The sequence below is a fragment of the Aeromonas sp. s11 genome (assembly GCF_040907945.1).
Taxonomy (GTDB): Bacteria; Pseudomonadota; Gammaproteobacteria; order Enterobacterales; family Aeromonadaceae; genus Aeromonas; species Aeromonas veronii.
In genome coordinates, this window is sequence record NZ_JBFOCU010000007.1 from 1 (window position 1) to 56,279 (window position 56,279).

Consider the following 56,279-nt stretch of genomic DNA (forward strand, 5'->3'; position numbering starts at 1 on the left):
GCCACATCGGTGATGGTGGCCACAACGGTGTAGCTGCCGTCGACCAGGGTGGCGGCAGGGGTAAATGCCCAGCCGTTGCCAGTGACGGTGACGGTACCAGCAACGGAGTTGCCGTTGCTGTCAGTGACCACCACGGTGACGGTGCCGTCGGTGGCATCAAAGCTGCCGTTGATGACCGGGTTGGTGTCATTACTGATGAAGTCGGTTGCCGAGCTGCCAGTGTCGTCAGTCATGCTGTCGATGGTGACAGTCACGCCGTCGTCATCTTGGTCAATCTTGGTGTCCACACTCCCTGAATCAGTCGCACTACCTGTATTCCCCGCAGGATCGGTCACTGTGGCGGTGACTGTATAAGAGCCTTCGGCCAATGGGGTCACCACATCCACGGTGAAGGTACCGCTGGGTGTGACAATCGCGGTCAGGGTTTGTTGATTACCGTTTGCATCGGTGACCAGCAGGGTGACGGTGCTGCCAGCAGGAGCATCCGTGGTCCCGGTCAGGGTCGGAGTAGTGTCATTGGTGTTATCTGGCGCAACGACGGAAATGGTGGGCGGAGTCAGGTCAAATACCTCATCTTCGCCAGCAGCACCAAGCGGTAGTTCACCATTGGTGTTGTAGGTGGTATCGAAGGTGGCTTCGGCAATGGTTGCGGAACCGGTACGGTCGATGGTGACAAAACCGCCGTTGCCACTGGCACCGGCGACGCCCCCAATACCGCCACCACCGGCGGCAGGTGCTCCGCCTGCCGCAGAGGCTTCAAAGGCCTGGGTCGGGTCAGCGCCACCCAGGATCGCCTGTTGCAGGGCATTGATATCATCAGGAGTGCCTGCAGCACCGTTTTGTGCCAGCTGGGGAGCATCCCCCTCTTCGGTAGGCTCACTCTGCTCGCTGGCTGGTTGCACATTGAACGACTGTCCGCCGCCCATGAAACTGGCGCCATCCGGCGACATGATCACCGCCCCTTTCGGCAGCACATCACCTTCAGCCAACAGCTTCCGGCTGCCATCTGCGGCCACCAGATAAATTTGTCCTTTGAGTTGGGTTACGGTTACGCCCTGTTCCAAGGTAACGGCATTGGTAATCATGTTCTCTCCTGAATCCTGATTTGCATGCAATAAGCCACAGCCTACTTTGCAGACTGAGGGGAAAAATAACCAGCTCGAAAATTCGAAAGGATAGACCGATTTGAGGCTGAACTGTTCAGCTAGACAGAAGTGTATAAAGCGAGGTTGCGAGAATAGCAAAAACCAAAATTATCAATAAATTACAGAATGATGACGGGAGCATGACAAAGCATGCTCCCGTCAGGATTATCCCTAGGCCCCCGCCCAGAGGATGATAGCCAGCAGCTGTGGCGAGATGATCCGCAGGAACATCACCAGCGGGTAGACAGTGGCGTATGAGAGCGCACTGGCGCCACTGGTCGGGTGCATGGCGTTTGCAAAAGCCAGCGCGGGAGGGTCTGTCATGGAGCCGGCCAGCAAGCCGCACAGGGTCAGATAGTTTATCTTGCCGTAGAGGCGCGCCAGCACACCGACCACCAGCAGCGGGATCAGGGTGATCGCCATACCATAGAGCATCCAGGCTGGACCATCGCCGTTGATCAGGGTATCGACGAAGCCGGCACCGGACTTGAATCCGACCACCGCCAGAAAAAGTACAATGCCGATCTCCCGCAGCGCCAGGTTGGCACTGGGGGGCATGAACCAGTAGAGCTTGCCGATGCTGCCGATCCGCGACAGGATCAGCGCCACCACCAGCGGCCCACCCGCCAGACCCAATTTGAGAGCGGCCGGGAAACCGGGCAGGTAGAAGGGGATGGAACCGAGCAATACGCCGAGGCCAATCCCGATAAATACCGGCAACATCTGCACCTGTTGCAGTTTTTGCTGCACGTTGCCGACCACATTGGTCACCGCTTCGATGGCATCGAGGCGCCCCACCAGGTTGAGAATATCGCCAAACTGCAGGCTGGTCTGACTGGTCGGCACCAGTTCGATACCAGCCCGGTTGAGACGGGAGATCACCACGTCATAGCGCTGTTTGATATCCAGATCGCGGATCTTCTTGCCAAGAACCTGTTCGTTGGTCACCACTACCCGCTCGACGCGCAGATCGGTGCCACGGGTCGAGAGCGAGGTCTCAACCTCCTCCCCCAACACCAGCAACACCTTGTGCAAGGCATGGCGCTCACCAACTAGGTGGAGCAGGTCGCCCAGCTCGATACGGGAATCAGGGCGCGGCACCATCAGCTCGTCGCCACGCTTGAGGCGTGAGCAGATGACATCAGACTCGTCGAGACTCGGGATCTCGCTCAGCATCAGGCCATGCATGTTTGGGTTGCGTACCGCGATGTTGATGGTCTGCAGGCTCTCCTTGGTTTTACCTGTCTGCAACTCGAACTGGGCGGCTTCATCGTCGATCTTGATGCGAAAGAAGACCCTGACCAGCCACATGGTGAGCAAAATGCCGCAGATGCCGAATGGATAGGCCACTGCGTACCCCATCCCCATCAGCCCGGTTGACCCATGAGGAGCTCCCAGCTCCGCCAGGATCTGCTGACCCGCACCGAGGGATGGCGTATTGGTCACGGCACCGGAGAAGACCCCCAGAATGACCGGCAACGGCACATCGAAAAATTGATGCAAGCCAGCGGCCACCACGCAGCCAAGGATGACCAGCAAGGCGGCAAAGGCGTTGAGTTTGAGACCCGAACTGCGCAATGACGAGAAGAAACCCGGCCCGACCTGGATGCCGATGGTATAGACAAACAGGATCAGGCCAAATTCTTGAATAAAGTGAAGCGTTTGTGCATCCAGCGCGAGATCGGAGGCGCCTGCAAAGTGACCCACTATGATGCCGCCGAACAGCACCCCCCCTATTCCCAAGCCAACGCCATAGACTCGCCAGTTTCCCAGCCAGAGTCCTAGCACTGCCACCAGCGACAACATGCTGATGGAAAGCGCGATTTCACTCATTTCGTGCATCCTTTGCGAATTGAACTGGCCCTAGCTTGTCAGCAAACGCTGATGCCAACTGTGTGATACCGCACGAATTTATCCTTTTACGCGCCAAAAATACCAATTAAGGGCTAGTTGCAAGACGTTAGGCGACGTAGCCGTAAATGGCCATAAAGTGACAGACGCTGCCACCCAGCACAAAGAGATGCCAGATGGCGTGGTTATAGGGGATCTGCTTGGCCACATAGAAGATGACCCCGAGGCTGTAGATAAGGCCACCAAGCCCGAGCAGCAGCAGCCCCTCACCGGCCAGATGGATATAGAGCTGATAGATGACCACCAGCGACAGCCAGCCCAACATCAGGTAGGTAAAGAGCGACAACTTCTTGAAGCGGTTGATAAACACCAGCTTGAACACCACACCAGCCAGCGCCAGGGCCCAGATCACCACCATCAAGCCCTTCGCCAGCGGCGTGTCGAGCGCCACCAGCAGGAAGGGGGTATAGGTGCCGGCAATCAGCAGATAGATGGCGCAGTGATCAAACACCTTGCACCAGCGTCTGGCCCGCCCTGACCCCATGCTGTGATAGAGGGTCGAGGCGAGATAGAGCAGCACCAGACTGCCGCCATAAAGGCTGTAGCTCACCAGCGCCTGCGTGCCCTGCCCCCATCCCTTGATGAGCAGCAATACCAGACCGGCCATCCCCAGCAACAATCCCGCACCGTGACTCAGCCGGTTTGCCAGCTCCTCCCGGGGGGAGTAATCCATCACACCACTCATAACATCGACTCCACAATAACTGTGGCTCACTCTACCCAGCGCCATTTCGGAGTACAAGTGTTCGCTTAAAAAATGGAGTGGCTGTCACCTGCCAACCTTTGGTGTATGCTCTGCCGCCGATGCCCGAGACAAGCGGCATAGACACCTACCCCGGTGACCTGGTCTGGAGAACCTGATGAAGTTGACTGAGCTGTTTGCACAAGCGGATCCCGCCTTTGGCGAGGCGATGAACACCTTGCTGGAGAGCTTCCACCACTCCGACGACAGTCAGGCCCCCTATCAGCGCGACCTGTTCACCCACCAGCTCGATCAATCCCGCATGCCTGCAGTCGGCCAACCTATCGAGGAGTATCTGGCGCGGCTGGCTACTCTGGTACCCGGCGCCTCGCACCTCACCTCGCCACGCTACATGGGCCACATGACGGCGCCACTGCCGGCCTATACCGCCGAGCTGTCGCGCCTGCTGGTAATGCTGAACCAGAATCCGATGAAGATGGAGTCCTCCCGCCTGCTCAGCTTTCTGGAGCGGGAGGTGCTGGCCAAGCTGCACCGCCTCATCTATGGCAGGGACGATGCCTTCTACGGCGAGCAGATGCATGCCAAGGATGCCGCTCTCGGTGTCATGACCAGCGGCGGCACCATCGCCAACGTCACGGCACTGTGGTTGGCCCGCAACCGCGCCTGCGGCGACAACCTGTTCGCCCTCTATGAGCAGGGCTATCGGGGCGCCGTTATTCTTGGTTCCCGGCTGATGCACTACTCCTTCGACAAGGGGATGGATCTGCTGGGGCTGGGCGCTCGCAGCGTCTGGCGCCTCGAGACCGACGAACAGAACCGGCTCAGTCTGGCTGCACTGGAGCAGGCGCTGCTCCAGTGTAAAGAGCAGAAATTGAAGGTACTGGCGCTGGTCGGCGTGGCGGGCAGTACCGACTTTGGCTCCATCGACCCCCTGCCGGAGCTGGCCGCCATCGCCGAGCGCGAGCAGATCCACTTCCACGTGGATGCTGCCTGGGGCGGCCCGACCCTCTTCTCCCCCCGCTATCAAGGTCTGCTAGCCGGGATCGAGCGAGCCGATACCGTCACCCTCGATGGCCACAAGCAACTGCTGGTGCCGCTTGGTACCGGCATGCTGCTCTGCCGCCAGCCCGACCTGATGATGGCGGTCAAGCGAGAGGCGCCCTACGCCATCCGTGCCACCTCGTTCGATCAGGGCCGCTTTACCTTGGAGGGCACCCGCCCGGCCAATGCCCTCTATCTGGATGCCGCCTTCCAGCTCTTCGGCCAGCAAGGCTATGCCGAGCTTATCGAAGCCAACTACGACCGAGCCAGATTGATGGCAGATCTCATCGAAAGCGACCCCGCCTTCGAGTTGATGTCTGCTCCGGTGATGAACCTGCTCTCCTATCGCTGCATCCCGCCCCATCTGCAGGGCAAGGTGCTGGATGAAGCGGCCAACACGCAGATCAACGCCTTCAACGTAGCGCTGCAAAAAGCCCAGCGCGCCGAGGGGCACAGCTTCGTCTCCCGTACCCAGCGCGCCGTGGTGCGCTACGGTACCCAACCCCTCACCCTGCTGCGGGCCGTGCTGCTCAACCCCCTGATTGAAGAGCGCCATATCCGCGACCTGCTGGCCGATCAGCAGCGACTGGGGATCAGCATTGCTCGCCAACTGTTTGGCGACAGCGCGGAACCGGCGTAAAAATGAGCGGTCTTATTCATTTGCCGTTGTCCACCGTGCAGGTAGACTGGGCGAAATTTGCAGGCCATCTTTGAGGACTAGGCGCCAACAATGAAGCAATTTATTGAATTTATTCCACTTATCGTTTTCTTCGCGGTCTACAAGTTCTACGACATCTACATGGCTACCGGCGCACTGGTGGTGGTCACCGGTCTGCAGCTCGCCTATAGCTGGATCCGCTATCGCAAAGTCGAGAAGATGCAGCTCTTTACCTTCCTGCTAGTCGGCTTCTTCGGCGGCCTCACCGTCTTCTTCCACGATGACACCTTCATCAAGTGGAAAGTGACTGTCATCAACGTGCTGTTCGCACTGGGCCTGCTCATCAGCCGTTACGGCTTTGGCAAGAACCTTATCAAACAGATGCTGGCCAAAGAGCTGCAAGCACCCGATAAGGTCTGGGACACAGTCAATCTCGGCTGGGTCGGCTTCTTTACCGTCTGTGGCCTGCTCAACCTCTATGTGGCATTCAACATGCCGCAGGAGATGTGGGTCAACTTCAAGGTGTTCGGCCTGCTGGGGATGACGCTGGTCTTTACCCTGCTGAGCGGCGTCTACCTCTACCGCCACATCCCTGCCGAGCAGTTGTCCCAGCAAAAAGACGAACCCAAAAAGTAACCCTCATCAGAAAAGGATCCTCTCATGTGGTATCTCATCTACTCCGAAGATGTCCCCGATAGCCTGCCACTGCGCAAGCAGGTTCGCCCTGCCCATCTGGCTCGCCTGCAAGCCCTGCAGGATGAAGGTCGGCTGCTGACCGCCGGTCCCAACCCGGCCATCGATGCCGAGGATCCGGCCGATGCAGGCTTTACCGGCAGCACCGTCATCGCCGAGTTTGCCTCGCAGGCGGACGCCAAAGCCTGGGCCGATGCCGATCCTTATGTGACCGCCGGTGTCTATGCCAAAGTGACCATCAAGCCGTTCAAAAAGGTCTTCTGACCGCAAAGCGAATAGCGAAATAAAAAAGGCCGGACTGGAAGTTCATTCCAGTCCGGCCTTTTTGCATCCCGATATCTCGTTTATGCCTTGGCGACAAACCAGGGATTGAGGATATCGGGCTTGTTGTAGGCAAGGGGTGAGCCATCGAGCTGGGTGACGCAGCCACCCGCCCCCTCCAGCACCGCCTGCGCCGCACCGGTGTCCCACTCGCAAGTAGGAGCAAGGCGCGGATAGAGCTCGGCGCCCCCCTCGGCAATGATGCAGAACTTGAGGGAGCTGCCCATCGAGACCAGCTCGATCTCGCCAAAAGGAGCCAAGAAATCGAGGGTCTCCTGCGACAAGTGGTTGCGACTGCCCACCACTCGCCACGCCTCGCCTTCACGATGAGGCCGGGTCTGGATAGGCTCGCGCTTGCCATCGGCGATGCGCCAGGAACCCGCGCCATTACCGCCATACCAGAGCTTGTCCAGCACTGGGGCATAGACCAGCCCCCAGCGCGGTGCCCCCTCTTCAATCAGCGCGATATTGACGGTGAACTCGCCGTTACGGGAGACAAACTCCTTGGTGCCATCGAGGGGATCCACCAGCCAGTAGCGGGACCAGCCGTGGCGCGCCGCCATCACCTCGGACCCAGACTCCTCGGACAATACGGGAATATCCGGAGTCAGCCGTGCCAACCCCTGAACGATCACCTCATGAGCCCCCTTGTCGGCCGCGGTCAGCGGACTCTCGTCGCTCTTGTACTCCACCGCGAAGGGCTGGCTGTAGATGGCCATGATGGCCGCTCCCGCCGCGCGGGCGACAGGTTCAAGTTCGGTGATATCGGGGTGGTACATAACAGGCTCGATCAGTGAGTAAGAAACCCAGTCTATCGCGTTTGTCATCAACCGCTTATAGCTGATTGTACTGGATTATATTGCCCCTGCTTCTCCTGCCCCTTGCTGCCATCGGCTGGTACCAACAGCACTTCGATACCGGCATTGCGCAGGCCGGAAAGGATATCGGCAGGCACGGCATCGTCGGTGATCAGGGTGTGAATACGCAGGGTATCGATGATCTTGTGCAGACTGCGCCGGCCAAACTTGGTGGAGTCGGTGACCACCACAATCCGCTCGGCCACCTGACACATGCAGCGGTTAAGGCGCGCCTCGTCCTCATGATGGGTGCTGACGCCGCGCTCCAGATCGATTCCATCCACCCCGAGAAACAGCATGTCAAAGTGGTAGTTTTGCAGGGACTGCTCCGCTTGCGCACCGTAGAAGGAGAGCGACTTGCGGCGCAGATGTCCGCCCGTCATCAGCAGCTCCACCCCTTCTGCTTCGAGCAGTTCATTCGCCACATTCATGCCGTTGGTCATCACCAGGATCTCCTGATGTCCCTTCAGATGTCGCGCCACCTCCAGTGTTGTCGTCCCCGAATCGAGGATAAGGCGACAACCGGAGGGCACCAGGGTCGCCGCCAGCGCGCCTATCCGCTGTTTCACCGGGGTATTGAGCACGCTCTTGTCAGCAATGGTGCGCTCCGGCACCGTCTGGCCAGGCTCGCACAGTAGGGCGCCGCCGTAGGCGCGCACGGCCACCCCCTGCTTCTCCAGAAAGGCCAGATCGTTGCGGATGGTCACGGTAGAGACCTGATAGTGAGTCGCCAGCTCGTTGACCTGAACGCTGCCATTGCTGCGCAGCTGCTGAATAATCCGCTCCCGCCGCTCGCTGGTTCCGAGCGCACCTTTTTCGCTTGTTTGCATAGTTCTTCTGCCGAAATGCTGTAGTGAAAGATCGCTTTCACTTCGTTACGTTTGCATATTAACGCTCAGCGAAGGTGCCAAATCAAGCCTTCATTACGCTTTACTACCACTCTCCCCATCTTTACCCATCATTCACAACCTTTCGATACCTTTCTTTTTGTGATCCATTTCAAGATCTAACGACTCTTTTGTTTCGTTTTCTTTCCCTCCCTACTACCGTAAAGAAAAGAAATCGAAAGAACCTTTCCATCCGCAGCAACCAAGGAACATCAAAATGAAATCCATGCTGGCACTGGTCGAAAGACACAAACAGGGAGAACAGACCGGGATCTACGCCGTCTGCTCCGCTCACCCGCTGGTGCTGGAAGCCGCGCTGCGGCTAGCCGCCGAAGGGGATGAGCTGCTGCTGGTCGAGGCCACCTCCAATCAGGTGGATCAGTTTGGCGGCTATACCGGCATGACCCCCGCCGACTTTCGCGATCGCCTCTACGAGCTGGCGGCACAATGTCACTTTCCGGCGCAGCGCCTCATTCTGGGGGGCGACCATCTGGGCCCCAACCGCTGGCAGGGGGAACCGGCCGAGCAGGCCATGGCACATGCCGAAGATCTCATCGCCAGCTATGTCGTTGCCGGGTTCAAGAAGATCCACCTCGACTGCAGCATGTCCTGTCAGGGCGATCCCGTTCCCCTGACCGATGAGCTGGTCGCTGAAAGGGCGGCACGACTGGCGCAGATCGCCGAGCAAACCTGTCTGGCCACTTTTGGCGAGAGCGATCTGGTCTATGTGATTGGCACCGAGGTGCCGGTGCCGGGCGGTGCCCATGAAGATCTTGCCGAGCTGGCGGTCACCACGCCGGAGGCGGCGCGCCACACCCTCGAGGCCCATCAACAGGCCTTCAACAAGGCGGGGCTGGCCCATATCTGGCCGAGGGTGATCGGTCTGGTGGTGCAACCCGGCGTCGAGTTTGACCATACCCGCGTCATCGATTACCGGCCCGAAAAAGCGGCTCCCCTTAGCCGGATGATCGAAGCCTATCCCCACATGGTGTTCGAGGCCCACTCCACCGATTACCAGACTCCCGAGGCTTACCGCCAGCTGGTACGCGACCACTTTGCCATTCTCAAAGTCGGCCCAGCCCTCACCTTCGCCCTGCGCGAAGCGCTGTTTGCCCTTGCCGCCATCGAGGAGGAACTGGTGGTTGCCAAGGCCTGTTCAGGTCTGCGCAAGGTGATGGAAGAGACCATGCTGGAGCGCCCCGACTTCTGGCGCAGCCACTATCAGGGCAGTGCCAACGAGTGCCGGCTGGCCCGTGGCTACAGCTATTCGGATCGCATTCGCTACTACTGGCCCGATAGACGGGTCGATGAGTGCTACGCCAGATTGCTGGCCAATCTGGCAGCGGAGCCCATCCCGCTCCCCCTGCTGAGCCAGCATCTGCCCCTGCAGTATCGCAAGGTGCGTCAGGGCACGCTCTCGGCCAATCCCCATGACCTCATTCTCGATCAGGTGCAGGAGGTGCTGCGGCACTACGCCAGCGCCTGCACTGCGGCCTCTCGCCGCCATTCCCAGCTCGACCCTGTTGTATAAGGAGTTGCAGACATGATCCTTGGTTATCCAGAAGAGATGTTGCGCAGTGCCAATGGCCTGGCGACTGCCCGTGAAATTCGCCAGCAACCCGCCACCTGGCGCGAGACACTCGCCATGGTCGAGGAGTGCCGTCCTGCACTAACCCGTTTTCTGACCCCACTGCTGGCCCGGCAAGAGCTGCGCATCATCCTGACCGGGGCTGGCACCTCCGCCTTTGCCGGTCGGGCGCTCGCCCCCTATCTCTCGGCCCACCTGCATGCCCGACTCGAGGCGATCGCCACCACGGATATCGTCACCGATCCGGCCGAGTATCTGGCCGAAGATTGCCCGACCCTGCTTATCTCCTTTGCCCGCTCCGGCAATAGCCCCGAGAGCGTGGCGGCGGTCGAACTGGCCAGCCAGCTGCTCAGCCACTGCCACCATCTGGTGCTGACCTGCAACGGTGAAGGAGCGCTCTATCGCCGCTGCCAGCAAGATGCCCACTCTCTGGCCCTGCTGATGCCGCCCCAGACCAATGATCGCAGCTTCGCCATGACCAGCAGCCTGACTAGCATGATGCTGAGCTGTCTGGCTCTCTTCCTGCCAGAGCGGTTCAACAGTCAGCGCTGCGAGCAGCTGGTCGCCACCAGCGACGCCATTCTGGAACAGGTTGTGCAGCGCGTACCGGCCTGGAACGAGACGTTGCCCGAGCGGGTCATCTATCTTGGCAGCGGCAGTCTGCAAGGGGTGGCGCAGGAGGCGGCACTCAAGTTGCTGGAGCTGACTGCCGGCCGTCTGGTCGCCATGTTCGACTCCCCCACCGGTTTTCGCCACGGCCCGAAATCGGTCGTCAACGAGCAGACGCTCATCGTGCTGCTCATCTCCAACGACCCTTACACTCGGCAATACGATCTGGATCTGCTACGCGAGCTGCGAAGCGATGGCAAGGCCGCCCGGGTGGTCGCCATCGCCGACCAGCCCCATCCCGTCATCGAGGAGGGGGAACACATCTATTTGCCCGCCACCCTGCATGGCGACGATGCCCAGCTCGCCTTCTGCTACCTGCTCTATGCCCAGTACTACGCCTTTCATACCTCGCTGGGACTGGGGATCAGCCCGGACAATCCCTGCCCGACTGGCCAAGTCAACCGGGTCGTACAGGGGGTCAATATCTACCCGTTCCACCAAGAAGGAGTGCTGTGATGCCCAATATCGTATTGAGCCGGATCGATGAGCGCCTGATCCACGGTCAGGTCGGTGTCCAGTGGGTCGGCTTTGCCGGTGCCAATCTGGTGCTGGTCGCCAACGACGAAGTGGCAGAGGACCCCATCCAGCAGAACCTGATGGAGATGGTGCTGGCCGAAGGTATTGCGGTGCGGTTCTGGCCGCTCCAGAAGGTGATCGACAACATCCACAAGGCGGCGGATCGCCAGAAGATCCTGCTGGTCTGCAAAAACCCGACCGATTTCAACACCCTGGTTCAGGGAGGTGTCCCCATCTCCCGGATCAACGTCGGCAACATGCACTACGCCGACGGCAAGCGTCAAATCCACAAGACCGTCTCCGTGGACGAACAGGACATCACCGCATTTCGCGCCCTGCGGGACGCCCGTGTCGAGTGCTATGTCCAGGGCGTGCCGACCGAACCGGCACAGGACATATTCAATTTGCTCTGATTAAGGACAATTGTGATGGAAATCAGTTTATTACAAGGACTTCTACTGGGGGTTTTGGCATTTTTTGCCGGACTAGACCTGTTCAATGGTCTGACCCACTTCCACCGGCCCGTCGTACTGGGGCCGCTGGTTGGCCTCATCCTCGGCGACCTGCCCACCGGTATTCTGGTGGGCGGTACTCTGGAGCTGGTCTGGATGGGGTTGGCCCCGCTAGCGGGGGCGCAACCGCCCAACGTCATTATCGGCACCATAGTCGGCGCCACCTTCGCCATCACCACCGGGGTCAAACCGGATGTGGCGGTCGGGGTTGCCGTTCCCTTCGCCGTTGCCGTGCAGATGGGGATCACCTTCCTCTTCTCGGTGATGTCGGGGGTGATGTCCCGCTGCGATCGCATGGCCGAAGCGGCTGACGTGCGCGGTATCGAGCGGGTCAACTACCTGGCACTGCTGGCGCTGGGCACTTTCTACTTCCTCTGTGCCTTCCTGCCCACCTACTTCGGGGCCGAACATGCCAAGGCGGCCATCGACGTGCTGCCCGCCCGCCTCATCGACGGCCTCGGCGTTGCTGGCGGCATCATGCCCGCCATCGGTTTTGCCGTGCTGCTCAAGATCATGATGAAGAATGTCTACATCCCCTACTTCATCCTCGGTTTCGTCGCTGCCGCCTGGCTCCAGTTGCCAGTACTGGCCATCGCCGCCGCCGCGCTGGCCATGGCCCTGATCGACTTCATGCGTACCACCACCCCGCAAGCTCGTCCTGTTCAAGAGGAAACCGAAGATGGCATCTAACAACACAGCTGCGCGGATCATCTCCAGCGCCGAACCGCACAATACCCGGCCACAATCCGACGACACCTATGAAGATCAGCAGCTTGGCGCCGAGTTGACCAAGCAGGATATCAACCGCTTTGCCTGGCGATCCCTGCTGCTGCAGGCCTCCTTCAACTATGAGCGGATGCAGGCCTCCGGCTGGCTCTATGGATTGCTGCCGGCACTGCAGAAGATCCACACCAATCCGCGGGATCTCTCACGGGCGATGAAGGGGCACATGGGCTTCTTCAACACCCACCCCTTCCTGGTCACCTTCGTGATGGGGATCGTGCTGGCGATGGAGCGTTCCAAGCAGAACGTCAACAGCATCCAGAGCACCAAGATTGCCGTAGGCGCACCGCTCGGCGGGATTGGCGATGCCATGTTCTGGCTCACCCTGCTCCCCATCTGTGGCGGCATAGGGGCAGATCTGGCGCTGCAAGGCTCCATCATGGGTGCCGTGGTCTTCTTCCTGCTGTTCAACGTGGTCCACTTCGGCCTGCGTTTTGGTCTGGCGCACTACGCCTACCGCATGGGGGTAGCGGCCATTCCGGTCATCAAGGCCAATACCCGCAAGGTGGGCCATGCCGCCTCCATCGTCGGTATGACGGTGATCGGCGCGCTGGTCGCCACCTATGTGCGTCTTGGCACCACGCTGGAGATCACTGCCGGTGATGCAGTCGTCAAACTGCAGGCGGATGTGCTCGACAAGCTGATGCCCGCCTTCCTGCCGCTGCTCTACACCCTGGCGATGTACGCCCTGATCCGCAAAGGCTGGAGCCCGCTGCGCCTCATCGTCATCACGGTGGTACTCGGTATCGTCGGCAAGTTCGCCGGTTTCCTCTAATCCGGAGCCGGTAGCCAGCCGGCCCCCTTTGCAGTAAAGGAACAGACTATGTTGGGCATCATCATTTGTGGTCACGGCGGTTTCGCAAGCGGTCTGGAGCGCGCCATGCTGCAGATCCTCGGCGAACAGGAAGCGGTTATCGCCATCGACTTTCCCGAGAGCTCCACCACTGCCCTGCTGCAGGCGCAGTGCGAAGCGGCGCTGGCAGAGGTCGACAAGGGGGATGGAGTGGTCTTCCTGACGGACCTGCTCGGTGGCACCCCGTTTCGGGTCGCCTCAACCCTCTCACTGCACCAGCCAGAGCGGGAGGTCATTACCGGTACCAACCTGCAGCTGCTGCTGGAGATGGTGCTGGAGCGCGATGGCCTCAGCGCCCGTGAATTCCGCCGGCAGGCCCTTGATTGCGGCCACCGGGGTCTCACCTCGCTAGCGGATGAGATGAGCAAAGAGCGTCAGGCAGATGCCGCTCTCGTTGAGGAGGGCATCTGATGGTCTCACGGATCCGTGCCCGTCGCCTGCTGACCGAACAGGGTTGGCTGGAACATCAGGAGCTCACCCATGAAGGGGGCGTCATCACCGCCATCGCTCCTATCACGGATGGCGATCCGGCACGGGATGTCGAGCTGCTGGTGCCGGCGCTGATCGACGGTCATGTCCACGGCGGCGCTGGCGTCGATGTCATGGATAGCGATAGCAATGCCTTGGCTACTTTGTCGATGGCCAAGGCTACAGAAGGGGTCGGTGCTTTTCTTGCCACCACGGTCACCGCCCCACTCCCCGAGATAGAGCAAGCACTTGCCCGCATTGCCGATGGCGTTGCCCGCGGCATGCCGGGCGCCGAGCTGCTCGGCTGCTATCTGGAAGGACCCTACTTCACTCCGGACAACAAGGGCGCCCACGATCAGACGCTGTTTCGGGAGCTGGATATTGCCGAGCTGAACCACCTGCAACAGCTGGCGCGAGGCAGCCTGAAGGTGGTCGCGCTGGCACCGGAAAAGCCCAACGCCATCACTGCCATTCACCATCTTGCCGCAAACGGTGTGCGTGTGATGCTGGGCCACTCGGCAGCGGATCACGACACCACCATGGCGGCACTGGCGGCGGGTGCCTCCGGGCTGGTGCACTGCTTCAACGGCATGCGCGGCCTGCACCACCGCGAACCCGGCATGGTCGGTGCGGGCCTTGTCCATCCTGCTGCCTGGCTGGAGCTGATCGCCGATGGCCATCATCTCCACCCGAGCGTGCTCAAGCTCTGTCACTGCTGCGCTGGCCAGCGCCTGCTGCTGGTTACCGATGCGATGCGCGCCGCCGGTATGCCCGACGGTCACTATCTGCTTGGCAACTATCGGGTCGAGATGAAAAACGGTGTGGTACGCACCGACACCGGCGGTCTGGCGGGCAGCACCCTCACCCTGCTTGGCGCCGTACGCAACATGGTGCAGCTGGCGAACGTACCGCTCGATGAAGCCATCGCAATGGCCTCGCTGGCACCAGCAAAGATGCTCGGCATTGCCGATCGCCTCGGTTCACTGGCAGTTGGCAAGCAGGCCAACCTGCTCGCCCTCACCACTGAACTCAATCAACAACACATCTGGGTGGCTGGCCGGGAGATAAATCCGACCGACCTCTCCTCCCTTTTCTCAGGATCTCGCGTCAATCAGGACGTTCAGGAGTCACTATGTATCTGATCTCTTCCCATGAAATGCTCAAAGATGCCCAGCGCCGCGGCTACGCCGTACCGGCTTTCAACATCCACAACCTGGAAACCGTGCAGGTGGTAGCCCGCACTGCCGCTCGCATGCGCTCTCCGGTGATCCTGGCTGGCACCCCGGGTACCTATCGCCATGCCGGGGTCGAGTATCTGGTCTCCATCTGTCAGGCTGCCGCCCATGAATATCGCATCCCGCTGGTGCTGCATCTGGATCACCACGAAGACGAGCAGGATATCCACTACAAGGTCGAAGCGGGGATTCGCTCCGCCATGATCGATGCCTCGCACTTTCCGTTTGAAGAGAACATCGAGAAGGTGCGCAGCGTGGTGACCTTCTGCCACCGCATGGGCGCCAGCGTCGAAGCGGAGCTGGGCCAGCTGGGCGGTCAGGAGGATGACCTCATCGTCGATGCCGCTCATGCCAAATTTACCGATCCGCTCAAGGCGGCCGAGTTTGTCCGCCGCACCGGTATCGACTCGCTGGCGGTGGCCATCGGCACCGCCCACGGCCTCTACAAGGAGGAGCCCCGTCTGGACTTTGCACGCCTCGCCGCTATTCGCGAACAGGTGGATATTCCGCTGGTGCTGCACGGTGCCTCCGGTGTGCCGGAAGCCGATGTGCGCAGCTGCATCGAACTCGGGATCTGCAAGGTTAACGTTGCGACCGAACTGAAGATAGCCTTCGCCGATGCGATGAAAGCCTTCCTTGGCTCTCATCCGGATGCCAGCGACCCGCGCCAGTATCTGGTGCCCGCCATGGCCGCCATGGAGGAAGTAGTCGAGGCGAAAATTCGTATGTGTATGAGCGAAGGGCGGATTTAACACTTATTAAAATAACAAATTAAACAAGCATGAAAACAATCAAAATATGGATAACTAAGGTTTAATTTTGAGTGTTTTTGTGCTTTTTTTGAGAGATATGACCAACAATTCACAAGAATACTTATTTTGGCATCATCATACATATTATATAATATTTTAATACTGAGTTCAGGGATTACAACGTGATGAAAAAAAGTAACTTCCGTAATGTGGTTTTCTGCTTGTCGATGATCACCCCATTTTCTACCCCTGTTTTTGCAGTTGATAATTATAGCTTAGAGCAGGTTGTAGTCGTTAGTCGTCATGGATTAAGAGCTCCGTTAGCGACTGGAGATAGTGCATTAGCGAGAGTAACACCTCATGATTGGCCATCATGGGATACCCCTGGGAGTTACCTGACTACTCGAGGTGGTGTTTTAGAATCTTATTTTGGAAAATACTTTGCTGACTGGCTTGACGAAACCAATCTAGTTAAAAAAAATATTTGCCCCAGTGATAAAGATGTATATATATACACGAACAGTATGCAACGTACGATTGCCACAGGGCAGCATTTTGCCATAGGTGCGTACCCAGGATGTGATCTCACTGTTAATCATCAGAAAAAATTTAACAGCATGGATCCTATTTTTAATCCAATCATTAAAGATGGCTCTGAGAAATTTAAAAAACAGGCATTGGTCGCGATAAATGCTCGGGCTGGTAAAGATGGTATAACGGGTCTGAATCATGACTTAAGACCATCTTACAAACTAGCAGAAAAAATAGTTGATTATAAAAATTCATATGATTGTAAGGGAGAGCTAAACTGTGATTTGGCAAAATCCCCAACTGAACTCAGTGTTAAAATAGATCAAGAGCCGGGAGTTAGCGGCCCACTACGAACTGGTACAATTATTTCTGATGCCATAATATTGCAACTCTACGAAGGCTTCCCCATGAATCAAGTTGGTTGGGGAAAAATAAAAAATGGTACTGATTGGAAAAGTTTAGTTGAAATTAAAGATTGGTATACGGATGTTTTATTTTCAGCGCCAACAGTTGCCAAACACATATCCAAGCCATTAGTCAGATACATCAATGGAATTATGGACAACAAAAATAGTGCTAAATTTAATTTATTAGTCGGTCATGATTCAAATATAGCCTCATTGCTGGCTGCACTTGACATAAAAGAATACAACCTCCCTGAACAATATGAAAAAACGCCTATCGGAGGTAAAGTAGTATTTCAACGTTGGGTTGACAATGAAACAAAAAAAGAATTAATGAAGGTTGAATATTTTTACCAAACAACAGAGCAAATACGAGGCATGAGTGTATTGAATAGAGGTAATCCGCCAAAAAGAGTTGTTTTAGAAATGAAAGGTTGCCCAGTGAATAGGAATGGATTCTGTGATTTTAGTGCGTTTAAAAAAACCATACAAGCATTAGTAAATTGACATTGCAAATATGCCTTATTGTTTTGTAATTTTCTTTTTTAACATTAACTTTTTTGTCGAGTATTAAAAATTAACGCTAAATTATAACATGGCAGCAGATCTGGGAGATAGGAGTTATGGTTCAAACATCCTTGCGAAATAAGGTATGGGAATTTGCCCAGAGTTTGGGGAAAACATTTATGTTTCCCGTCTCTCTGATGGCATTCATGGGATTACTGCTGGGGGTGGGATCATCCATCACCAGCCCCTCCACCATAGATAATTTTCCTTTTCTTGGTGGGGAATATACCCAGCTCGTCTTCAATCTGGTGGCAACCGTTGGCAGCTTCGGCTTTACCTATCTGCCCATCATGTTTGCCATCGGCATTCCGATGGGATTGACCGAAAAGAACAAGGGTGTCGCGGCCTATTCCGGTTTCGTCGGCTATATGGCGATGAATATCGGGATCAACTTCTATCTCGCCAGTACCAGTCAACTGGCTTTGCCGGAAAATATCAAACTGGCGGGGCAAGCCATGGTGATGGGGGTTCAGACCCTCTCCATGGGGGTGCTGGGTGGCATAGTGTCGGGGATCGTGACCTACTTCATCCATCGCCGTTTCTATAACCTCAAACTGCACGACGCCTTCTCGTTCTTCAGCGGCCTGCGCTCCGTGCCCATCATCACCGTGCTGGTCATGTCGCTGATAGGTCTCGCCATGCCGCTCTTCTGGCACTATGTGGCGCTCGGTATTACTGCGGTCGGTAACATGATCATCTCTGCCGGCTCTTTTGGTGCCTTCCTCTACGGGGTGGCCATCAACCTGCTCAAACCGCTCGGTCTGCACCACATCATGCTGGCCATGGTGCGCTTTACCCCGGCAGGCGGTACCGAGCTGGTCAATGGCGAAACCATTTCCGGCGCGCTCAATATCTTCTTCGCCCAGTTGAAAGCGGGTGAACCCATCAGCCCGGCAGCAACCGCCTTCCTGTCGCAAGGGTTTATGCCGACCTTTATATTCGGTCTGCCTGCCGCGGCGTTAGCCATGTATATGGCAGCCACGCCCGGCAATCGAACCAGAATCAAGAGCCTGATTATCTCCGGGGTACTGGTCTCTATCGTGACCGGTATTTCCGAGCCCATCGAATTCCTGTTTCTGTTTGTCGCACCGGTACTCTATCTGTTCCATGTCTTTATGACCGGCGCCGCGCTCTTTGTGGTGGCCATGTGTGGCGTCACCATCGGCAATACCGATGGCAGTGCACTCGACCTGCTTATTTTCGGCATCATGCAGGGCTGGCAAACCAAGTGGTATCTGATTATTCCCATTGGCCTTGTCTGGTCTGCCATCTATTTCACCGTCTTCTACTGGTACATCAAGAAATATGACATCAAGACCCCCGGCAGGGATGAGGTCGATGATATCCAGATTGCGAAACACGACCCGGCCGTGATCCTGAGTGCCCTCGGTGGCAAGGAGAATATCATCAGCCTGGACAACTGCGTCACACGGCTAAGACTGGTGGTACACGACATGGGCAAGCTGCAGGAGAAGATCCTGAAACAGGCTGGCGCTCTCTCCGTCGTCAAGATCGACGAGCACAGCGTGCAGGTCATCATTGGCGCTCAGGTTCAAACCGTGAAGGATAATCTCGATGCTCTCCTGTAAAGATCGGGAGGCCCTGCGCCTCCCAACCCCTTCTGCCGACTTGCAGCCCTCCCGTTTCGACGAGTTGGCAGATCGCATCAGCGACAAATGTCGCAAGTGGGATATGAAAGTGATCGAGAGCCGCTTTGGCCCTGTTCCTGCCGACAGCATTCCCATGTGGATTGCCGATATGGATTTCAAATCACCGCCGGCTGTAGCTCGCAAGTTCAGCGAAATCATCAGCTGGGGCACCTTCAGCTACACCCACTGCATCGATGATTTCTACGAGGCGGTCATCAACTTCCAGGCCCGCCACCACAAGGTCGCAGTGGAGCGGGAGTGGATCACCCTCTCCTATGGCACCGTCTCTACCCTGCACTACACGGTGCAGGCATTCTGCCAGCCGGGTGACAGCATCATCATGAACACCCCTGTCTATGATCCCTTTGCCAAGGCGGCCGAAAGGCAGGGGGTCAAGGTTGTCGCCAACCCGTTAGCCCTGAGCAAGGGGCGATACCGGATCGATCTGGCGAAGCTGGAGGAGCAAATCATTGGCCACAAGCCCAAAATCTACTTCCTCTGCTCGCCCCACAACCCGTCGGGTAGGATCTGGAGTCAGGCCGAACTGACAGCCGTTGCCGACATCTGCCTGCGCCATCAGGTGTTGATGATGGTCGATGAAGTGCATGCCGAGCACATCATCCATGGCGATTTCGTCTCCTTTCTGGCGCTGGAGGAGCGTTACCGCAACAACATGATGCTGATGAGTTCTCCCAACAAGGCATTCAATCTGGGTGGATTGAAAACCTCCTACAGCATCATTCCAAATCCGCAGGTCAGAAGCCGGTTCAGAGCGCGCCTTGAGCAGAACTCCATCACTTCTCCCAATGTGTTCGGGCTCTGGGGCATTATCACCGCCTATAACGAGTGCGATGAGTGGCTGGCCGAATTGAATCTCTATCTGAGAGAGAACTACACCCTGCTGGCGCGCTACTTCAGGGAGAACCTGCCCGATTTCCAAGTCATGCCGATGGATGCCTCCTATCTGGTCTGGGTCAATACCAAAGGGAGCGGAATGAGCGCGAGCGAGGTGACCCACAGGTGGGCAGTCGAAGCGGGGGTCATCATCGAAGATGGCTCCCACTACGTCAGCGATGGCGAAGAATATGTGCGGATCAACATAGGCACCTCCCGCCAACTGCTCGGCGAGGCGCTGCAGCGTCTGGGAAAATGGGCACAGCAGCAGGCCTGACGGCTGTCGATATTCCCATCGGCAGAAACAACAAAAGGGACGCTATGGCGTCCCTTTTGTTTCATATGGCCACTGTGCGTTGCCAGTGCCCGAACCATCAGATCCCCTGACGGGCTTCCTGCATCAGCAGGCGCATATCGCTCACGGCCTTGGCCAAGCCGTCGAAGGCGGCACGGCCGATGATGGCGTGGCCGATGTTGAGCTCATAGAGCTCGGGGATAGCAGCGATAGCCTTGACGTTGTGGTAGTGCAGGCCGTGGCCGGCATTGACCTTGAGCCCCTTGCCAGCGGCATAGGAGGCACCGGCGGCAATGCGCTTGAACTCGGCGTTGCGCTCGGCATCGGTAGTTGCATCGGCGTAACGACCGGTATGGATCTCTATAAAGGGGGCGCCACTCTCGGCAGCCGCATCAATCTGGATGGGATCGGCATCGATAAAGAGCGAAACCTGCGCCCCCACCGCGGAGAGGCGGGCAACGGCGTCAGTCACCTTGTCCAGCTGACCGGCCACATCCAGACCGCCCTCTGTGGTCACCTCGGTGCGCTTTTCCGGCACCAGACAGACGAAGTGGGGTTTGATGCGGCAGGCGATGCCGATCATCTCTTCGGTCACCGCCATCTCCAGGTTCATTCTGGTCTGGATAGTTTGGCGCAGAATCTCCACATCGCGGTCGGTGATATGGCGACGATCTTCACGCAGATGCACGGTAATTCCATCGGCCCCGGCCTGCTCGGCCACGAAGGCGGCCTGTACCGGATCCGGATACTGGGTGCCACGGGCGTTGCGCAGGGTGGCGATATGGTCGATGTTCACACCCAGATAGATTTCACTCATTGAGAACTCCTTGAAAGGCTTCATCTGTTGACTGCGCGGTCAGCGAATCACACCGCGCCAATATCCGTATGTCTGTAATCTGTGTCAGCCTTGCATACTGGCTTTGCGTTTTAAAAACAGCTCCCGGCTCTTTAGCTGGCGCTTGCCCAGATAGGGTTGCAGTGCCAATCGGCTGAAACGTTTGGCCGCCTGCAGCAAGGGAGGGGTATCGAAACGTCCCTCGGCAAAGGCGAGCAGGTGGGCACCGAGAAACAGGGTACGGGGATCCGGCGCTCGCTCGCAAGCAACAAAGCCCAATTCACGCTCGAAGCCATAGAGCAAGGTCGGCTCGATGGGCGACTCGTCGTCCGCCGTGTATTCGAAATCCACCGCATAGCCGAGCGCCTGCAACAGCAGGAACTCGAAGCGACGCAGCGGCAGCTCCGGCGTCTCGCCGTCGGCCAGCGCCATGATGGCACGAGCATAGGCATCAAACACTTCGGGGAACGGGGTGTGCGCTTCCAGCAGGTAGTAGACCAACTCGTTGAGATAGAGGCCGTAGAAGAGGCGATCGCCACCGAGACGCAGGGAGTGATCCGGGCATTCGACCTGGGTGAGGTTCTTGAGATCACCCTTGCCGCGCCAGGCGATGGTGAGCAGGGTAAAGGGTTGCAGCAGCCCCTTGAGAGGGGAGCGTGGCCCGCGAGAACCGCGAGCCACCAGAGTAAATCGGCCACTATCCTGGGTGAAGACCTCGACCAGCTGGCTGGTCTCCCGATAGGGACGACTGTGGATGACGAAAGCCGGGGTCAGCAATCAGTCGTCACCATACCCGAGGCTGCGCAGGGCGCGCTCATCGTCAGCCCAACCGGATTTGACCTTGACCCACAGCTCGAGGTGCACCTTGTTCTGGAACAGACGTTCCATATCGAGGCGCGCTTCGGTGCCGATGGTCTTGATCTTCTCGCCTTTGTTACCAATGACCATCTTCTTCTGGCCATCGCGCTCGACCAGAATGAGGCCGTGGATGTGATAGAGGCCGTTCTCTTCCACCTTGAAGCGCTCGATCTCCACGGTCACCGAGTAGGGCAGCTCCTCACCGGTGAAGCGCATCAGCTTCTCGCGGATGATTTCGGAGGCCATAAAGCGGGAGGAGCGGTCGGTCACGTAATCTTCCGGGAAGAAGTGGACGTTTTCCGGCAGCAGATCCTTGGCCCACTCGCGGATCTTCTCCACGTTGGTGCCCTTTTCGGCACTGATGGGCAGAATATGGGCGAAGTTCATCTGTTGGCCCAGCCACTCGAGGTGGGGCAGCAGATCTTCTTTCTCTTTGACGTTGTCAATCTTGTTGACCGCAAGCACCACAGGGCACTTGAGATTGCGCAGCTTGCCCAGCACCATCTCGTCGTCTTTGGTCCAGTGGGTACCGTCGACCATGAACACCACCATGGCCACATCACCCAGCGAACTGGTGGCGGCACGGTTCATCAGACGGTTGATGGCCCGTTTCTCTTCAATGTGCAGACCCGGGGTATCTACATAGATGGTCTGGTAGTTATCCTCGGTGTCGATCCCCAAAATCCGGTGACGGGTGGTCTGGGGCTTCTTCGAGGTGATGCTGACCTTCTGGCCAAGCAGCTTGTTGAGCAGGGTGGACTTGCCCACATTCGGGCGGCCCACGATGGCGACAAAGCCGCAGTAGGTGGTATCTGTCATGACAGTTTTTCCAATGCTTGCTGCGCCGCGGCCTGTTCGGCCTTGCGACGGCTGGTGCCGACCCCGACGAGGGGACCATCCAGACCTTCCACGTCACACTGGACGGTGAACTCCTGGTTGTGGGCCTCGCCCTTGACGTTGGTCACAGTGTAGGTCGGCAGGGATTTGCGGCTTCCCTGCAAAATTTCTTGCAGACGGGTCTTGGGATCTTTCTGCTCGATGCCCGGCTTGATCTCTTCCAGGCGGCTGGCATACCAGCTCAGCAGCAGTGTCCGCACCGTCTCAAGATTGGTATCCAGATAGACGGCACCGATCACCGCCTCGACCGTGTCGGCCAGAATGGATTCGCGGCGAAAACCGCCGCTCTTGAGTTCGCCGGGACCCAGGATCAGGTGATCCCCGAGGTCAAACTCCCGGCCCAGTTCGGCCAGGGTCTTCTCGCGCACCAGGGTGGCGCGCATCCGGCTGAGATCCCCTTCCGCCGCTTGCGGGAAACGGTGGAAGAGATCGTCGGCAATCACCAGACTCAAAATCGAGTCACCCAGAAATTCCAGTCGTTCATTGTGACGGGAGCCGGCGCTGCGGTGAGTCAGCGCCCGGGTCAGTAGTTCCAGATCCGCAAAGACATGCCCGAGACGGGACTGCAGTCTGTTCATCTTGATATTCATTTACTTGATTCCGCCAATGCGGTTGAAGCGCACACCTGTCGGTACCCAACTTGGCAGCAGGGAGCCCTCTTCGCGCTCGAATTCAAAACTTATCCAGATAGCGACCGCCTTGCCGACCAGATTCTGTTCGGGCACAAAGCCCCAGAAGCGGCTGTCTGTGCTGTTGTCGCGGTTGTCGCCCATCACGAAATACTGGCCTTCCGGTACCACCCACTCATCGGGGTAGGTGCCGGGCTGGCGATAGTAACGGCCAACCATGTCGGGCATCAGCGGATTGCGCAGGGTCTCGTGGGAGACATCACCCAACTGCTCAGTATAGCGGTCAAGGGGGATCCCCATCTGGGTAAATTCGCCTCTTTGTTCAAACTTGACGTCGAGCTTCTTGAAGCCCGGGCACGTTTTCCCTTCCTGCTCTTCGCACTTGGGCCGGATCATCAGCTCCTTGTTGCGATAGATAATCCGATCACCCGGCATGCCGACCACCCGCTTGATGTAGTCAACGCGCGGTTCAAGGGGATACTTGAATACCACCACGTCGCCGCGCTTGGGCTCGCCAGTCTCGAGAAACTTGGTGTTGGTCACCGGGTCCCGCAGACCATAGGCAAATTTTTCCACCAGGATGAAGTCGCCCACCAGCAGGGTGGGCATCATGGAACCTGACGGGATCTGGAACGGTTCAAAAATGAACGAACGCAGGATCAGCACAAAGGTGATGACCGGGAAGACCCCGGCGGTCTGCTCAATCCAGACCGGCACGGGGGCCACCTTGGCCAAAGTCTTCTCATCCAGGTGGGCACCGCCATGGGCACGAGCCACGGCAATCTTGGCGGCGCGCTGCTTGGACCAAATCATCTTGTCCAGACACCAGATAACACCGGTGATCGCGCAGACCACCACCAGGATCAGGGAAAACGTGCTTGCCATCTATTAATCCTTTCCGACGTGGAGAATCGCGAGGAAGGCTTCCTGCGGCACGTCGACACGGCCGAGGGACTTCATCCGCTTCTTACCTTCTTTCTGCTTGTTCAGCAGTTTCTTCTTACGACTCACGTCACCACCGTAGCACTTGGCGGTTACGTCTTTACGCAGAGCCTTGACGGTGCTGCGAGCAATGATCTGGTTGCCGATGGCCGCCTGAATGGCGATATCGAACATCTGACGCGGGATCAGCTCACGCATCTTCTCCACCACCTGACGACCGCGATACTGGGCGTTGTCCTTGTGGGTGATGATAGCCAGGGCATCGACGCGCTCACCGTTGATCATGATATCCAGACGGACCATGTCGGAGGTTTCGAAACGCTTGAAGCCGTAGTCCAGCGAGGCGTAACCGCGGCTGGTGGATTTCAGACGGTCGAAGAAGTCGAGCACCACTTCCGCCATCGGGATTTCATAGGTCAGTGCCACCTGCTTGCCGTGATAGACCATGTTGGTCTGCACGCCACGCTTCTCGATACAGAGGGTGATCACGTTGCCCATGTACTCCTGCGGCAGCAGGATGTGGCACTCGGCGATCGGCTCGCGCATCTCCTTGATGCTGGTGATGGCAGGCATCTGGGCCGGGCTGTCGATGTGGATAGTAGAACCGTCGGTCAGCTCGATCTCGTAGACTACGGTCGGCGCCGTGGTGATCAGATCCAGATCGTATTCACGCTCCAGACGCTCCTGAATGATCTCCATGTGCAGCATGCCGAGGAAGCCGCAACGGAAGCCGAAGCCCAGTGCAGTAGAGCTCTCTGGTTCGAAGAACAGGGAGGCATCGTTCAGGGAGAGCTTGTCGAGGGCGTCACGGAACGACTCGTAGTCATCGCTGGAGATAGGGAACAGACCCGCATAAACCTGCGGCTTCACCTTCTTGAAGCCGGCCAGCGCCTTGTCGGCACCGTTCTTGGCCTGAGTCAGGGTATCGCCCACCGGCGCGCCGTGGATGTCCTTGATGCCGCAGACAACCCAACCTACCTCGCCGCAACCCAGCCCCTGGGTATCCACCTGCTTGGGCGTGAAGATACCGATACGATCGACACCCCACACCTGACCGGTGCTCATCACCTTGATCTTGTCGTTCTTCTTCAAAGAACCGTTCTTGATCCGCACCAGAGAGACAACGCCCAGATAGGAGTCGAACCAGGAGTCGATGATCAGCGCCTGCAGCGGGGCATCCGGGTCACCTTCCGGTGCCGGGATCTTGGCAACGATCTCTTCCAGCACCAGGTCAACACCCAGACCGGTCTTGGCGGAGCAGCGCACCGCATCGACCGCGTCGATACCGACGATGTCTTCGATCTCCTCGGCAACTCGCTCGGGTTCCGCGGCCGGCAGGTCAATCTTGTTCAGCACCGGCACCACTTCCAGATCCATTTCCATGGCGGTATAGCAGTTGGCCAGAGTCTGTGCCTCAACCCCCTGGCCGGCATCCACCACCAGCAGCGCCCCTTCACAGGCCGCCAAAGAGCGGGAGACCTCGTAGGAGAAATCCACGTGGCCCGGGGTGTCGATAAAGTTCAGCTGGTAGGTGTTACCGTCTTGTGCCTGGTAGTTCAGGGTCACACTCTGTGCTTTGATGGTAATGCCGCGCTCGCGCTCCAGATCCATGGAGTCAAGCACCTGAGCCTGCATCTCGCGGTCGGACAAGCCACCGCAAGTCTGGATCAGACGGTCCGACAGGGTCGATTTACCGTGGTCGATGTGCGCAATAATCGAAAAGTTACGAATGTGTTTCATCGAGCAAGAGTCACTCAAAATTAGTTAAGGTCAGTTATGGAGGCGCGATTTTACTGGATAACCCGGCTGACGGCCATTCTTTAGTCGCCAGCGCCAGTGAAATAGCGCCTGTTCAGTCAGGGGAGGATGCGGACAGGGACGACCACGCCGAGCATCTGCGGGCCGTAGCGCCCCTGATCCAGGCGGTTGGAAAAGTAACGAACCAGTAAAAAGCCCAGCACGCCTCCCAGCAGGCAGCAGAGAATGGTAATCCCCTCCCCGCCCGAGAGCAGCGGCGCCAGCCAGAGCTGCCCCAGCAAGGCGCCGGCCAACAGACAGAAAAGCGGCAGCACATAGACCAGCGCCGCCCCGCGCAGCAGACTCTCCTGCGGGATACCTAGCCTCACTTGCTGGCCAACCCGCACCTCGGCGGTCAGCCTGACTCGCAAGCGGGGAGCTTTCAGGGGAAACGCCTTGGCCACGGTGCCGGTACCGCAGTTGGATTGCTGCTGACAACCACTGCAGGCGGAGCGACGCTCGCACTCCACCCAGGCATGGTCACCCTCAATGGCCACCACGGTCGCCAACTCTTCACTCATCTCATTCACGGCAACACCTCGGGTTCACACAATCAGGGGATCTGACCACGACTCGCCACGCTCGGCAAGCGGGGGACAACCCCGCAGCCCCCGTTACTGCACCGCTTCGTTGCGGGCCAGCGGCTGGACTGACTCGGCGATGCGCTTGGCGGTTTCGGCAGGCACCTCCCCGACCACGGTGATCTCGACCCCCACCTCGTTGACATAGCTCACCAGCGAGGTCGCCCCCTGGCGGATCAGCTGCTGGCGCACCGCCTGCTTGGGATCGACCCGGGAGACATAGACCGAGAGATCCACCAGCCCATCGGAGAGCATCATGTAATCCACCGGCATACTGGTGGTCACCAGCTGGTGCCGGTCTTGCGACAGCACCTTGAAGCCATCGGGCAACCAGGTGATCTGCCAGTTCAACTGCTGTTGCGGCGCCGGGTAGGCATCCTCCAGCGCTAGCGCCGGGGGCTGCTTGCTGTTGGCCAGCTTCACCAGCCAGGGGGCCGGTTTGCTCTGCAGATCCAGCTCGACACCGAGCACCTGCTCCACCAGATTGCCTTCCCGCTCGACCATGTCGATCCGCAGCAGCAAGTGGCTCTGCTCATCAATCCAGAGCACGAAACCATATTTGTCGGCCTCTTTAGGCACCAGCCTTACCACCTGCGCCACCACACCGGCAACCCGGCTGCGGCCGGCCAGCACAGGATCATAGCTCTCCAGCACCTGTGCCAGCGGCATCTTCACCAGGGTCGACCAGATGCCGGGGAAGCGGGCATCCTTCAGGGTGTAGGGATCGTGGCTGTTTTCAAAGAAGGTGTATTCGTTCTGGCGCTGGAGATACTCGATCGCCTTGCCGTCGAGGTAACTGAGGTGGGCCACTTCCTTGCCGTTGATCACGGCATGGCTGATCCGGATCGGTTCAAGACGCCCCTGACGGGCCTTGACCATGGACAACTCGAAATTCTGTTGCTGCACGGCACTCTGCATCTGCTGCAACAAGGCCTCGGCCGACTTATCGTCGGCCGAGGCCTTGGCACTAATCAGCAGGAGAGATGCCAGCAAAATACGGCTGGACTGGCGCACGTTTGTATCCCTGACAATTCGTTATTGTTGGATCTGTCTGTCTTGCAACAGGCGCTGCTGCAACTGGTGGTCACGCAAGAAGGCGTTAATCCGCTCCCGCTGCTCCTGCATCTGCTGTTCGGTCAGCCCTTGCTGACGGGCACGGGCGCCATCCTGTTGCGGATAGTGAACACTCACCGGCGCCGCACTGCCACCGATTGGAATGGTATTGAGCACCGGATTGGCCGGAACGCCATCCTGTCCCTGATACTGCTGCACCCCGAAGATAACGGCAGCGGCCACGGATGCCGCAATGGCATATTGACCCAGTTGCTGACCGACACGGCGGAACAACGGAACCACATTGGCATCTGTCTTGACCGGCGCAACGGCAGGTTGCAGCACGGGAGCCGTCTCGACCGGCTTGGGTGCCAGTATGGTAGGCTCATCCTCCAGCGCAGCCATGATGCTGTCACTGAGATCCAATTGCAGATTGACCGGCAGGTCACCCCGCATGGCATCGCCGATCAGGTGGTAACGACCCCAGGTATCTTGCAAGTCGGAGTCCATCTCCAGCTCGTTCAGTACCTCTGCGTCACTCAGGTCACCATCCATCAGGGCAGAGATTTGCTCTTTATTTGCCATAAGTTAACCCGTCTTTCCCCAGTTAATTCTCGATCAGAGGTTGCAGCTTTTTATCGATTGCTTCCCTCGCCCGGAAGATACGGGATCTGACCGTACCCACTGGGCAATCCATGATTTCGGCAATCTCTTCGTAGCTCAGCCCTTCCAGTTCGCGAAGGGTGATAGCTGTCCTCAGGTCTTCCGGCAATGCCTCTATGGCTGAAAACACGGTGCGTTTGATCTCGTCAGTCAGCGCCAGGTTTTCGGGAGTTGAGACCTCTTGCAAGGCTTCACCACCACCATAAGACTCCGCTTCGTCAGCCTCCACATCACTGCTGGGCGGCCTGCGCCCCTGGGAGGTGAGATAATTCTTCGCCGTGTTCACGGCAATTCGGTACAACCAGGTGTAAAAAGCACTTTCGCCACGGAATGTCGGCAATGCACGGTAGGCTTTTATAAAGGCCTCTTGCGCCACATCGGGCACGTCACCGGGATTGTTGACATACCTGGCAACCAGGTTGACCACCTTATGCTGGTATTTTTTTACCAACAGGTTGAAAGCTGCTTTATCGCCGCGCTGGACCCGTTCAACCAGCTGTTCGTCCAGTAGATTCTGGTCGCTCATCAGAGCCGTAAAACCCCCATCAGGTTATCGTTTTTCTTTTCCGGCCCTTCCTAAGCGCACAAGTTCAGACAGGGAGAATCAGAGAAAGTTCGCTTCAATTGAAAAAAATGTGATGCAGGCTGCATCCTCGCCCTCGCTTGGGCTACCATGGTGCCAGTTCTTAATCCAGGCCAATGATACTTATGAAAGCAAGTGTTGAATACCTTTGCGATGTACTGATCATTGGCAGCGGTGCCGCTGGTTTGTCCCTCGCGTTGCGATTGGCAGACCACGCCAAAGTCCTGGTTCTGAGCAAGGGGCCCATCAGTGAAGGGGCCACTTTCTATGCGCAAGGAGGCATCGCTGCCGTTTTCGACGAAACCGACAGCATCGAATCCCACGTGAGCGACACGCTCAACGCGGGCGCCGGGTTGTGTGACCCGGCAGTGGTCGAGTTCACCGCTCGCCACGCCCGCGAGTCCATCCAGTGGCTCATTCAGCAAGGGGTCCCCTTCGATCAGGAGGAGAACGCCGACGGTGAATCCCAATACCACCTCACCCGCGAAGGGGGCCACAGCCATCGCCGCATCTTCCACGCGGCGGATGCCACCGGCAAAGCGGTGCAACTCACCCTGATCGATCAGGTGCGCGCTCACCCCAATATCCAGCTGATGGAGCGCTTCAACGCGGTCGACCTCATCACCACCCGCAAGCTCAACCTGCCGGGCAACAAGGTGCTGGGGGCCTACGTCTGGAACCGCAACGCCGAGCAAGTCGAGGTGATCCGTGCCCGTTTCGTGGCACTGGCCACCGGCGGCGCCTCCAAGGTCTACCAGTACACCTCCAACCCGGATGTAAGCTCTGGCGATGGTATCGCCATGGCATGGCGGGCCGGCTGCCGGGTGGCGAACCTGGAGTTCAACCAGTTCCACCCCACCAGCCTGTTCCACCCGGACGACCCCAACTTCCTGCTGACCGAAGCGTTGCGTGGCGAGGGGGCCTATCTGCGCCGCCCGGACGGCAGCCGCTTTATGCCGGAGTTTGACGAGCGGGCCGAGCTGGCGCCACGGGATATCGTCGCCCGCGCCATCGACCACGAGATGAAGCGGCTCGGGGCGGATTGCATGTATCTGGATATCAGCCACAAACCGGCCGATTTCATCATCAAGCACTTCCCGACCATTTATGAGCGCTGCCTCGCGGTCGGCATCGATATCACCAAGGAGCCGATGCCCATCGTGCCGGCCGCCCACTACACCTGTGGCGGCGTGATGATCGACAACAACGGCCAGACCGACATCCCCGGCCTCTATGCCATCGGCGAAGTGACCTACACCGGTCTGCACGGCGCCAACCGCATGGCATCCAACTCCCTGCTGGAATGCGTGGTCTATGCCCATCAGGCGGGGGCCGATATTCTGGCCAAGCTGCCGATGAGCGTGGAGCCGCCGCGCCTGCCGGTGTGGGACGAGAGCAAGGTGGAAGATTCCGACGAACTGGTGGTGATCCAGCACAACTGGCACGAGCTGCGGTTGATGATGTGGGATTACGTGGGGATAGTGCGTACCAACAAACGCCTGGCCCGCGCCAAGCGCCGCATCGACCTGCTCAAGCAGGAGGTGCAGGAGTACTACGCCAACTTCCGTGTCTCCAACAACCTGCTGGAGCTGCGCAACCTGCTGCAGGTGGCCGAGCTTATCGTCAACTGCGCCCTGCAGCGCAAGGAGTCTCGCGGCCTGCACTACAACCTGGATCATCCGGATATGCTGCCGGACTCCAAACCGACCGTGCTGACCCCGGAGCGGGATTAATCCCCCTTCCCGCAAAGCGTTGCACCAATCAGTGACCCCGCCCCGGCGGGGTCACTTGTTTTCAACCGCTTTTCAGCCACAAAAAGAGCGCCGCCAGCCACATTGCAGCAGCTTATCGCGATAAATCAGCACATGGTTATCACGGGAAGCAGGCGTCAGCGCCGAGACGGCAGAAAGTGGATGGCTCGCGCCAGCAGGCGGTAATGTTCGGGGGGAAGGGCGTCGGAGAAGAGCCACAGTTGCCGTGGCGACACAGCTCCACTCTCTTGCGGCTCGGGACAAAGCGCTAGCCTGAGCACGCCGGGCAGAATGCGGCTTTTCTTGTCGAGCTGATAGCGGCGACCTTGCCACTGCAACCACTGACCATCCCAGACAAGCTCGAACGGGGGCTCGGCGAGCGCACGCCAGCTCAGCCAGAGCGCCACCAGCCAGACGGGCAGCAACAGCGCCCACTGCCAACCGGCAATCAGGCCAGCCACCGGCCAGAGCAGCAACAAAAAGAGGGCCACCAGCAAACATTGCTGATGGCGGGAGGGGTGAACCGTCATGATCACCCGCTCCACGGTATTACCCCTGGCGGTCGTGGCGCGCCTGATTGCGCTCCAGGATCATCGGGATCATGGCGGCAAATGCGGGATCGGCAGGTACACCATGACCCATGCACCATTTGAACAGATCCGGATCGTCGCTCGCCAGCAGGCGGATAAAGGTCTGCTGATCGGCTTCGCTCAGGGAGTCGAACTCGTGTTCGAAAAAGGGCATAAAGATCACATCCAGCTCGAGCATACCGCGACGGCAGGCCCACTTCAGGCGGGATTTTTCAACTGGGCTCAACATGGCACTCTCCTTACAAAGACCGGGGGATGGTACCAGCTGGATTTTCCGGCTGACAAACATTAGTTACGTCTTTACCATGCAGCTCACATACTTTCTCTCTGGAATACCATCGTGAGCCTGCAACCACCTGTTTTTCCTGCCGAGCCGACCCGCTTCCCCCTGACCAAGCTGGCCATCACCCGTATCAGCGGCCAGGATCGCGCCAAATATCTGCAAGGTCAGGTCACCTGTGATGTCAACGCCCTGCAACCGGGGCAACAGACCCCGGGCGGCCACTGTGATCCCAAGGGCAAGCTGTGGAGCAATTTCCGCCTGCTCTGCCTCGACGACAGTCTGCTGCTACTGACCAGCCCTTCAGTGTTGGAACGTCAGTTGCCGGAGCTGAAGAAATTTGCCGTCTTCTCCAAGGTCGAGATCGCCGCAGACGAACGCCACACCACCGGCCTGGCTGGCAAGGGTACAGATGCGTGGGTCACCGCGCAGTTTGGTCTGGAGCAGAGCGGTTTGGTCGCTGGCGGCATGGCGGTGAAGATCGAACAGGATCGCTGGCTGCTGGTGAGCAGTGAGCAAGCCGACGCCCTTCCGCAAGGTGACGAGTCACTCTGGTGGGGGCTCGAGATCAAGGCGGGCCTGCCACACATGGAAGCGGTGCATCAGGGGGAGTTCATCCCGCAGATGCTCAACCTGCAGGCACTGGACGGCATCAGCTTCAACAAGGGCTGCTACATGGGGCAAGAGACGGTGGCCCGCGCCAAGTATCGCGGCGCCAACAACCGCGCCCTGTTCCTGCTGGCGGGCACTACCGGCGAGCAGGTCGCCAGCGGCGATACCCTGGAGATCCAGCTCGGTGACAACTGGCGCCGTAGCGGCATGGTGCTCAACGCCTGGCAACAGGCCGGGCAGGTGTGGCTCACCGCCGTACTGCCGAAAGATACCGAGGCTGACGCCCTATTCCGCCTCAAGCAGGACGCAGGCTCCCGCCTCACCCTGCAACCCCTGCCTTACGCCCTGACCGAGTAAGGTCGGCTAGCGAGGCACGCGCGCCAGCAGTGCCTCCTTCAGCCAGCGCCCCGCCTGCCCCAGCGGGCGGGCGCGATGCCACTGCAACTCCAGCGCCAGCGCGTGGCTGGCGATAAAGTCCGGCTCCAGCACCACCACTTCGCCGCGAGCCAACGGCTGATGCAGCAGAAATTCCGGGATGGCGGACCAGCCAAGGCCCCGCTTGACCAGCTCCAGCACCCCGAGATCCCCCTCGACCCACCACACCTGAGCCGAGATGCGAAAACGCTGACGCTCGCTCCCTTCCCGTCGGCCGGTCACCATCAGCTGACGTGCCCCCTGCAGATCGACCTCCCGCAGCGGCTGCTTGCGGGCCAGCGGATGATCCGGTGACACCACCAGCGGCATGGTCACTTCCCCCAGTGAACGGGCGACTATCTCCCGCTGGGGATGCACCTTCTGATAGCTGATGCCGAGCTGGGCCCGGCCGGTCACCAGCATCTCGGTCACATCCTCCATCAGCGGGAAGAGCAGCTCCAGCTCCACGGTCGGGTAACGAGTGGCGAACTCCTCCAGCAGGGTGCCGAGCCAGGGGAGGTGGGAGTCATCATCGATGGCCAGGGTGAGGCGCGTCTCCACCCCGGCCGCCAGCTCCCCGGCAATGGATTGCAACCGTTCACTCTGCGCCAGCAGGATCCCCGCCTCCTGCACCATGCGGGCCCCCGCCTCCGTCAGCTGCGGATAGCGGCCGCTGCGGTCAAACAGGGTGAGCGCCAGATCGATCTCCAGATTGGCGATGGCGCTGCTCACCACCGACTGCGCCTTGCCCAGCTTGCGGGCGGCAGCGGAAAAAGAGCCGGTTTCGGCGGCCGCCAGCAAGATCCTCAGTTGTTCCAGTGATGGCGTCATCTTATGGCCCTCCGGCAAGCTCTCTCATCCATCTATTTTAGCGATGGATACCAACATGAATCTATCGCTAAATATCTATAGATTAACCTGCAATTCGTGAATGAACCTGATTGAGAGAGTGACTTATGCGTACCCGTAACGATCGCCTGCGCCATGCCATTGGCTTTGAATTTATTGGCCTGCTGATTGCCGCCCCGCTGGCCAGCTGGGTTACCGGGGTAGGGCTCAGCCATATGGGCCCGCTGGCACTGTTCTTCTCGGTGCTGGCCACCGTCTGGAACTACATCTACAACATCGGGGTCGACAAGCTGCTGCTCAAATATCAGGGCCATACCCACAAAACCCTGTGGCAACGGGTGCTGCATACCTTTGGCTTTGAGGGCGGTCTGCTGATCGTCGCGCTGCCGGTCATGTCCTGGTGGCTGAGCGTCAGCATGCTGGAGGCGCTGGTGCTGGATCTGGGCTTCGTCGTCTTCTACCTGATCTATGCCTTCGTCTACAACTGGGGTTATGACAAGGTGTTCCCCATCCCCCGCGAAGTGCCGCACGGCATGCCACAAGAGGCCCGCTAAGGCACGAATCAGTTGGATTGAAACCGAGAAGTGAAGGGCAACAAGGAAAGACTACAGAAGAAACGACACGGCCCCATCATGGCAGACATGATGGGGCCGAAAGAGGGATCAGCGCTGGCAGGCCGGCTGATTCAGAGGTAAGGATTCAGGCCTGCCCGTCGCTCAAGCCTGGGCCTTGAGCTCTTCGCCGCTCTCGTCGGCAGCGACAGCCTCTTCAGGCTGGGCCTGGGCGGCCTGTAGTGCTTCCAGCTCGCTCTGATAATCGCTCAGGATCTGCTGGGCAACCGCCATATCTCCCTTGTGTTTGCGCTCGAACAGATGGTGCTGCACCACGCCGTTGAGATACTCCACTGTAATGGGCTGCTCCAGGGTGGCCATCAGCTCCTCTTTCTCCAGCTCGGCATTGATTTCATCGGCGGTCGTGCGCAGCAGCCCGGCCAATTGAACCAACATGCGGCGCTCACCTTCGCGCAGCAGGCTCAACATGCGGTTTCTCTGCTGCTCATTCTGTTGGGTCATACATTTCCTTACGTCAATTGGGAACAAGCCCGCTCATTCTGCCCTGTCCCCATGACAGCGTCTATCTCATGCCCCCCACAAATTTTTGGCGCTGGCTCACAAATGGCTACAGATGCTATTTGAAGCGCCTCTGGGGTATAGTAGCCGCTGATTTTCAGGCGCTTTTTTCACCTTCATCCGCATAAAGGGATGAGACGGCAAGGGCGCCTGCCCGGTTTACCCCAACGAGGTGAAGATCCGCTTTATGACCGACGCCATTGTGGTGCTCTGCACCTGCCCAGATCAAACCAGTGCCGACCTTCTCTGCGAACAGCTGCTGAACCAGCGGCTGGCCGCCTGCATCAATCAACTGCCGGGCATTACCTCCGTCTATCGTTGGCAAGGCAAGGTGGAGCGCGCCACCGAGATCCAGCTCATCATCAAATCCCGCCAGCCACTCTTTGCCGAGTTGCAGGCATGTATTCAAGCCAATCACCCTTATGAGGTGCCCGAGCTGCTGGCCCTGCCGGTAAGTGCCGGACTACCTGCCTATCTCGACTGGCTCAATGGGGAGACCTCATGACGCTCACCCGCTTGCTCTCCCCCCTGTTGCTGCTCTGTGCCCTGCTGATGGCAACGGTGGGCAGCTCCCCTGCCCGCGCCAGCGGCGCCGATCTGCTCAGCTCGCTGGGCATTGAGGCCAATGCCAAACCCAAATTTTTGCAGGTCGATGAGGCCTTTCAGATCGAGAGCGAACAGCGTGGCGATCAGCTGCTGCTGACCCTCCATATCGCCGACGATTACTACCTCTATCGCCACAGCCTGCGCTTCAAGGGAAACAACCTCACCTTCAGCGAGCCGACCCTGCCGGAAGGCACCGAGCACGAGGATGACTTCTTCGGCAAGACCCGGGTCTACTACCAGCAGGTGAGCATCGCGGTGCCGCTAAAGGAGGTGGGGGAAAATGCCACCCTGCGGGTGCGCTATCAGGGCTGTACCGACGGCCTCTGCTACCCGCCGACCGACAAGCTGATCGATGTAGCCCCGCTGGTCACGGCAACCACAGCGTCCACTGCTGAAACGGCACAAAGCGTCGCACCGGTTAGCCAGCAGGATCAGCTGGCCGCCGCCCTCGGCAGCCAGGGTTTCTGGCTCAGCATCGTCGCCTTCTTCGCCCTGGGATTGGGGCTCGCCTTCACCCCCTGCGTCTTCCCCATGTACCCAATCCTGACCGGCATCATCGCCGGTGCCGGCCATCGCCTCTCCACCGGCCGCGCCTTCCTGCTCTCCCTGGTCTATGTGCAGGGGATGGCGGTCACCTACACATTGCTGGGGCTGGTAGTGGCCTCGGCAGGTCTTAAATTCCAGGCGGCGCTGCAACACCCCTATGTGCTGATCGGTTTATCAGTGATGTTCGTGCTGCTGGCCCTCTCCATGTTCGGCCTCTACACCCTGCAGTTGCCGAGCAGCTTGCAAACCCGCCTCTCCGGCCTCTCCAACCGCCAGCAGGGCGGCTCGGTAGTCGGGGTCGCTATCATGGGGATGATCTCCGGGCTGGTCTGCTCCCCCTGCACCACGGCGCCGCTCTCGGGGGCGCTGATCTACGTGGCCCAGAGCGGCGATCTCTGGCTCGGCGGGGCGGCGCTCTATGCGCTGTCACTGGGGATGGGTCTGCCGCTGCTGCTGCTCGGCACCTCGGGTGGCAAGCTGCTGCCAAAAGCGGGCGCCTGGATGGATGTGATTAAGCAGCTGTTTGGCTTTGCCCTGCTGGCAGTGCCCATCCTGCTGCTGTCACGGCTCTGGAGCGATCAGATTGCTACTCTCGCCTGGCTCGGCTGGGGGCTGCTGCTGTGCGGCTATCTCTATCACCACAACCAGCACCAGCCCCACTCGGTGGCCAAGAGCGTACGCGGCTTCGTGCTGTTACTGGCGATGATCAGCGCCGTGGTAGTGGGCAAGGATCTGCTGCAACCAGCCACCCCTGCTGCCGTCACGGCGGATGCCGGTCAAACGGCACCGCAGTTTATCCGCATCAAGACGCTGGATGATCTCAAGGTGCAGCTGGCCGCCGCCCGCGGCAAGCCGGTGCTGCTCGACCTCTACGCCGACTGGTGCGTCGCCTGCAAGGAGTTCGAGCACAAGACCTTCAGCGACCCGGCAGTGCGCGAGCGTTTCAGCCAGATGATGCTGCTGCAGGCGGATGTCACCGCCAACGACGATGCTGATGTCGAGCTGCTCAACACCCTCAATGTGCTGGGACTGCCGACCCTCATCTTCTTCGACCGCGAGGGCAAGGAGCTGACAGGGCAGCGGGTTACCGGTTTTATGGGGCCTATCTCCTTTGCCAAACATCTCGAGATGGTAAGTGATGCACACTGAGTTGCGTCGTCTGCAGACAAGCGATGCACCTGCCTTGCAGCGGCTGTTCGAGCAGGCCCCCTCCTATCAGGCGGCGGTGAGCAATGACCCTCTCTCTGCACAGGCAGGAGAAGAGGAGCTTGTCGCCTGCCCATCCGGCCTGCCTCTCTCCGACAAACATCTCATCGGCCGCTGGGAGCAGGGAGAACTCACCGCTGTCATTGATCTGCTGCGCGGCTACCCCAATCCAGACACCGCCTATCTGGGTCTGTTACTGGTGGGGGAACCCTGGCAAGGGAGTGGCCGTGGTCAGTCGCTCTATCTTCACGCCTGCACGCTGGCAAGCTCATGGGGGGCTACCCGGCTTCGCCTGTCAGTGATTGCCAGCAATGAGAGTGCTCTATCCTTCTGGCTGCGCAGAGGGTTCACCGAGTGCTATCGCCGCGAGGTGGCTGGTTATCGGGCCGAGGCCATCGTGCTGGAACGTTCACTGGAACCGTGAGCCGAGGTTTGCCGCCGCGCATTCGCGTGGCACAATCGCCCCTCTCGTTTTGCACTTGTCCGGAGTTTTGATGAAAAAGTGGTTCATCCCCCTGCTAGCCCTCTGGCTTTATGGCTGCAGTGCAGGGCCCGGTGAAGAGGATATCCGCCAGCAGGTCACCGCCAAGCTGCTGGCCGAGACAGACGCCAACCTGTTCGATATCAGCGACTTCACCATCCTCGGCAAGGAGGAGCGGATGGAGGGGGTCTATCTGGTCAAGGTGAGTTACCAGCTTCACTTCAAGCAGGGGCTCGATCAGTTGCAGGTGTTGCACGACGAGGACCTGGTCTACGACCGGGTTGGCCCCTTCCAGCAGGAGATGGGGCTGATGGAGCTCGAGCGCAAATATGGCGAGTTCGAGGCGGGCCAGGTGCTGCCACAAGAGGCCGAGGTGTGGATGATGAAGGACGAACAGGGATGGCGGCTGGCGGAACCGGCCCAATAAAGGGCTGCCCGCCCCTTACGCACTGCAACGACTCTCCTGCCGTTGCCAACCAGCTCAAACCTGGGTATCGACCCGATACCCTTTTCGCTCGGCAGGTTCGCTCGGCAGCTTGCTGGACAACCCTGAGAGCACCTCCTTGAGGGTGACCCTACTCTCTGCCGCACCACTGCTCTCCAGCAGCTTGGTCAGCTGGCTCTGCAAGGGGTTGACCGCTTCACGCTCGGCTCCTTGCTCGCTCTCTTTTCCCTGTCCACCCTGTTGATCCAGCGTCTCCAGCAGGCGCTCCAGATCCCGCTTGAGCGGGTTTTCGCTGCTGTCATCGATGGCGAGTTTGCGCTGTTCCTGCTCTTGCCGCTGTTGTTGCTGCAATGCCAGCTGTTGCTCCTGCTGCTGTTGCAGGGAGCCCATCATGGTGTTGATGAACGCTTCCAGCGAATCTCTGATTGAGATGCTGCTCCCGCTGCTATCCGCCCCTTTCGGCGACAACCCGAGCTCATCCAGCACGGCGCCAAGGTCGCGCACCAGGCTGTCACTGCCCGTTGATGGTGAGGTTGCAGCCCTCTCTTGTGCCTGCACAGCGGGAGAACCCTGCCGTTGCGCCAGCGGGGTGAGCCCGCCTGACGCGACCACATTTATCTCCATCTTGGCCCTCCTCTCCCCGTCCTCGGCCCTTTCTCGGCAAATATTCCGGCAATCTGACAACCCCTTGCCCCTTGGCAGATAACCGCTCTCACACCTAAAAGATAGCGCCAATCGGACGAGATTGGCGCGAATGCATCTTTTGGTCTATCGGGCGGAACGATAGTGCTAACCCGCTATAAACAAGGGCTGGCAAGGGGGCTTAGTTCAGCCATCACTGCACAGGCTGACAATGGGGGTCAGAAGATATCCTTCATCCGGTGCCACAGCATACCCAGTGCCAACAGCGGGGAGCGCAGCGCCGGGCCGCCGGGGAAGGTAATATGGGGCACGCTGGCAAAGAGATCGAAACCCCGGCTCTCGCCGCGGATCGCCTCGGCTACCAGCTTGCCCGCCATGTGGGTGGCATTGAGGCCGTGCCCCGAGTAGGCCTGGGCATAGAGCACGTTGGGGTGAGCCTTCAAGCGGCCAATCTGCGGCAGCCGGTTGGCGCCAATCCCGATCATCCCGCCCCACTGAAACTCGATGGCGGTGCCAGCCAGCTCGGGGAATACCCGCAGCAGCTTGGGCAACATGAAGGCCTTGATGTCGCGGGGATCCCTTCCCGAGTAGTTGCAGGCCCCGCCAAACAGCAGACGACCATCGGCGGAGAGACGGTAGTAGTCGAGCGCCACGTTCTGATCGCACACCGCCATGTTTTGCGGCAGCAAGCGCTGGCGCAAGCGGCGATCGAGCACCTCGGTGGCGAGGATGTAGGAACCTGCCGGCAGCACCCATCCGCCCAGCTCCGGATTGAGGTCATTGAGATAGGCGTTGCAGCCGATCACCAGATAATCGGCAGTGACCCGGCCATGAGCCGTGGTCACCTCGACCTGCTTGCCGTAATCGATATGGGTCACTCTGGAGTGTTCAAACAGGGAGACCCCGAGGCTGGCGGCGGCGCGCGCCTCGCCGAGCGCCAGATTGAGGGGATGGAGATGGCCGGAGCCCATGTCGATAAGGCCGCCGATATAGCGATCCGATCCCACCACGCTATGGATATCTTCCCGTGGAACCAGCTTGAATTCATGCTCATAGCCGAGGCTCGCCAGATGCGCGAGATCCTCTTCGAAACCAGCCAGATGGCGCTGACGGGTCGCGAGGTCGCAGTAGCCCCAGGTAAGATCGCAGTCGATATTGAAGCGCTCGACCCGCTCGCGTACCAGTTGCACCGCCTCCAGCCCCATCAGGTCGAGCTCGCGCACCCCCTCCTCACCAATCCAGCGGGCAAACTGGCTGGTATCGTGGCCGATACCGCGAATAAGCTGACCACCGTTGCGCCCGGAGGCGCCCCAGCCGATACGGTTGGCCTCTAGCAAGGCGACCTTGTACCCGGCATCCGCCAGGTTGATGGCGGTATTGAGGCCGGTAAAACCGCCGCCGATGATGCAGACATCCGCTTTCAGCTCGGCCTCGAGTTCCGGCCACTGTTGCGAGTCGTTGCGGGTGGCCGCGTAGTAGGAGGCGACATGCTCCTGATATCCGTTGTGCTTTCCTGCCTGCATACTCAGCATCCTGCTTTAGTTGCAACTTTTTAGTTATTTATAATTTGATTGTATTTCTTGACGCCAGTAGAGGCATACACTGCACATTCATCCGAAGATAATGTGACAAGATTCTTAGATTCTCTTTTTTTAACTTCATTCATAATTTCCTGCAAACGGTCGATATCCCCTTTTTCTTGGTTATACCCAATCAAAAAACAAAGTTCTGCATCCGTCATTTTCGCAGGTTCCTCCAATTGCAGTGCACTGCAACCTGTTAAATTTATGATTACGCAAAAAAACAATAACTTGTTGGCTCTCATATTATTTACCCATTATGTAACTGTGAAATTAACAACCAATGTTACTTAACCCTGTACTCGACAACTAGCACACATTGATCACAGAAATGCAAAAGGCGCCCCGAAGGGCGCCTTTTCATGCAATCAAGGTGCTGTAACGAATTACAGTACGTCGATGGCGTTCAGGTCGGAGAAAGCCTGTTCCAGACGCTTGATCATGGAAGTCTGACCTTCACGCAGCCATACGCGCGGATCGTAGTACTTCTTGTTCGGCTTGTCGGCGCCTTCCGGGTTGCCCAGCTGGCCTTGCAGGTAAGCTTCGTTCTTCTTGTAGAAGTTCAGCAGACCTTCCCAGGTTGCCCACTGGGTGTCGGTGTCGATGTTCATCTTCACTACGCCGTAGGAGATGGACTCGCGGATCTCTTCCAGAGTGGAACCTGAACCACCGTGGAATACGAAGTCCAGAGACTTGGCTGGAACGCCAAACTTCTCGGAAACGTACTTCTGGGAAGCGTCCAGGATTGACGGGGTCAGCTTGACGTTACCCGGCTTGTATACACCGTGTACGTTACCGAAGGAGGCAGCGATGGTGAAACGCGGGCTGATCTTGGACAGACGCTCGTAAGCGTAAGCAACATCTTCCGGCTGGGTGTACAGAGCGGACTGATCCATGTGGCTGTTGTCGACGCCGTCTTCTTCGCCACCGGTGCAACCCAGTTCCAGCTCCAGAGTCATGTTCATCTTGGCCATGCGGGTCAGGTACTCGCAGCAGATGTCGATGTTCTCTTCCAGAGACTCTTCGGACAGATCCAGCATGTGGGAGGAGAACAGCGGCTTGCCGGTTTCAGCAAAGTGCTTCTCGCCCGCTTCCAGCAGACCGTCGATCCACGGCAGCAGCTTCTTGGCAGCGTGGTCGGTGTGCAGGATTACCGGCACGCCGTAGGCTTCGGCAACAGCGTGAACGTGCTTGGCACCAGAGATGGCACCCAGGATGGCAGCTTTCTGACCTTCCAGCTTCAGACCCTTACCGGCAGTGAACACGGCACCACCGTTGGAGAACTGAACGATAACCGGCGCTTTAACCTTGGCGGCAGCTTCCAGTACGGCGTTCACGGAGTCGGTACCAACGCAGTTTACGGCCGGCAGAGCAAAGCCGTTCTCTTTAGCGATGGCGAACACTTTCTGAACGTCATCACCAGTGATCACGCCGGGTTTTACGAAGTCGAAAATTTTCTTAGACATGTTTAATCGTCCTGTCTCGTATGCCGTTAATAAAAAATGGGGGGTTCATCATGAACCGGCACAGCGGGCACATGATAAACGAAACGGGAGGCTTTTGCCCCCCGTTCCGGGTCAATTAGGCTTTGGCGCGCTGTTCCAGAATCGCAACAGCCGGCAGAACCTTGCCTTCTACGAACTCCAGGAAGGCACCGCCGCCAGTGGAGATGTAGGAGACTTTGTCAGCGATGCCGAACTTGTCGATGGCAGCCAGGGTGTCGCCACCGCCAGCGATGGAGAAGGCCGGGGATTCAGCGATGGCGCGAGCGATCACTTCGGTACCCTTGGCGAACTGGTCGAACTCGAACACGCCGACCGGGCCGTTCCACAGGATGGTCTTGGCGTTCATGATGATGTCGGCCAGGGCCTTGGCAGAATCCGGGCCGATGTCGAAGATCATGTCGCCGTCGGTCACATCGTTAACAGACTTGATGGTGGCCGGAGTGGACTCGGAGAACTCGGTGCCTACAACCACGTCGGTGGTCACCGGGATGTTGGTTTCGGCAGCCAGCTTCTTGGCGGTGTCGATCAGGTCGTGCTCGCACAGGGACTTGCCGACGTTGTGACCGGCAGCAGCGATGAAGGTGTTGGCGATGCCACCACCGACAACCAGCTGGTCAGCGATCTTGGAGAGGGATTCCAGAACGGTCAGCTTGGTGGAGACCTTGGAGCCGCCAACGATGGCAACCATCGGGCGCTCGGGCTTCAGCATGGCTTTGCCCAGAGCTTCCAGCTCACCCGCCAGCAGCGGACCAGCACAAGCGACCGGAGCGAACTGGGCAACACCGTAGGTGGAACCTTCGGCGCGGTGAGCAGTACCGAACGCATCCATTACAAAGACGTCACACAGGGCGGCGTATTTTTTGGCCAGCTCTTCGGTGTTCTTCTTCTCGCCTTTGTTGAAGCGGCAGTTTTCCAGCACAACCAGCTCACCGGCAGCGACTTCTACGCCATCCAGGTAATCCTTGGCCAGGCGAACCGGGCAGGACAGAGCGTCTTTCAGATAGTTGACAACCGGAGCCAGGGAGAATTCTTCGTTGTATTCACCCTCGGTCGGACGACCCAGGTGGGAGGTGATCATCAGCTTGGCGCCCTTTTCCAGAGCCAGCTTGATGGTCGGCAGAGTCGCAACGATACGTGCATCGGAGGTGACCTTGCCGTCTTTTACCGGTACGTTCAGGTCAGCACGGATCAGAACGCGTTTACCCGCCAGATCCAGGTCAGTCATCTTGATAACAGACATATTCAGTCCTCTATATTTTCCAGGTAATGTTAAAAACAGTAACCTTGTCCCCGGGGCAGGCTCAGCCTGCGGCCATCATGGCCCGGGTGGTATCCAGCATCCGGTTTGCGAAGCCCCATTCGTTATCGCACCACATCAACATCTTGACGAGGTTGGCATCGCTCACCCGGGTCTGGGTACCATCAATGATGCAGGAGTGTGCATCATGATTGAAGTCTACGGAGACCAGAGGTTCTTCCGTGTAATCCAGAATACCGTGTAATGTACCTCTGGATGCCCGTTGCAGGGCTTGATTTACGTCAGTAACTGTCACTTTTTTACGAACAGTAATACTGAGATCCATCGCTGTTACATTGATGGTCGGCACCCGCACCGCGATCGCCTCAAACTTGCCGGCGAAGTGGGGCAGGATACGCTCCAGCCCCTTTGCCAGCTTGGTGTCCACCGGAATGATGGACTGACTGGCAGCGCGGGTTCGGCGCAAGTCACTGTGGTAGGCATCGATGACTTGCTGATCGTGCATGGCCGAATGAATTGTCGTAATAGTACCACAATTTATCTCGAATTCTCGATGCAATGTTTCAATCACCGGCACCACGCAGTTGGTGGTACAGGAGGCGTTGGAGACGATCCGCTCCGCTCCGGTGAGGGTATGATGGTTGACCCCGTAGACCACGGTGGCATCCACATCCGCATCCGCCGGATGGGAGAAGAGCACCTTGCCCGCCCCCGCCGCCAGATGCAGCTCGGCATCGGCCCGCGAGCCAAACACCCCGGTGCAATCGAGCACCACATCCACCCCCAGCGCCCGCCACGGCAAGTTCGATGGATCCCGCTCGGCAAACAGGGAGATGAGATCCTCCCCCACCAGCATGCTGTTGCCCGCCAGTTGCACCGGATGGTGGAAGCGACCGTGACTGGTATCGAACCGGGTCAGGTGCACCATGGCCTCGGGGGCCGCCAGCTCGTTGATGGCGACGATCTTGATGGTCTTGTCGCGCCCGCTTTCATAGAGGGCTCGCAACACGTTGCGACCGATCCGCCCGTAACCATTGATGGCAATCTTGATCATCGAGAATCCGTTTCCTTGAACCAGCAACAGGGCGGCATATCGGCCGCCTGGAAGCCCCGGCTACGACAGCAGGGCCTCCTTGAATTCACCGCGGGCCAGCAGTGCCGCCCCGAATACCCCGGCACTGTCGCCAAGGGCTGGAGCAATAATGGGGGCACTGAAACGGGGATTAAAGAGGAAGGGCAAAATAGTCTGCCGTCCGGCGCTGTAAAGGCTCTGCACATTGCCCACCCCGCCACCGATGACGATCACATCCGGGTCGAGAATGTTGACTACATTGGCCAGCGCCTGACCAAACAGCAGGTGCAGCCGGTCGATGGTGAGCTTGGCGATGTGATCGTGGGCGGTGGCAGCCGCGATTTGGGCGAGCGAGAGGTGGCGCTTGGCCTTCGCCTCGTACCAGGCCTCCAGCGCCGGACCGCTGATCAGGGTCTCGACGCAGCCACGCTTGCCGCAGTAGCACTCGGGGCCATCAGGGGAGAGCACGTTGTGGCCCCACTCACCGGCGATGCCGTGGTGGCCGTTGAGGATCTGGCCGTTGATGACGATGCCGGAGCCGACCCCGGTGCCCATGATGATGCCGAACACCACTTTCGCATCGGGATGGTGCTGGCGCACTGCACCGAGATGAGTTTCTGCCAGCGCGAAGCAGTTGGCGTCGTTGGCGATCAGCACCGGCACGCCCAGTTTGCGCTCCAGATCCTCCTTGAACGGCTTGCCGTTGAGCTCGGTGGTGTTGCAGTTCTTCATCAGGCCGGTCTGTGGATCCCGCGCGCCGGGGGTGCCCATGCCGATGACGGCCGGGCGCTGGCCAATCTTCTCGGCGCACTCAGCTACCAGCTTGGCGATCTGGCCGATCATATGGTCATAACCGCCCGCTCGCTCGGTGGGGATGCGGTGGCGCAGCAGCACCTCGTCGCCATCCAGCACCACGCATTCACACTTGGTACCGCCAAGATCGATCCCCCAATCCAGTGACTTGCTGCTCATCTTGCCTCCTGCTCGGCCGCCACGCGCTCGTCGTCGCAGCGCCATTTTTTAATGTAAAACGGGGCCTGACGGCCCCGGATATCAAACAAACTATTCTTCTCTCGCCCCGGCCTTAGCGACCGTGGTACTGGGCAGAGAGCTCGTGTACCGCGTTGACGAACACGCCGGCGTGTTCCGGGTTCACATCCTGATGGATGCCGTGGCCGAGGTTGAATACATGGCCATTGCCGTGACCGAAACCGGCCAGAATGGAGGCTACCTCTTCACGAATGCGAGCGGGAGTGGCGTAGAGCATGGAGGGATCCATGTTGCCCTGCAGCGCCACCTTGTCGCCGACCCGGCGCTTGGCATCGGCGATGTCGGTGGTCCAGTCCAGACCCAGCGCATCGCAACCGGTGGCGGCGATCTGCTCCAGCCACTGACCGCCGTTCTTGGTGAACAGGGTGACCGGCACGCGGCGACCGTCGTGCTCGCGGATCAGACCATCGACGATCTTGTGCATGTACTGCAGGGAGAAGTCGCGATAATCGCGCGGGGTAAGCACGCCACCCCAAGTATCAAACACCATGACGGATTGGGCACCCGCCTTGATCTGGGCGTTGAGATAGGCAATCACGCTGTCGGCCAGCTTGTCGAGCAGCAGGTGCAGGGTTTGCGGCTCGGCGTACATCATCTGCTTGATCTTGGTGAACGCCTTGGAGCTGCCCCCCTCCACCATGTAGGTAGCCAGGGTCCAGGGGCTGCCGGAGAAGCCAATGAGCGGCACTTCGCCCTTCAGCTCGCGGCGGATGGTGCGCACCGCATTCATCACGTAGCCCAGCTCATCTTCCGGATCCGGAATAGGCAGCGCCTGCACATCGGCCATGGAGGTGATCGGACGCTCGAAGCGCGGGCCTTCACCCTGCTCGAAGTAGAGACCGAGCCCCATGGCATCGGGCACGGTGAGGATGTCGGAGAAGAGGATGGCGGCATCGAGCGGGTAACGGCGCAGCGGCTGCAGGGTGACTTCACAGGCTAGCTCGGCATTGCGGCACAGAGACATGAAATCCCCCGCCTGGGCGCGAGTCGCCTTGTATTCCGGCAGATAACGGCCAGCCTGGCGCATCATCCATACCGGGGTCATATCCACGTCCTGACGCAGCAGGGCGCGCAGGTATCGATCGTTCTTCAGCTCTTTCATCCCAGTTCCTGAGTTCGTATCACGCATAAAATGGCGGCCATAATACCACTTTGCCCACCGGAGCGGACTGCCCAAAACGTGGCAAATAGGCGCGCGGTTGCAAAGATGTGAAGGGGCGCAAACCAGAGCGCCCCGTTTTTAAAATGAAGTGCAAAAAGGTTGGCGAAAAGATAAGCGCTTCGTTACCCCTCGCCCGCCAGCGAACGCTCGATCAGCCGCCGGGCGATGGTGCCGTGGGGCGGCAAACGCGGCAAGCGGTCGGCGGTAAAGAAATCGGCAGCCACCAGTTCGTCATCCTGCACCCGGATTTCGCCGCTCTCGTAGTCGGCGGTAAAGCCCATCATCAGGCTGTGGGGGAAGGGCCAGGGCTGGCTCGCCACATAGCGCACATTGCGCACCCGGATGCCGCTCTCCTCGAACACCTCCCGCGCCACGCACTGCTCGAGATTTTCCCCCGCCTCCACAAAGCCGGCCAGCACGGTATACATGGGATCATCCGCCTGATAGTGACGGCGATGGGCCGCTAGCAGGATCTCCGGCCCCTTGCGCACCGCCACGATAATGCAGGGTGAAATGCGCGGATAGGCCGTGTGGCCGTGGTGGCACACCTGCGCCCACTCCCCCGACTTCGGGGTCATGGGGGCGCCGCACTCGCCGCAGAAACGGTGGGTGCGGCGGAAGGTAACGAGCTGCCAGGCGCGGCCGGCGAGACGAAACCCCTCTTCATCCCCCGCCACCATCAACTGGCGCAGAGGGCTCATAGCGCTCGTGTCGGCCTCATCACCCAGATCGAGCAGATAGCAGGGCAGCCCCTGCCACTCGTCAAAACGCTCGAAAGGGGCGTCAGCCAGCGCTGCGGGCAGGCACGCTTTACTGCCCTGTGGCACCTCTCCCTGCTGATCGAGCAGTACCAGATGATCGCCCCCCAGCACGAACCAGCGGGCTTGTTCGGTTAATGACATCAGATAAACACTCTCGTTAAAACAAAACCCAAGCCACGGCTGGCCGACCAAGGGGCAAACGCCGCACGAATGGCTCCCATCTTACGACCAGCACGGGTCGCTGACGACCCCGCTGTGGCCGATTGTCCCATTCGTAAAAAACGGATGGCGCAAATTAAAGAGGCCGCCCGAAGGCGGCCCGCTGTTATCCGGTATCCCGTATCCGGCCTCTATCGACGCGGATCAGGCATCGCCCATCGCCAGCAGGGAGGCGTTGCCGCCCACAGCCGTGGTGTTGATGGTACGGGTCTTCTCGGTAACAAACCGCCCGAGATAGTGAGGGCCACCCGCCTTGGGGCCGGTGCCGGAGAGCCCCTGGCCGCCGAACGGCTGCACCCCGACCATGGCGCCGATCTGGTTGCGGTTGATGTAGACGTTGCCGACGTTGATGCGGCTCGCCAGCTCCTCGGCGTGAGATTCGTTGCGGCTGTGGATCCCGAGCGTCAGGCCGTAACCGGTGCCGTTGATGTCGCTGATCACCTTGTCCAGATCCCGGATTGCGTAGCGCACCACGTGCAGGATGGGGCCGAACTGCTCCTTGGCCAGCTCGCGGATGGAGCCAATCTCCAGTGCGGTCGGCTGGACAAAGTGCCCTTCCATGGTCGCTGCAGGCATCGGCGCCTGGGCAATCAGGCGAGCGCGCGGCACCATGTAGGCGAGGTGAGCATCGAGACCGGCCTTGGCATCGGCATCGATCACCGGGCCGACGTCGGTATTGTGCTCGGCCGGGTTGCCCACTTTCAGCTCCTGCATGGCGCCGGTGAGGATCTCCAGTACCCGTTCGGCGATCTCCTCCTGCAGGTAGAGCACCCGCAGGGCCGAACAGCGCTGACCGGCGCTCTGGAAAGCGGCGCTCACCACGTCGCGCACCACCTGCTCCGGCAGGGCGGTGGAGTCGACGATCATGGCGTTCTGGCCGCCGGTCTCGGCGATGAGTGGCAGGATGGCGCCATCGCGCTGGGCCAGGGTCATGTTAATGAGCTTGGCGGTCTCGGTGGAGCCGGTGAAGCAGACGCCGCCAATGCGCGGATCGGCTGTCAACTTGGCACCAACGGTGGCACCGTCACCGGGCAGCAGTTGAAGCACGTCGCCCGGAATACCTGCCTGATGGGCCAGAGTCACCGCCAGATGGGCGATAAGGCCGGTCTGCTCGGCAGGCTTGGCGATGACGGTGTTGCCGGTGGCCAGCGCAGCTGCGATTTGGCCGAGGAAAATCGCCAGCGGGAAGTTCCACGGGCTGATGCAGACAAACACCCCGCGTCCCTGCAGGAACAGCTCGTTCTGCTCGCCGGTGTAACCGGGCAGCAGGGTCGCCTGCCCCATCAGGCTGCGCGCTTGCACCGCGTAGTAGCGGCAGAAATCGACCGCTTCACGCACCTCGTCGATGCCATCTTGCAGCAGCTTGCCCGCCTCGCGGGTACAGAGGGAGACAAACTGCTCGCGGTTCGCTTCCAGCAGATCCGCCAGCTTCTCCAGCGCGGCAGCACGCTCGCTCACCGGGGTTTCACGCCAGCGCGGGAAGGCAGCGTGGGCAGATGCCAAGGCCTGCTCCACCGCCTGCTCGTCGGCCCAGTGGAGCTTGCCGACGGTGAAGCTCACATCCTGCGGGCTCAGCACGGTGCGTGCCTCACTGCGCTTGAGGGTCTCACCATCGACGATGGGCCCTGCCAGCCACTGCTTGCTCTCCAGCTCTTTCAAGCGGGCGAAGAAGGGGCGCTGGATGGAGAGGATGTTCATGTTGACGCCGCTGGAGTTCTTGCGGTCGCTGAAGAGGTTCACCGGCTGCGGAATGCGGTCGTTGGCAAAGCCGGAGTAGCGCTTGAGGGTGCGCAGCGGGTGCTCGGCCAGTGAATCCACCGGGGTATTGGGATCCACCAGCTTGTGAACGAAGGAGGTGTTTGCCCCGTTCTCCAGCAGGCGGCGCACCAGATAGGGCAGCAGATCCTTGTGGGCGCCGACCGGCGCATAGATGCGGCAGTGCAGGCCGGGATTGTCGTTCAGCACCGCGTTGTGCAGCTCCTCCCCCATACCGTGCAGACGCTGGAACTCGAACTGGCGATCACCAGCCATCTCCAGAATGCTGACCACGGTATTGGCGTTGTGGGTGGCGAACTGTGGAGCGATAAAGCCGCGAGTCGGCTCGCTCAGCAGGTAGCGGGCGCAGGCGAGGTAGGAGATATCGGTGCCCGCCTTGCGGGTAAAGAGCGGGTAACCGGGCAGGCCCGCCTGCTGGGCATATTTCAGTTCGCTGTCCCAGTAAGCGCCTTTTACCAAGCGAACCGGAATGAGGTCACCCTGCTCGCGGGCCAGCGCGGTGAGCCAGCAGAGTACCGGCAGGGCGCGCTTGGAGTAGGCCTGCACTACCATGCCGAGCTTGCCCCAGCCACGGTTGGCGTCGGAGCGGTAGAGCTGCTCAAACAGATCCAGCGACAGCTCGAGGCGGTCCATCTCCTCGGCATCGATGCTGATGGCCACATCCTTGTCGCGGGCCAGACGCACCAGCCCCACCAGCCGCTCGCACATCTCGCCGAGCACCCGCTCGCGGTTGGCCACGTCATAGCGTGGATGGAGCGCCGAGAGCTTGATGGAGATGGAAGGGGCCGGGCCGCCGTCGCTGATCCGCTCGTTGCCCACCGCCTCGATGGCGTTGCGGTAATCGGTCAGATACTTGTCGGCATCCTGCATAGTCAGCGCCGATTCGCCCAGCATGTCGTAGGTGTGGGTGTAGCCCAGTTCGCGGGATTTGCGGCTCGCCTTGAGCGCCTCCTTCATGTCGCGCCCCAGCACGAACTGCTTGCCCATGATCTTCATGGCGGCATACATGGCAGAGCGCACCACCGGCTCCCCCAGCTTGTTGACCATGCGCCCCAGCAGGTTGGCCGGGTTGCCGTCCAGCTTTTTGTCGAGCTTGATGATCTTGCCGGTCAGCATCAGCCCCCAGGTGGAGGCGTTGACCAGAGTAGAGTCGCTCTTGCGGAAATGGGATGACCAGTTGGCGCCGGAGAGCTTGTCCTTGATCAGGGCGTCGGCGGTCTCGGCATCGGGAATGCGCAGCAGCGCCTCGGCCAGACACATCAGGATGATCCCCTCCTGGGTATCGAGGCTGTACTCCTGCAGGAAGGCGTCGATACCGTCACCGGAGCCGCTCTCCTTGCGCACCTTGGTCACCAGAGTACGGGCACGCTGGGTCACCTGCTCCAGCGAGGCGCCATCCCCCGGCAACATGGCCGACAGTTCGGCCAGATAGGCATTTTCATCCACCACGTAGTTCTGGGTGATGGCTTCGCGCAGGGCGGCCAGATCAGAGGGGATATAGTCAGCGGCAAGCACTTGAGTAGCTTTGAACATATGGGGTCTTCCTGTACGCCCTAGGGCTGATATCGACAAAGGCGGACGCGCCGCCGAAACGCCGATAATGTATACAATGTTGCACCCTATATGAAATGAATTTGTTGCCACTCTTTAACAAAGATCGCTCATTCCCCCCATGAACTCCCTTTTGAAGCCAATACGCCAGCAAGCGTGAGGGTCATCTGACTTCATTTTGTATACGATCTGCCGCTGCTCTATCGCAAAGCAGCCACGCATTCCGCCCAATACCGGATGTCTCCAATGTGCCCAAAAAAAGAAGGGCCGCCACGGCGACCCTTCTCAGCAATTCATTCAGCCAGAGGCTGTCAGTTCATCCAGCGATCGCCACGGCTGCGACGACGGGGCAGCATCGGCAGCAGGATGCCGAGCAGGATCCCCACCCCCACCATGGCACCACCACGGATAAACCAGTCCATCTGCATGTCGTGCTCCTGGTTGTCGTAGCTCTGGGTCAGGGCATCATTCTGCTCTTTGAGATTGCTCATCTCCTCACCCTGACTGACCAGCTGGGCCTTGAGGGCGGCGATCTCCTTGCTCTGGGCAGCGATCTGACCATCCTTCTCGGTGAAGCGTTTCTCGTTGTCGCCGTTAAGGTTCTGCAGGCGATCTTTAAGCTCATCGCGCTCTTTTTCCACCTGGGGCAGACGCTCGCGCAGGCTGATCTGGCTCTGCAGTTCGCTGTTCTTGATCCACCCCTCGCGGCCACGACCGTCCACCACCTGGGTGAAACCGGCCTCGCTGTTCACCGCCTTTACCTCCAGCGGTTCACCAGCCTTGACGCTGCCAAGGATCCGGTACTGGGTACCCGGGCCATTGTGGATATAGGTAAAGATGTTGTCTGAAACATAACGGGTATCGGCCAGTGCCTGTTGGGCACACAAGCAGATCAAAATCCCGAGAAGGGCGCGCATGGTCGATCGATTCTCTTTTTCAGGTTTGGACAAGAGGTTGAATGTTAAGCCGCCAGCAGGTTAAAGGACAAGCAAAGAAAAAGCACCTCCCCCGGATTAAAGAGCGCAGAGTTGCGAGTCACCTCGCAACTTGCCCGTCTGCGGTCTCACTTGTTTTTCAGCTCCTGCACCTCGCTGCGCAGGGCACGGATCTCCCGCAGCAGCTCCTCTTGCTGGTTGTTGTAGTGATGACGCCACTTGTCGGTCTCGCCATCCCCCTTGTTGGGCTGCAAAAACAGGCTGGCCATAAAACCGCTGATGGCACCGAACAGACCCACTCCAAACAGGATCAGCAGGCTGGCGACAAACCGCCCCTCCTCGGTCTTGGGCACCAGATCCCCGTAACCGACTGTCGAGAGGGTCACCAGCGTCCACCAGAACGCGTCGTAAGGTGTCTCAATCTGGCTGCCGGGCTGGCCTGACTCAATCCAGTACATGACGCCGGAACCCACCCCCAGCAGCAGGAAGAAGAGGAACAAGATGCCGGAGAGGGTGGTCTCGTTGCGCTCGCGACGGAACATGGCCCAGAGATCCGGGTGCTCCTTGAACAGCTGATAGACCCGCCACAACTGGATCAACCGCGCCCAGCGCAGTTGCTCCGCCATCGGCAGGCTACCCGGCAGATAGATCCAGTTGGCCTTGAAATAGGCCTTGCGATCAGAGGCCCGGATCCAACCATAAGCAAAGTGCGCGAGGAAGAAGTAGCAGATCAGACTGTCGAGGTCATAGAAGAGCTGCAGGGTCTGTGGTGTCAGGCTCTCATGGCCCCACCAGCGGGCCGTCACCAGCACAACCGAGATAATCGACAGAAATGCCATCAGCAGATCCATCGCCCGCAGATGAGTTAAGTGATGTCGCATACATTTTCCAACTTTAAGCACAGTGCAAATTAATAAAAGAGAAGATAATGCCGATAGTCCTGAGGGCAAAGGAAAAAACGGCTTTTAAAAGGAGAATGACAATGCAGCTGAACCTGCTGGAGAAAAGAATGAGCAACATCCGGTTGGTACCCAAAGTGGTGCTGCTGATGGTGTTCAGTACCCTCCTGCTACTGACAAAACTCTGGTTTGACGCCAACAATCTGGAAGCGACCCTGCTCAGCGAAGGGCTCGATCCCGCCAAGGCGGATGCGATCTCCAATCGCCTGCTCTGGACCGGCCTGATGGAGACCGCCATCATGGGGCTGCTGTTCGTGATCCTGCTGCTCACCGGCTCACGCCTGATGGTCAAGCAGGTGCACTATCTGGTGGGCCTGCTGGAGCGCTTCGCCAAGCGGGACCTCAGCCACAAGGTACTGCTCAAGTCTCGTGACGAATTCGGTGACATCGCCAAGGCGGTCTCACACTCGCAGGAGAACCTCAAAGAGGTGTTTGGCAACCAGCGCGCCGCCTGCAAGGAGCTCAACGACATCGCCTCCCAGGTGACCCTTTGCATGGAAGAGGCCAACGAAGCGATCAACGAAGAGTTCACCCAGATCGAACAGCTGGCCAGCGCCATGAGCCAGATGGTCGGCGCCATTCGCGAAGTGGCCGCCCATGCGGATCAGGCCTCTCACGCCACCGCCGAAACCAGCCAGCTGGCGGAAGAGGGGAGCCGCTGCGTCGCCGATACCGTCAGCACCATCGACACCCTCTCCGGCAACATCCAACGCTCCGCCACCGTGGTCAACGAGGTGGAGCAGGGGGTCGAGCGCATTGGCTCTGTGGTCGACACCATTCGTGGCATCTCGGAGCAGACCAACCTGCTGGCACTTAACGCGGCAATCGAAGCGGCTCGCGCCGGTGAAGCGGGTCGTGGCTTTGCCGTGGTGGCCTCCGAAGTGCGCGAGCTGGCCAACCGGGCTCAGGCCGCCACCGTCGAGATCCAGAAGATGATCGAACAGCTGCAGGGCAATGCCCATCAGGCTGGCGAGCTGATGGCCCAAAGCGTACAGCAGGCCGACAAGGGGGTGGAACAGGTGACCCAGGCCGGTACCCAGCTCGCCACCATAGTGCAGCGGGTACAGGGTGTCGCCGACATGAACCGCCACATCGCCGCCGCCTCCGAGCAACAGAGCTCGGTCGCCGAAGAGATGCGCGGCAATCTGGAGCAGGTCAAGCAGATCGCCGAAGGCTCCGTCGTGGTGCTGCGCGAGCTGCAAGAGGCCTCCGAGCTGGTCGAGCAGCACAGCAAGGAGCTCGACAGCCAGATCCAATCCTTCAAGCTGGCGTGACCACAGCGAATAGACAGAAAGGCCCTGCGGGGCCTTTCTTCATATCCCCACCAGCAACCCATTTTCCTTGCCGGATCATGCTTCTCGCCCCTGCGCTGTGACGCGGGGGCCTGACAGTGCTAGATTGGCAGCCACCATTTTGAACCGGCAGCGTTGTTAACCCCGTGTCGTTAACCCGCTGTCGTGAACCACAAGGACGGCAACCGTGGCCCAGCACTCTCCCTCTTTCTCCGCCCTCTCCCCCCTGCTGCAAGAACAGGCCGAACGCCAATGGCAGCGGCTGATCGAACTGGCCCCCGACTATGGCAACCAGCCCGAGCCCGTTCGCCAGACCCTGCTGACCCTGCTCGGTCTCTCCGATTTTGTCGCCGACTCCCTTTTCAAACAGCCGGCGTTGCTGACCGAACTGCTCGCCTCCGGTGATCTGGATCAGGCCGAACGCTGGCCCGCCTACCAGCGCGATCTGACCGCCCTGCTCGCCGAGGTGAGTGATGAAGAGGCGCTCAAGCGTATCCTGCGCCAGTTCCGCCGCAGCCGCATGCTGGTGATCGCTTGGCGCGAGCTGCTGGGCCATGCGGCGGTGGAAGAGAGCTTTATCCACCTCACCAAACTGGCGGATGCCCTTATCTGCTCCGCTCGCGACTGGCTCTACGCCAAACAGTGTGGCGAGCTGGGCACCCCGATGGACGGCAATGGCAACCCGCAACCGCTGCTTATCCTCGGCATGGGCAAGCTGGGAGGTGGCGAGCTGAACTTCTCCTCGGATATCGACCTTATCTTCACCTTCCCCGAGAACGGCTACACGGTTGGCGGGCGGCGCGAGCTCGCCAACCAGCAATTTTTCATCAAGCTGGGCCAGCGCATCATCAACGCCCTCCACCAGCCCACCCAGGATGGTCAGGTGTTCCGGGTCGATATGCGCTTACGCCCCTTTGGCGATGCGGGGCCGCTCGCCATCTCCTTTGCCGCCATGGAGGATTACTACCAGCATCACGGCCGCAACTGGGAGCGCTACGCCATGGTCAAAGCGCGGGTACTGGGGCCCCAGTGCGAGCACGCGGTGGAGCTGGCCGAGATGCTGCGCCCCTTTGTGTTTCGCCGCTATATCGACTTTGGCGTTATCGACGGCCTGCGCCAGATGAAGGCGATGATCGCCGCCGAGGTGCGCCGCAAGGGGCTGGAGGGCAATATCAAGCTGGGGGCCGGCGGCATTCGCGAAGTGGAGTTTATCGCCCAGGCGCTGCAACTTATTCGCGGTGGTCGCGAGCCGGCACTGCGGGTGCGCCACCTACCCGAAGCGCTGGCCGCCATCGCCCAATGCGGCGCCCTCGAGTCCGCCCATTGCGAGCGCTTGCTGGCGGCCTATCGCTTCTTGCGCCGGGTCGAGAACATATTGCAGGAGATCGGCGATCAGCAGACCCAGACCCTGCCCACCGAAGAGCGGGATCGCCAGCGGCTGATCGCCGCCCTCGGTTTTGCCGACTGGAGCGCCTTTATGGCTCATCTGGATGAGGAGATGGCCGCCGTCCATCAGGAGTTCGCCGCCGTGGTGGGGGAAGAGAAAGAGGCACCCGCCCATCTGGAGCAGCTCTGGCTCGATCTCTGGCGCACCGAGCTCGATGCCGCCGAGCTGGAAAAATTGCTGACCGCGCAGGGGGTGGCCGAGCCCGCCCCGCTCTGCAGTGCCCTGCTGCGCTTCAAGGAGGAGTACAAGCGCCGTCAGGTGGGGCCGCAGGGGCGCATCGCGCTGGACTGGCTGATGCCGGAGCTGCTGCGACTGGTGGTGGCCAGCGAGCAACCCGCCCGCCTGTTCGAGCGAGTGTGCGAGCTGCTGACCCGCATCTTCACCCGCAGCGCCTATCTGCAGCTGCTGGCGGAGAACCCGGGCGCCCTGCGCCAGCTGGTGCGGCTGTGTGACGCCAGCCATCTGGTGAGCGAGCAGCTGGCCCGCTACCCGATTTTGCTGGACGAACTGCTGGATCCCCAGCACCTCTACCACCCCACCCCGCTCGATCAGTACAAGCCCCAGTTGCGCCAGTTCCTGCTGCGCATCCCCGAAGAGGACGTGGAGCAGCAGATGGAGGCGCTGCGTCAGTTCAAGCAGGTGCAGCTGCTGCGCATCGTGGCGGCCGATATCGCTGGCGCACTGCCGCTGATGAAGGTGAGCGACCACCTCACCTGGCTGGCGGAGGCGATCACCGAGGAGGTGGTCAATCAGGCCTGGGCCCAGATGAGCGAGCGTTACGGGGTGCCGCCCGAGGTGGCAACCAGCGGCCAGCACGGCTTTGCGGTGGTGGCCTATGGCAAGCTGGGCGGCATTGAGCTCGGTTACGGCTCGGATCTCGATCTGGTGTTTCTGCACGGCGGCGACCCCAACAGCTACACAGATGGCCGCAAACCCATCGACAGTCGCCAGTTCTATCTTCGTCTGGCGCAGCGGATCCTGCACCTGTTCAGCACCCGCACCCCATCCGGGATCCTCTACGAGATCGATATGCGACTGCGCCCCTCCGGCGACTCCGGCCTGCTGGTCTCGTCGCTGTCGGCCTACGAGCAGTACCAGCAAAACGAGGCGTGGACCTGGGAACATCAGGCGCTGGTGCGGGCTCGCCCCATCTATGGCGATGACGCCATCGTTGCCGAATTTGCCCGTATCCGCCGCGATGTGCTGGCCAAGGAGCGGGATCTGCCGACCCTGGCCCGCGAGGTGCGCGAGATGCGCCACAAGATGCGGGATCACCTGCTGAAAGCGGGTGCTGGCGAGTTCGACCTCAAGCAGTCCCCCGGCGGCATGGTGGATATCGAGTTTATCGCCCAGTATCTGGTGCTGGCCCACGCCTGCGGTGAACCCGATG

54 protein-coding genes (1 of these 54 running past the window's edge) are annotated in these 56,279 nt (G+C 59.4%); 23 read left to right on the forward strand and 31 right to left on the reverse strand.

Going from position 1 to position 56,279, the window contains the following annotated elements; all coding sequences use genetic code 11:
• The 3 genes from AB5Y84_RS01410 to AB5Y84_RS01420 form a co-directional block, all read right to left on the reverse strand.
• A partial coding sequence (locus tag AB5Y84_RS01410) for a retention module-containing protein (RefSeq protein ID WP_368176229.1) occupies positions 1-1,085 on the reverse strand: 1,085 nt, incomplete at its 3' end.
• Between the two features lie 231 nt (positions 1,086-1,316).
• The gene (locus AB5Y84_RS01415; protein ID WP_368176230.1) at positions 1,317-2,978 is read right to left on the reverse strand and encodes a putative transporter; all 1,662 of its coding nucleotides are present in this window, start codon (positions 2,976-2,978) and stop codon (positions 1,317-1,319) included.
• Positions 2,979-3,105: 127 nt separating this feature from the next.
• Entirely contained in the window at positions 3,106-3,741 is a 636-nt protein-coding gene (locus tag AB5Y84_RS01420; RefSeq protein ID WP_204384033.1) for a hemolysin III family protein, read from the reverse strand.
• A 175-nt stretch (positions 3,742-3,916) separates the two neighbouring features.
• Here AB5Y84_RS01420 and AB5Y84_RS01425 point away from each other — a divergent pair, with 175 nt between their 5' ends.
• The 3 genes from AB5Y84_RS01425 (at position 3,917) to AB5Y84_RS01435 (ending at position 6,415) form a co-directional block, all read left to right on the forward strand.
• Positions 3,917-5,440 carry an aminotransferase class V-fold PLP-dependent enzyme gene (locus AB5Y84_RS01425; protein WP_368176231.1) on the forward strand — a complete coding sequence of 508 codons (1,524 nt, stop codon included), beginning with the start codon at positions 3,917-3,919 and terminating at the stop codon, positions 5,438-5,440.
• Positions 5,441-5,530: 90 nt separating this feature from the next.
• Positions 5,531-6,094 (forward strand): septation protein A, encoded by a 564-nt coding sequence (locus tag AB5Y84_RS01430; RefSeq protein WP_021229465.1) that lies wholly within the window; start codon positions 5,531-5,533, stop codon positions 6,092-6,094.
• A gap of 24 nt (positions 6,095-6,118) precedes the next feature.
• Complete coding sequence (locus AB5Y84_RS01435; protein WP_005335344.1) at positions 6,119-6,415, forward strand: YciI family protein; 297 nt, start codon at positions 6,119-6,121, stop codon at positions 6,413-6,415.
• Between the two features lie 80 nt (positions 6,416-6,495).
• Here the strand turns inward: AB5Y84_RS01435 and cysQ are convergent, their stop codons facing one another.
• Positions 6,496-7,251, reverse strand: a complete 756-nt coding sequence (gene cysQ, locus AB5Y84_RS01440) for a 3'(2'),5'-bisphosphate nucleotidase CysQ (protein WP_350235819.1) — start codon at positions 7,249-7,251, stop codon at positions 6,496-6,498.
• A gap of 47 nt (positions 7,252-7,298) precedes the next feature.
• Positions 7,299-8,159 carry a DeoR family transcriptional regulator gene (locus AB5Y84_RS01445; protein WP_108542420.1) on the reverse strand — a complete coding sequence of 287 codons (861 nt, stop codon included), beginning with the start codon at positions 8,157-8,159 and terminating at the stop codon, positions 7,299-7,301.
• A 274-nt stretch (positions 8,160-8,433) separates the two neighbouring features.
• On the opposite strand from AB5Y84_RS01445, the gene kbaZ reads away from it, so the two are divergent.
• From kbaZ to AB5Y84_RS01500, 11 genes are all read left to right on the forward strand, one after another.
• Positions 8,434-9,747, forward strand: coding sequence for a tagatose-bisphosphate aldolase subunit KbaZ (gene kbaZ, locus AB5Y84_RS01450; RefSeq protein WP_368176232.1), 1,314 nt, complete (start codon positions 8,434-8,436; stop codon positions 9,745-9,747).
• A gap of 12 nt (positions 9,748-9,759) precedes the next feature.
• The gene (locus tag AB5Y84_RS01455) at positions 9,760-10,929 is read left to right on the forward strand and encodes an SIS domain-containing protein (RefSeq protein WP_257725505.1); all 1,170 of its coding nucleotides are present in this window, start codon (positions 9,760-9,762) and stop codon (positions 10,927-10,929) included.
• Positions 10,929-11,402 (forward strand): PTS N-acetylgalactosamine transporter subunit IIB, encoded by a 474-nt coding sequence (agaV, locus tag AB5Y84_RS01460; RefSeq protein WP_005335358.1) that lies wholly within the window; start codon positions 10,929-10,931, stop codon positions 11,400-11,402. Before AB5Y84_RS01455 ends, agaV begins: the two co-directional genes overlap by 1 nt.
• Before the next feature lie 15 nt (positions 11,403-11,417).
• Positions 11,418-12,191: a PTS N-acetylgalactosamine transporter subunit IIC gene (gene agaW / locus AB5Y84_RS01465; RefSeq protein ID WP_005335360.1), complete on the forward strand. Its 774-nt coding sequence runs from the start codon at positions 11,418-11,420 to the stop codon at positions 12,189-12,191.
• Entirely contained in the window at positions 12,181-13,059 is an 879-nt protein-coding gene (gene agaE, locus AB5Y84_RS01470) for a PTS N-acetylgalactosamine transporter subunit IID (RefSeq protein WP_005354370.1), read from the forward strand. The genes agaW and agaE overlap by 11 nt, the downstream gene beginning before the upstream one ends.
• Positions 13,060-13,107: 48 nt before the next feature.
• Positions 13,108-13,548: a PTS galactosamine/N-acetylgalactosamine transporter subunit IIA gene (gene agaF / locus AB5Y84_RS01475; RefSeq protein ID WP_257725506.1), complete on the forward strand. Its 441-nt coding sequence runs from the start codon at positions 13,108-13,110 to the stop codon at positions 13,546-13,548.
• Positions 13,548-14,747 carry an N-acetylglucosamine-6-phosphate deacetylase gene (gene nagA / locus AB5Y84_RS01480; RefSeq protein ID WP_257725507.1) on the forward strand — a complete coding sequence of 400 codons (1,200 nt, stop codon included), beginning with the start codon at positions 13,548-13,550 and terminating at the stop codon, positions 14,745-14,747. Before agaF ends, nagA begins: the two co-directional genes overlap by 1 nt.
• On the forward strand, positions 14,738-15,592 hold the full coding sequence (locus AB5Y84_RS01485) for a tagatose bisphosphate family class II aldolase (protein ID WP_005335373.1): 855 nt from the start codon (positions 14,738-14,740) through the stop codon (positions 15,590-15,592). The genes nagA and AB5Y84_RS01485 overlap by 10 nt, the downstream gene beginning before the upstream one ends.
• Before the next feature lie 185 nt (positions 15,593-15,777).
• Positions 15,778-17,034 (forward strand): bifunctional glucose-1-phosphatase/inositol phosphatase, encoded by a 1,257-nt coding sequence (gene agp / locus AB5Y84_RS01490; RefSeq protein WP_005335382.1) that lies wholly within the window; start codon positions 15,778-15,780, stop codon positions 17,032-17,034.
• A 179-nt stretch (positions 17,035-17,213) separates the two neighbouring features.
• Positions 17,214-18,683, forward strand: a complete 1,470-nt coding sequence (malX, locus tag AB5Y84_RS01495; RefSeq protein ID WP_257725508.1) for a maltose/glucose-specific PTS transporter subunit IIBC — start codon at positions 17,214-17,216, stop codon at positions 18,681-18,683.
• The gene (locus AB5Y84_RS01500) at positions 18,670-19,914 is read left to right on the forward strand and encodes a MalY/PatB family protein (protein ID WP_257725509.1); all 1,245 of its coding nucleotides are present in this window, start codon (positions 18,670-18,672) and stop codon (positions 19,912-19,914) included. The genes malX and AB5Y84_RS01500 overlap by 14 nt, the downstream gene beginning before the upstream one ends.
• A gap of 97 nt (positions 19,915-20,011) precedes the next feature.
• Here the strand turns inward: AB5Y84_RS01500 and pdxJ are convergent, their stop codons facing one another.
• From pdxJ to rpoE, 10 genes are all read right to left on the reverse strand, one after another.
• On the reverse strand, positions 20,012-20,749 hold the full coding sequence (gene pdxJ / locus AB5Y84_RS01505) for a pyridoxine 5'-phosphate synthase (protein ID WP_005335389.1): 738 nt from the start codon (positions 20,747-20,749) through the stop codon (positions 20,012-20,014).
• Between the two features lie 84 nt (positions 20,750-20,833).
• Positions 20,834-21,544 (reverse strand): DNA repair protein RecO, encoded by a 711-nt coding sequence (gene recO / locus AB5Y84_RS01510; protein ID WP_005335391.1) that lies wholly within the window; start codon positions 21,542-21,544, stop codon positions 20,834-20,836.
• The gene (gene era, locus AB5Y84_RS01515; protein WP_005335393.1) at positions 21,545-22,444 is read right to left on the reverse strand and encodes a GTPase Era; all 900 of its coding nucleotides are present in this window, start codon (positions 22,442-22,444) and stop codon (positions 21,545-21,547) included.
• Positions 22,441-23,112 carry a ribonuclease III gene (gene rnc, locus AB5Y84_RS01520; RefSeq protein ID WP_005335394.1) on the reverse strand — a complete coding sequence of 224 codons (672 nt, stop codon included), beginning with the start codon at positions 23,110-23,112 and terminating at the stop codon, positions 22,441-22,443. The genes era and rnc overlap by 4 nt, the downstream gene beginning before the upstream one ends.
• Positions 23,113-24,036: a signal peptidase I gene (gene lepB / locus AB5Y84_RS01525; RefSeq protein ID WP_139472317.1), complete on the reverse strand. Its 924-nt coding sequence runs from the start codon at positions 24,034-24,036 to the stop codon at positions 23,113-23,115. It abuts the gene before it with no gap.
• 3 nt (positions 24,037-24,039) lie between these two features.
• Entirely contained in the window at positions 24,040-25,833 is a 1,794-nt protein-coding gene (gene lepA, locus AB5Y84_RS01530) for a translation elongation factor 4 (protein ID WP_005335396.1), read from the reverse strand.
• Between the two features lie 116 nt (positions 25,834-25,949).
• Positions 25,950-26,411, reverse strand: a complete 462-nt coding sequence (locus tag AB5Y84_RS01535) for a SoxR reducing system RseC family protein (protein WP_040068038.1) — start codon at positions 26,409-26,411, stop codon at positions 25,950-25,952.
• 93 nt (positions 26,412-26,504) lie between these two features.
• A complete protein-coding gene (locus AB5Y84_RS01540; RefSeq protein WP_005335407.1) occupies positions 26,505-27,485 on the reverse strand; it encodes a MucB/RseB C-terminal domain-containing protein in 981 nt (326 codons plus the stop codon).
• Positions 27,486-27,506: 21 nt separating this feature from the next.
• Positions 27,507-28,109: an RseA family anti-sigma factor gene (locus AB5Y84_RS01545; RefSeq protein WP_042053918.1), complete on the reverse strand. Its 603-nt coding sequence runs from the start codon at positions 28,107-28,109 to the stop codon at positions 27,507-27,509.
• A 22-nt stretch (positions 28,110-28,131) separates the two neighbouring features.
• Positions 28,132-28,713 carry an RNA polymerase sigma factor RpoE gene (rpoE, locus tag AB5Y84_RS01550; protein WP_005335411.1) on the reverse strand — a complete coding sequence of 194 codons (582 nt, stop codon included), beginning with the start codon at positions 28,711-28,713 and terminating at the stop codon, positions 28,132-28,134.
• Positions 28,714-28,895: 182 nt separating this feature from the next.
• Here rpoE and nadB point away from each other — a divergent pair, with 182 nt between their 5' ends.
• The gene (gene nadB / locus AB5Y84_RS01555; protein ID WP_005335413.1) at positions 28,896-30,503 is read left to right on the forward strand and encodes an L-aspartate oxidase; all 1,608 of its coding nucleotides are present in this window, start codon (positions 28,896-28,898) and stop codon (positions 30,501-30,503) included.
• 155 nt (positions 30,504-30,658) lie between these two features.
• Here nadB and AB5Y84_RS01560 read toward each other — a convergent pair whose 3' ends face one another.
• Positions 30,659-31,051, reverse strand: coding sequence for a protein YgfX (locus AB5Y84_RS01560; protein ID WP_139409962.1), 393 nt, complete (start codon positions 31,049-31,051; stop codon positions 30,659-30,661).
• Positions 31,052-31,070: 19 nt separating this feature from the next.
• Positions 31,071-31,340 carry a succinate dehydrogenase assembly factor 2 gene (locus AB5Y84_RS01565; RefSeq protein ID WP_005335417.1) on the reverse strand — a complete coding sequence of 90 codons (270 nt, stop codon included), beginning with the start codon at positions 31,338-31,340 and terminating at the stop codon, positions 31,071-31,073.
• A gap of 111 nt (positions 31,341-31,451) precedes the next feature.
• Between AB5Y84_RS01565 and ygfZ the strand changes: the two genes are divergently transcribed.
• Positions 31,452-32,360, forward strand: a complete 909-nt coding sequence (gene ygfZ / locus AB5Y84_RS01570; RefSeq protein WP_368176233.1) for a tRNA-modifying protein YgfZ — start codon at positions 31,452-31,454, stop codon at positions 32,358-32,360.
• Positions 32,361-32,366: 6 nt separating this feature from the next.
• Here the strand turns inward: ygfZ and AB5Y84_RS01575 are convergent, their stop codons facing one another.
• The gene (locus AB5Y84_RS01575) at positions 32,367-33,248 is read right to left on the reverse strand and encodes a LysR family transcriptional regulator (RefSeq protein ID WP_058053237.1); all 882 of its coding nucleotides are present in this window, start codon (positions 33,246-33,248) and stop codon (positions 32,367-32,369) included.
• Positions 33,249-33,373: 125 nt separating this feature from the next.
• Between AB5Y84_RS01575 and AB5Y84_RS01580 the strand changes: the two genes are divergently transcribed.
• The gene (locus AB5Y84_RS01580) at positions 33,374-33,820 is read left to right on the forward strand and encodes a PACE efflux transporter (protein WP_368176234.1); all 447 of its coding nucleotides are present in this window, start codon (positions 33,374-33,376) and stop codon (positions 33,818-33,820) included.
• 162 nt (positions 33,821-33,982) lie between these two features.
• Here AB5Y84_RS01580 and AB5Y84_RS01585 read toward each other — a convergent pair whose 3' ends face one another.
• A complete protein-coding gene (locus tag AB5Y84_RS01585) occupies positions 33,983-34,339 on the reverse strand; it encodes a hypothetical protein (protein ID WP_047436071.1) in 357 nt (118 codons plus the stop codon).
• 244 nt (positions 34,340-34,583) lie between these two features.
• On the opposite strand from AB5Y84_RS01585, the gene cutA reads away from it, so the two are divergent.
• The 4 genes from cutA (at position 34,584) to AB5Y84_RS01605 (ending at position 37,662) form a co-directional block, all read left to right on the forward strand.
• Positions 34,584-34,901: a divalent-cation tolerance protein CutA gene (gene cutA, locus AB5Y84_RS01590; RefSeq protein ID WP_005335428.1), complete on the forward strand. Its 318-nt coding sequence runs from the start codon at positions 34,584-34,586 to the stop codon at positions 34,899-34,901.
• A complete protein-coding gene (locus tag AB5Y84_RS01595; RefSeq protein ID WP_368176235.1) occupies positions 34,898-36,697 on the forward strand; it encodes a protein-disulfide reductase DsbD in 1,800 nt (599 codons plus the stop codon). Before cutA ends, AB5Y84_RS01595 begins: the two co-directional genes overlap by 4 nt.
• On the forward strand, positions 36,687-37,178 hold the full coding sequence (locus tag AB5Y84_RS01600) for an N-acetyltransferase (protein WP_201908567.1): 492 nt from the start codon (positions 36,687-36,689) through the stop codon (positions 37,176-37,178). The genes AB5Y84_RS01595 and AB5Y84_RS01600 overlap by 11 nt, the downstream gene beginning before the upstream one ends.
• Positions 37,179-37,248: 70 nt before the next feature.
• Positions 37,249-37,662 carry a hypothetical protein gene (locus tag AB5Y84_RS01605; RefSeq protein ID WP_042080037.1) on the forward strand — a complete coding sequence of 138 codons (414 nt, stop codon included), beginning with the start codon at positions 37,249-37,251 and terminating at the stop codon, positions 37,660-37,662.
• A gap of 54 nt (positions 37,663-37,716) precedes the next feature.
• Here the strand turns inward: AB5Y84_RS01605 and AB5Y84_RS01610 are convergent, their stop codons facing one another.
• From AB5Y84_RS01610 to AB5Y84_RS01665, 12 genes are all read right to left on the reverse strand, one after another.
• A complete protein-coding gene (locus tag AB5Y84_RS01610; protein ID WP_368176236.1) occupies positions 37,717-38,304 on the reverse strand; it encodes a hypothetical protein in 588 nt (195 codons plus the stop codon).
• 236 nt (positions 38,305-38,540) lie between these two features.
• On the reverse strand, positions 38,541-39,845 hold the full coding sequence (locus AB5Y84_RS01615) for an NAD(P)/FAD-dependent oxidoreductase (protein WP_368176237.1): 1,305 nt from the start codon (positions 39,843-39,845) through the stop codon (positions 38,541-38,543).
• A 29-nt stretch (positions 39,846-39,874) separates the two neighbouring features.
• Positions 39,875-40,147: a hypothetical protein gene (locus tag AB5Y84_RS01620; protein WP_368176238.1), complete on the reverse strand. Its 273-nt coding sequence runs from the start codon at positions 40,145-40,147 to the stop codon at positions 39,875-39,877.
• 141 nt (positions 40,148-40,288) lie between these two features.
• Complete coding sequence (gene fbaA / locus AB5Y84_RS01625; protein ID WP_113739613.1) at positions 40,289-41,368, reverse strand: class II fructose-bisphosphate aldolase; 1,080 nt, start codon at positions 41,366-41,368, stop codon at positions 40,289-40,291.
• Between the two features lie 115 nt (positions 41,369-41,483).
• Positions 41,484-42,647: a phosphoglycerate kinase gene (locus AB5Y84_RS01630; protein WP_368176239.1), complete on the reverse strand. Its 1,164-nt coding sequence runs from the start codon at positions 42,645-42,647 to the stop codon at positions 41,484-41,486.
• A 61-nt stretch (positions 42,648-42,708) separates the two neighbouring features.
• Positions 42,709-43,719 (reverse strand): erythrose-4-phosphate dehydrogenase, encoded by a 1,011-nt coding sequence (epd, locus tag AB5Y84_RS01635; RefSeq protein WP_368176240.1) that lies wholly within the window; start codon positions 43,717-43,719, stop codon positions 42,709-42,711.
• A 60-nt stretch (positions 43,720-43,779) separates the two neighbouring features.
• A complete protein-coding gene (locus tag AB5Y84_RS01640) occupies positions 43,780-44,709 on the reverse strand; it encodes an ROK family protein (protein ID WP_368176241.1) in 930 nt (309 codons plus the stop codon).
• A 112-nt stretch (positions 44,710-44,821) separates the two neighbouring features.
• A complete protein-coding gene (hemE, locus tag AB5Y84_RS01645; protein ID WP_368176242.1) occupies positions 44,822-45,889 on the reverse strand; it encodes a uroporphyrinogen decarboxylase in 1,068 nt (355 codons plus the stop codon).
• Between the two features lie 182 nt (positions 45,890-46,071).
• Positions 46,072-46,851, reverse strand: coding sequence for an NAD(+) diphosphatase (gene nudC, locus AB5Y84_RS01650; protein ID WP_368176243.1), 780 nt, complete (start codon positions 46,849-46,851; stop codon positions 46,072-46,074).
• A gap of 222 nt (positions 46,852-47,073) precedes the next feature.
• A complete protein-coding gene (putA, locus tag AB5Y84_RS01655) occupies positions 47,074-50,238 on the reverse strand; it encodes a bifunctional proline dehydrogenase/L-glutamate gamma-semialdehyde dehydrogenase PutA (RefSeq protein WP_368176244.1) in 3,165 nt (1,054 codons plus the stop codon).
• Between the two features lie 329 nt (positions 50,239-50,567).
• On the reverse strand, positions 50,568-51,173 hold the full coding sequence (locus AB5Y84_RS01660) for a TIGR04211 family SH3 domain-containing protein (protein WP_120415493.1): 606 nt from the start codon (positions 51,171-51,173) through the stop codon (positions 50,568-50,570).
• Positions 51,174-51,319: 146 nt separating this feature from the next.
• A complete protein-coding gene (locus AB5Y84_RS01665) occupies positions 51,320-52,072 on the reverse strand; it encodes a potassium channel family protein (protein WP_005354446.1) in 753 nt (250 codons plus the stop codon).
• Between the two features lie 101 nt (positions 52,073-52,173).
• Between AB5Y84_RS01665 and AB5Y84_RS01670 the strand changes: the two genes are divergently transcribed.
• On the forward strand, positions 52,174-53,424 hold the full coding sequence (locus tag AB5Y84_RS01670; RefSeq protein ID WP_005362726.1) for a methyl-accepting chemotaxis protein: 1,251 nt from the start codon (positions 52,174-52,176) through the stop codon (positions 53,422-53,424).
• Positions 53,425-53,629: 205 nt separating this feature from the next.
• Positions 53,630-56,279: the 5' portion of a bifunctional [glutamate--ammonia ligase]-adenylyl-L-tyrosine phosphorylase/[glutamate--ammonia-ligase] adenylyltransferase gene (gene glnE, locus AB5Y84_RS01675; protein ID WP_257725522.1), read on the forward strand. 224 nt of this gene lie beyond the right edge of the window; 2,650 of the gene's 2,874 nt are visible here — the first part of the coding sequence; it begins with the start codon at positions 53,630-53,632; its stop codon lies off the right edge, out of view.

What these genes read in the sequence shown, in the direction of transcription:
- AB5Y84_RS01595 (WP_368176235.1), top strand. Translation starts at nt 34,898, where the DNA reads ATGACGCTCACCCGCTTGCTCTCCCCCCTGTTGCTGCTCTGTGCCCTG.
- AB5Y84_RS01420 (WP_204384033.1), bottom strand. Translation starts at nt 3,741, where the DNA reads ATGAGTGGTGTGATGGATTACTCCCCCCGGGAGGAGCTGGCAAACCGG.
- AB5Y84_RS01535 (WP_040068038.1), bottom strand. Translation starts at nt 26,411, where the DNA reads ATGAGTGAAGAGTTGGCGACCGTGGTGGCCATTGAGGGTGACCATGCC.
- era (WP_005335393.1), bottom strand. Translation starts at nt 22,444, where the DNA reads ATGACAGATACCACCTACTGCGGCTTTGTCGCCATCGTGGGCCGCCCG.
- putA (WP_368176244.1), bottom strand. Translation starts at nt 50,238, where the DNA reads ATGTTCAAAGCTACTCAAGTGCTTGCCGCTGACTATATCCCCTCTGAT.
- AB5Y84_RS01425 (WP_368176231.1), top strand. Translation starts at nt 3,917, where the DNA reads ATGAAGTTGACTGAGCTGTTTGCACAAGCGGATCCCGCCTTTGGCGAG.
- AB5Y84_RS01445 (WP_108542420.1), bottom strand. Translation starts at nt 8,159, where the DNA reads ATGCAAACAAGCGAAAAAGGTGCGCTCGGAACCAGCGAGCGGCGGGAG.
- AB5Y84_RS01545 (WP_042053918.1), bottom strand. Translation starts at nt 28,109, where the DNA reads ATGGCAAATAAAGAGCAAATCTCTGCCCTGATGGATGGTGACCTGAGT.
- cysQ (WP_350235819.1), bottom strand. Translation starts at nt 7,251, where the DNA reads ATGTACCACCCCGATATCACCGAACTTGAACCTGTCGCCCGCGCGGCG.
- lepA (WP_005335396.1), bottom strand. Translation starts at nt 25,833, where the DNA reads ATGAAACACATTCGTAACTTTTCGATTATTGCGCACATCGACCACGGT.
- agaE (WP_005354370.1), top strand. Translation starts at nt 12,181, where the DNA reads ATGGCATCTAACAACACAGCTGCGCGGATCATCTCCAGCGCCGAACCG.
- rnc (WP_005335394.1), bottom strand. Translation starts at nt 23,112, where the DNA reads ATGAATATCAAGATGAACAGACTGCAGTCCCGTCTCGGGCATGTCTTT.
- AB5Y84_RS01660 (WP_120415493.1), bottom strand. Translation starts at nt 51,173, where the DNA reads ATGCGCGCCCTTCTCGGGATTTTGATCTGCTTGTGTGCCCAACAGGCA.
- AB5Y84_RS01640 (WP_368176241.1), bottom strand. Translation starts at nt 44,709, where the DNA reads ATGAGCAGCAAGTCACTGGATTGGGGGATCGATCTTGGCGGTACCAAG.
- agaV (WP_005335358.1), top strand. Translation starts at nt 10,929, where the DNA reads ATGCCCAATATCGTATTGAGCCGGATCGATGAGCGCCTGATCCACGGT.
- agaF (WP_257725506.1), top strand. Translation starts at nt 13,108, where the DNA reads ATGTTGGGCATCATCATTTGTGGTCACGGCGGTTTCGCAAGCGGTCTG.
- AB5Y84_RS01630 (WP_368176239.1), bottom strand. Translation starts at nt 42,647, where the DNA reads ATGTCTGTTATCAAGATGACTGACCTGGATCTGGCGGGTAAACGCGTT.
- AB5Y84_RS01500 (WP_257725509.1), top strand. Translation starts at nt 18,670, where the DNA reads ATGCTCTCCTGTAAAGATCGGGAGGCCCTGCGCCTCCCAACCCCTTCT.
- AB5Y84_RS01435 (WP_005335344.1), top strand. Translation starts at nt 6,119, where the DNA reads ATGTGGTATCTCATCTACTCCGAAGATGTCCCCGATAGCCTGCCACTG.
- AB5Y84_RS01575 (WP_058053237.1), bottom strand. Translation starts at nt 33,248, where the DNA reads ATGACGCCATCACTGGAACAACTGAGGATCTTGCTGGCGGCCGCCGAA.
- AB5Y84_RS01565 (WP_005335417.1), bottom strand. Translation starts at nt 31,340, where the DNA reads ATGTTGAGCCCAGTTGAAAAATCCCGCCTGAAGTGGGCCTGCCGTCGC.
- AB5Y84_RS01430 (WP_021229465.1), top strand. Translation starts at nt 5,531, where the DNA reads ATGAAGCAATTTATTGAATTTATTCCACTTATCGTTTTCTTCGCGGTC.
- AB5Y84_RS01585 (WP_047436071.1), bottom strand. Translation starts at nt 34,339, where the DNA reads ATGACCCAACAGAATGAGCAGCAGAGAAACCGCATGTTGAGCCTGCTG.
- AB5Y84_RS01610 (WP_368176236.1), bottom strand. Translation starts at nt 38,304, where the DNA reads ATGGAGATAAATGTGGTCGCGTCAGGCGGGCTCACCCCGCTGGCGCAA.
- agp (WP_005335382.1), top strand. Translation starts at nt 15,778, where the DNA reads ATGAAAAAAAGTAACTTCCGTAATGTGGTTTTCTGCTTGTCGATGATC.
- malX (WP_257725508.1), top strand. Translation starts at nt 17,214, where the DNA reads ATGTTTCCCGTCTCTCTGATGGCATTCATGGGATTACTGCTGGGGGTG.
- AB5Y84_RS01620 (WP_368176238.1), bottom strand. Translation starts at nt 40,147, where the DNA reads ATGAGAGCCAACAAGTTATTGTTTTTTTGCGTAATCATAAATTTAACA.
- AB5Y84_RS01665 (WP_005354446.1), bottom strand. Translation starts at nt 52,072, where the DNA reads ATGCGACATCACTTAACTCATCTGCGGGCGATGGATCTGCTGATGGCA.
- lepB (WP_139472317.1), bottom strand. Translation starts at nt 24,036, where the DNA reads ATGGCAAGCACGTTTTCCCTGATCCTGGTGGTGGTCTGCGCGATCACC.
- AB5Y84_RS01485 (WP_005335373.1), top strand. Translation starts at nt 14,738, where the DNA reads ATGTATCTGATCTCTTCCCATGAAATGCTCAAAGATGCCCAGCGCCGC.
- pdxJ (WP_005335389.1), bottom strand. Translation starts at nt 20,749, where the DNA reads ATGAGTGAAATCTATCTGGGTGTGAACATCGACCATATCGCCACCCTG.
- nadB (WP_005335413.1), top strand. Translation starts at nt 28,896, where the DNA reads ATGAAAGCAAGTGTTGAATACCTTTGCGATGTACTGATCATTGGCAGC.
- cutA (WP_005335428.1), top strand. Translation starts at nt 34,584, where the DNA reads ATGACCGACGCCATTGTGGTGCTCTGCACCTGCCCAGATCAAACCAGT.
- epd (WP_368176240.1), bottom strand. Translation starts at nt 43,719, where the DNA reads ATGATCAAGATTGCCATCAATGGTTACGGGCGGATCGGTCGCAACGTG.
- kbaZ (WP_368176232.1), top strand. Translation starts at nt 8,434, where the DNA reads ATGAAATCCATGCTGGCACTGGTCGAAAGACACAAACAGGGAGAACAG.
- AB5Y84_RS01415 (WP_368176230.1), bottom strand. Translation starts at nt 2,978, where the DNA reads ATGAGTGAAATCGCGCTTTCCATCAGCATGTTGTCGCTGGTGGCAGTG.
- AB5Y84_RS01600 (WP_201908567.1), top strand. Translation starts at nt 36,687, where the DNA reads ATGCACACTGAGTTGCGTCGTCTGCAGACAAGCGATGCACCTGCCTTG.
- hemE (WP_368176242.1), bottom strand. Translation starts at nt 45,889, where the DNA reads ATGAAAGAGCTGAAGAACGATCGATACCTGCGCGCCCTGCTGCGTCAG.
- fbaA (WP_113739613.1), bottom strand. Translation starts at nt 41,368, where the DNA reads ATGTCTAAGAAAATTTTCGACTTCGTAAAACCCGGCGTGATCACTGGT.
- agaW (WP_005335360.1), top strand. Translation starts at nt 11,418, where the DNA reads ATGGAAATCAGTTTATTACAAGGACTTCTACTGGGGGTTTTGGCATTT.
- rpoE (WP_005335411.1), bottom strand. Translation starts at nt 28,713, where the DNA reads ATGAGCGACCAGAATCTACTGGACGAACAGCTGGTTGAACGGGTCCAG.
- AB5Y84_RS01580 (WP_368176234.1), top strand. Translation starts at nt 33,374, where the DNA reads ATGCGTACCCGTAACGATCGCCTGCGCCATGCCATTGGCTTTGAATTT.
- AB5Y84_RS01615 (WP_368176237.1), bottom strand. Translation starts at nt 39,845, where the DNA reads ATGCAGGCAGGAAAGCACAACGGATATCAGGAGCATGTCGCCTCCTAC.
- AB5Y84_RS01605 (WP_042080037.1), top strand. Translation starts at nt 37,249, where the DNA reads ATGAAAAAGTGGTTCATCCCCCTGCTAGCCCTCTGGCTTTATGGCTGC.
- AB5Y84_RS01455 (WP_257725505.1), top strand. Translation starts at nt 9,760, where the DNA reads ATGATCCTTGGTTATCCAGAAGAGATGTTGCGCAGTGCCAATGGCCTG.
- AB5Y84_RS01560 (WP_139409962.1), bottom strand. Translation starts at nt 31,051, where the DNA reads ATGACGGTTCACCCCTCCCGCCATCAGCAATGTTTGCTGGTGGCCCTC.
- nudC (WP_368176243.1), bottom strand. Translation starts at nt 46,851, where the DNA reads ATGTCATTAACCGAACAAGCCCGCTGGTTCGTGCTGGGGGGCGATCAT.
- AB5Y84_RS01670 (WP_005362726.1), top strand. Translation starts at nt 52,174, where the DNA reads ATGCAGCTGAACCTGCTGGAGAAAAGAATGAGCAACATCCGGTTGGTA.
- nagA (WP_257725507.1), top strand. Translation starts at nt 13,548, where the DNA reads ATGGTCTCACGGATCCGTGCCCGTCGCCTGCTGACCGAACAGGGTTGG.